55 protein-coding genes (2 of these 55 only partly in view) are annotated in these 57,080 nt (G+C 63.1%); 22 read left to right on the plus strand and 33 right to left on the minus strand.

The genetic code is table 11. The annotated features are described in order from the left end of the window. The 10 genes from atpA to DAES_RS15640 all read right to left on the minus strand — a co-directional run. A protein-coding gene (atpA, locus tag DAES_RS15595) for a F0F1 ATP synthase subunit alpha (protein WP_013516004.1) crosses the window boundary here: on the minus strand, window positions 1-3 show its start. The gene continues 1,506 nt to the left of window position 1, outside the view; the window shows 3 of its 1,509 coding nt (coding positions 1-3); the start codon lies at window positions 1-3; its stop codon lies off the left edge, out of view. Window positions 4-7: 4 nt separating this feature from the next. Further along, a complete protein-coding gene (atpH, locus tag DAES_RS15600) occupies window positions 8-559 on the minus strand; it encodes an ATP synthase F1 subunit delta (RefSeq protein ID WP_013516005.1) in 552 nt (183 codons plus the stop codon). Then, the gene (gene atpF, locus DAES_RS15605; protein ID WP_013516006.1) at window positions 556-1,128 is read right to left on the minus strand and encodes a F0F1 ATP synthase subunit B; all 573 of its coding nucleotides are present in this window, start codon (window positions 1,126-1,128) and stop codon (window positions 556-558) included. Before atpF ends, atpH begins: the two co-directional genes overlap by 4 nt. 22 nt (window positions 1,129-1,150) lie before the next feature. Next, window positions 1,151-1,573, minus strand: coding sequence for an ATP synthase F0 subunit B (locus DAES_RS15610; protein WP_013516007.1), 423 nt, complete (start codon window positions 1,571-1,573; stop codon window positions 1,151-1,153). Between the two features lie 133 nt (window positions 1,574-1,706). Next, window positions 1,707-2,075, minus strand: coding sequence for a bactofilin family protein (locus tag DAES_RS15615; RefSeq protein ID WP_013516008.1), 369 nt, complete (start codon window positions 2,073-2,075; stop codon window positions 1,707-1,709). A 61-nt stretch (window positions 2,076-2,136) separates the two neighbouring features. Next, the gene (gene rodA, locus DAES_RS15620) at window positions 2,137-3,249 is read right to left on the minus strand and encodes a rod shape-determining protein RodA (RefSeq protein WP_013516009.1); all 1,113 of its coding nucleotides are present in this window, start codon (window positions 3,247-3,249) and stop codon (window positions 2,137-2,139) included. Next, window positions 3,239-5,113 carry a penicillin-binding protein 2 gene (mrdA, locus tag DAES_RS15625; RefSeq protein ID WP_013516010.1) on the minus strand — a complete coding sequence of 625 codons (1,875 nt, stop codon included), beginning with the start codon at window positions 5,111-5,113 and terminating at the stop codon, window positions 3,239-3,241. Before mrdA ends, rodA begins: the two co-directional genes overlap by 11 nt. Further along, window positions 5,097-5,582 carry a hypothetical protein gene (locus tag DAES_RS15630; RefSeq protein WP_013516011.1) on the minus strand — a complete coding sequence of 162 codons (486 nt, stop codon included), beginning with the start codon at window positions 5,580-5,582 and terminating at the stop codon, window positions 5,097-5,099. Before DAES_RS15630 ends, mrdA begins: the two co-directional genes overlap by 17 nt. Beyond that, on the minus strand, window positions 5,566-6,444 hold the full coding sequence (gene mreC / locus DAES_RS15635) for a rod shape-determining protein MreC (RefSeq protein WP_013516012.1): 879 nt from the start codon (window positions 6,442-6,444) through the stop codon (window positions 5,566-5,568). Before mreC ends, DAES_RS15630 begins: the two co-directional genes overlap by 17 nt. 12 nt (window positions 6,445-6,456) lie before the next feature. Then, window positions 6,457-7,500: a rod shape-determining protein gene (locus DAES_RS15640; protein WP_013516013.1), complete on the minus strand. Its 1,044-nt coding sequence runs from the start codon at window positions 7,498-7,500 to the stop codon at window positions 6,457-6,459. Window positions 7,501-7,677: 177 nt separating this feature from the next. On the opposite strand from DAES_RS15640, the gene DAES_RS15645 reads away from it, so the two are divergent. Next, window positions 7,678-8,661 carry a TIGR01212 family radical SAM protein gene (locus tag DAES_RS15645; protein WP_013516014.1) on the plus strand — a complete coding sequence of 328 codons (984 nt, stop codon included), beginning with the start codon at window positions 7,678-7,680 and terminating at the stop codon, window positions 8,659-8,661. Beyond that, a complete protein-coding gene (locus DAES_RS15650) occupies window positions 8,658-9,125 on the plus strand; it encodes a methylated-DNA--[protein]-cysteine S-methyltransferase (protein ID WP_013516015.1) in 468 nt (155 codons plus the stop codon). Before DAES_RS15645 ends, DAES_RS15650 begins: the two co-directional genes overlap by 4 nt. A gap of 379 nt (window positions 9,126-9,504) precedes the next feature. Here DAES_RS15650 and DAES_RS15655 read toward each other — a convergent pair whose 3' ends face one another. The 10 genes from DAES_RS15655 to DAES_RS15700 all read right to left on the minus strand — a co-directional run bounded on the left by DAES_RS15655 (window position 9,505) and on the right by DAES_RS15700 (window position 17,718). Continuing rightward, window positions 9,505-10,137 carry a redox-sensing transcriptional repressor Rex gene (locus DAES_RS15655; RefSeq protein ID WP_013516016.1) on the minus strand — a complete coding sequence of 211 codons (633 nt, stop codon included), beginning with the start codon at window positions 10,135-10,137 and terminating at the stop codon, window positions 9,505-9,507. A gap of 117 nt (window positions 10,138-10,254) precedes the next feature. Beyond that, window positions 10,255-10,563 (minus strand): ATP synthase F0 subunit C, encoded by a 309-nt coding sequence (locus DAES_RS15660; RefSeq protein WP_013516017.1) that lies wholly within the window; start codon window positions 10,561-10,563, stop codon window positions 10,255-10,257. Window positions 10,564-10,639: 76 nt separating this feature from the next. Beyond that, window positions 10,640-11,362 (minus strand): F0F1 ATP synthase subunit A, encoded by a 723-nt coding sequence (gene atpB, locus DAES_RS15665; RefSeq protein ID WP_013516018.1) that lies wholly within the window; start codon window positions 11,360-11,362, stop codon window positions 10,640-10,642. A 26-nt stretch (window positions 11,363-11,388) separates the two neighbouring features. Beyond that, window positions 11,389-11,814 (minus strand): ATP synthase subunit I, encoded by a 426-nt coding sequence (locus tag DAES_RS15670; RefSeq protein WP_013516019.1) that lies wholly within the window; start codon window positions 11,812-11,814, stop codon window positions 11,389-11,391. Beyond that, window positions 11,780-12,082: an AtpZ/AtpI family protein gene (locus tag DAES_RS15675; protein WP_013516020.1), complete on the minus strand. Its 303-nt coding sequence runs from the start codon at window positions 12,080-12,082 to the stop codon at window positions 11,780-11,782. The genes DAES_RS15670 and DAES_RS15675 overlap by 35 nt, the downstream gene beginning before the upstream one ends. A 295-nt stretch (window positions 12,083-12,377) precedes the next feature. Continuing rightward, on the minus strand, window positions 12,378-13,652 hold the full coding sequence (locus DAES_RS15680) for a DUF3426 domain-containing protein (RefSeq protein ID WP_013516021.1): 1,275 nt from the start codon (window positions 13,650-13,652) through the stop codon (window positions 12,378-12,380). A 28-nt stretch (window positions 13,653-13,680) separates the two neighbouring features. After that, complete coding sequence (hpt, locus tag DAES_RS15685; RefSeq protein WP_013516022.1) at window positions 13,681-14,214, minus strand: hypoxanthine phosphoribosyltransferase; 534 nt, start codon at window positions 14,212-14,214, stop codon at window positions 13,681-13,683. A gap of 20 nt (window positions 14,215-14,234) precedes the next feature. Continuing rightward, window positions 14,235-14,693 (minus strand): N-acetyltransferase, encoded by a 459-nt coding sequence (locus DAES_RS15690; protein WP_013516023.1) that lies wholly within the window; start codon window positions 14,691-14,693, stop codon window positions 14,235-14,237. Window positions 14,694-14,706: 13 nt separating this feature from the next. Next, entirely contained in the window at window positions 14,707-15,204 is a 498-nt protein-coding gene (locus DAES_RS15695) for a TlpA family protein disulfide reductase (protein ID WP_013516024.1), read from the minus strand. A gap of 102 nt (window positions 15,205-15,306) precedes the next feature. Then, window positions 15,307-17,718, minus strand: coding sequence for a homocysteine S-methyltransferase family protein (locus DAES_RS15700; RefSeq protein WP_013516025.1), 2,412 nt, complete (start codon window positions 17,716-17,718; stop codon window positions 15,307-15,309). A gap of 328 nt (window positions 17,719-18,046) precedes the next feature. Between DAES_RS15700 and DAES_RS15705 the strand changes: the two genes are divergently transcribed. From DAES_RS15705 to DAES_RS15765, 13 genes are all read left to right on the plus strand, one after another. Beyond that, window positions 18,047-19,240 carry a sigma-70 family RNA polymerase sigma factor gene (locus tag DAES_RS15705; protein WP_013516026.1) on the plus strand — a complete coding sequence of 398 codons (1,194 nt, stop codon included), beginning with the start codon at window positions 18,047-18,049 and terminating at the stop codon, window positions 19,238-19,240. Between the two features lie 14 nt (window positions 19,241-19,254). Next, window positions 19,255-21,012, plus strand: a complete 1,758-nt coding sequence (locus DAES_RS15710; protein ID WP_013516027.1) for a tetratricopeptide repeat protein — start codon at window positions 19,255-19,257, stop codon at window positions 21,010-21,012. Continuing rightward, window positions 21,009-21,956 (plus strand): hypothetical protein, encoded by a 948-nt coding sequence (locus DAES_RS15715; protein WP_013516028.1) that lies wholly within the window; start codon window positions 21,009-21,011, stop codon window positions 21,954-21,956. The genes DAES_RS15710 and DAES_RS15715 overlap by 4 nt, the downstream gene beginning before the upstream one ends. After that, window positions 21,956-22,309 carry a hypothetical protein gene (locus DAES_RS15720; protein WP_013516029.1) on the plus strand — a complete coding sequence of 118 codons (354 nt, stop codon included), beginning with the start codon at window positions 21,956-21,958 and terminating at the stop codon, window positions 22,307-22,309. The genes DAES_RS15715 and DAES_RS15720 overlap by 1 nt, the downstream gene beginning before the upstream one ends. Then, window positions 22,306-22,746 carry a ribose 5-phosphate isomerase B gene (gene rpiB, locus DAES_RS15725; protein ID WP_013516030.1) on the plus strand — a complete coding sequence of 147 codons (441 nt, stop codon included), beginning with the start codon at window positions 22,306-22,308 and terminating at the stop codon, window positions 22,744-22,746. The genes DAES_RS15720 and rpiB overlap by 4 nt, the downstream gene beginning before the upstream one ends. A gap of 23 nt (window positions 22,747-22,769) precedes the next feature. Beyond that, the gene (gene tkt / locus DAES_RS15730) at window positions 22,770-24,737 is read left to right on the plus strand and encodes a transketolase (RefSeq protein ID WP_013516031.1); all 1,968 of its coding nucleotides are present in this window, start codon (window positions 22,770-22,772) and stop codon (window positions 24,735-24,737) included. Between the two features lie 11 nt (window positions 24,738-24,748). After that, a complete protein-coding gene (gene glpX, locus DAES_RS15735) occupies window positions 24,749-25,732 on the plus strand; it encodes a class II fructose-bisphosphatase (RefSeq protein WP_041271876.1) in 984 nt (327 codons plus the stop codon). 138 nt (window positions 25,733-25,870) lie between these two features. Continuing rightward, on the plus strand, window positions 25,871-26,122 hold the full coding sequence (locus tag DAES_RS17715; RefSeq protein WP_157864883.1) for a hypothetical protein: 252 nt from the start codon (window positions 25,871-25,873) through the stop codon (window positions 26,120-26,122). Between the two features lie 2 nt (window positions 26,123-26,124). Then, window positions 26,125-27,525 (plus strand): class I SAM-dependent methyltransferase, encoded by a 1,401-nt coding sequence (locus DAES_RS15745; RefSeq protein ID WP_013516034.1) that lies wholly within the window; start codon window positions 26,125-26,127, stop codon window positions 27,523-27,525. Further along, entirely contained in the window at window positions 27,507-29,411 is a 1,905-nt protein-coding gene (locus tag DAES_RS15750) for a sulfatase-like hydrolase/transferase (protein WP_013516035.1), read from the plus strand. Before DAES_RS15745 ends, DAES_RS15750 begins: the two co-directional genes overlap by 19 nt. Beyond that, window positions 29,408-30,175 (plus strand): hypothetical protein, encoded by a 768-nt coding sequence (locus DAES_RS15755; protein ID WP_013516036.1) that lies wholly within the window; start codon window positions 29,408-29,410, stop codon window positions 30,173-30,175. Before DAES_RS15750 ends, DAES_RS15755 begins: the two co-directional genes overlap by 4 nt. A gap of 132 nt (window positions 30,176-30,307) precedes the next feature. Beyond that, window positions 30,308-30,664 (plus strand): PilZ domain-containing protein, encoded by a 357-nt coding sequence (locus tag DAES_RS15760; RefSeq protein WP_013516037.1) that lies wholly within the window; start codon window positions 30,308-30,310, stop codon window positions 30,662-30,664. A gap of 66 nt (window positions 30,665-30,730) precedes the next feature. Beyond that, a complete protein-coding gene (locus DAES_RS15765) occupies window positions 30,731-32,008 on the plus strand; it encodes a transcription antitermination factor NusB (RefSeq protein WP_013516038.1) in 1,278 nt (425 codons plus the stop codon). Between the two features lie 73 nt (window positions 32,009-32,081). Here the strand turns inward: DAES_RS15765 and DAES_RS15770 are convergent, their stop codons facing one another. The 4 genes from DAES_RS15770 to DAES_RS15785 form a co-directional block, all read right to left on the minus strand. Beyond that, window positions 32,082-34,580, minus strand: a complete 2,499-nt coding sequence (locus tag DAES_RS15770) for a heavy metal translocating P-type ATPase (RefSeq protein ID WP_013516039.1) — start codon at window positions 34,578-34,580, stop codon at window positions 32,082-32,084. A 126-nt stretch (window positions 34,581-34,706) separates the two neighbouring features. Beyond that, window positions 34,707-35,297, minus strand: a complete 591-nt coding sequence (cysC, locus tag DAES_RS15775; RefSeq protein WP_236608425.1) for an adenylyl-sulfate kinase — start codon at window positions 35,295-35,297, stop codon at window positions 34,707-34,709. Between the two features lie 100 nt (window positions 35,298-35,397). Beyond that, window positions 35,398-35,835 (minus strand): hypothetical protein, encoded by a 438-nt coding sequence (locus DAES_RS15780; protein ID WP_013516041.1) that lies wholly within the window; start codon window positions 35,833-35,835, stop codon window positions 35,398-35,400. Window positions 35,836-36,101: 266 nt separating this feature from the next. Further along, entirely contained in the window at window positions 36,102-39,014 is a 2,913-nt protein-coding gene (locus DAES_RS15785; RefSeq protein WP_173358457.1) for a DEAD/DEAH box helicase, read from the minus strand. A 144-nt stretch (window positions 39,015-39,158) separates the two neighbouring features. On the opposite strand from DAES_RS15785, the gene DAES_RS15790 reads away from it, so the two are divergent. Beyond that, window positions 39,159-40,580: a response regulator gene (locus DAES_RS15790; protein WP_013516043.1), complete on the plus strand. Its 1,422-nt coding sequence runs from the start codon at window positions 39,159-39,161 to the stop codon at window positions 40,578-40,580. A 23-nt stretch (window positions 40,581-40,603) separates the two neighbouring features. Here DAES_RS15790 and DAES_RS15795 read toward each other — a convergent pair whose 3' ends face one another. The 4 genes from DAES_RS15795 to DAES_RS15810 are packed head-to-tail and all read right to left on the minus strand — an operon-like array spanning window position 40,604 to window position 44,944. Further along, on the minus strand, window positions 40,604-41,794 hold the full coding sequence (locus DAES_RS15795; protein ID WP_013516044.1) for an ATP-grasp domain-containing protein: 1,191 nt from the start codon (window positions 41,792-41,794) through the stop codon (window positions 40,604-40,606). A gap of 1 nt (window position 41,795) precedes the next feature. Further along, complete coding sequence (locus DAES_RS15800; RefSeq protein WP_013516045.1) at window positions 41,796-42,365, minus strand: DUF4276 family protein; 570 nt, start codon at window positions 42,363-42,365, stop codon at window positions 41,796-41,798. Then, window positions 42,365-43,552 (minus strand): AAA family ATPase, encoded by a 1,188-nt coding sequence (locus tag DAES_RS15805; protein WP_013516046.1) that lies wholly within the window; start codon window positions 43,550-43,552, stop codon window positions 42,365-42,367. Before DAES_RS15805 ends, DAES_RS15800 begins: the two co-directional genes overlap by 1 nt. A gap of 12 nt (window positions 43,553-43,564) precedes the next feature. After that, entirely contained in the window at window positions 43,565-44,944 is a 1,380-nt protein-coding gene (locus DAES_RS15810; protein WP_013516047.1) for a sigma-54-dependent transcriptional regulator, read from the minus strand. A 171-nt stretch (window positions 44,945-45,115) separates the two neighbouring features. Here DAES_RS15810 and DAES_RS15815 point away from each other — a divergent pair, with 171 nt between their 5' ends. From DAES_RS15815 to DAES_RS15825, 3 genes are all read left to right on the plus strand, one after another. After that, complete coding sequence (locus DAES_RS15815) at window positions 45,116-45,697, plus strand: 5-formyltetrahydrofolate cyclo-ligase (protein WP_013516048.1); 582 nt, start codon at window positions 45,116-45,118, stop codon at window positions 45,695-45,697. Continuing rightward, on the plus strand, window positions 45,685-46,449 hold the full coding sequence (locus DAES_RS15820) for a polyphenol oxidase family protein (RefSeq protein ID WP_013516049.1): 765 nt from the start codon (window positions 45,685-45,687) through the stop codon (window positions 46,447-46,449). Before DAES_RS15815 ends, DAES_RS15820 begins: the two co-directional genes overlap by 13 nt. A 309-nt stretch (window positions 46,450-46,758) precedes the next feature. Next, window positions 46,759-48,726: an alkyl/aryl-sulfatase gene (locus tag DAES_RS15825; protein WP_041271878.1), complete on the plus strand. Its 1,968-nt coding sequence runs from the start codon at window positions 46,759-46,761 to the stop codon at window positions 48,724-48,726. An 81-nt stretch (window positions 48,727-48,807) separates the two neighbouring features. Here DAES_RS15825 and DAES_RS15830 read toward each other — a convergent pair whose 3' ends face one another. Next, window positions 48,808-50,520 (minus strand): ATP-binding protein, encoded by a 1,713-nt coding sequence (locus tag DAES_RS15830; protein ID WP_013516051.1) that lies wholly within the window; start codon window positions 50,518-50,520, stop codon window positions 48,808-48,810. Window positions 50,521-50,765: 245 nt separating this feature from the next. Between DAES_RS15830 and DAES_RS17835 the strand changes: the two genes are divergently transcribed. The 3 genes from DAES_RS17835 to DAES_RS15840 all read left to right on the plus strand — a co-directional run bounded on the left by DAES_RS17835 (window position 50,766) and on the right by DAES_RS15840 (window position 53,246). Continuing rightward, window positions 50,766-50,942: a hypothetical protein gene (locus tag DAES_RS17835; RefSeq protein WP_013516052.1), complete on the plus strand. Its 177-nt coding sequence runs from the start codon at window positions 50,766-50,768 to the stop codon at window positions 50,940-50,942. A gap of 27 nt (window positions 50,943-50,969) precedes the next feature. Continuing rightward, window positions 50,970-52,364, plus strand: a complete 1,395-nt coding sequence (locus DAES_RS15835) for a B12-binding domain-containing radical SAM protein (protein WP_013516053.1) — start codon at window positions 50,970-50,972, stop codon at window positions 52,362-52,364. Window positions 52,365-52,583: 219 nt separating this feature from the next. Continuing rightward, window positions 52,584-53,246 (plus strand): SPOR domain-containing protein, encoded by a 663-nt coding sequence (locus tag DAES_RS15840; RefSeq protein WP_013516054.1) that lies wholly within the window; start codon window positions 52,584-52,586, stop codon window positions 53,244-53,246. On the opposite strand, the gene DAES_RS15845 is transcribed toward DAES_RS15840, so the two are convergent. The 4 genes from DAES_RS15845 to DAES_RS15860 all read right to left on the minus strand — a co-directional run. After that, a complete protein-coding gene (locus tag DAES_RS15845) occupies window positions 53,233-53,520 on the minus strand; it encodes an integration host factor subunit alpha (RefSeq protein WP_013516055.1) in 288 nt (95 codons plus the stop codon). The two genes, DAES_RS15840 and DAES_RS15845, sit on opposite strands and share 14 nt — an antisense overlap. Before the next feature lie 29 nt (window positions 53,521-53,549). After that, window positions 53,550-53,975, minus strand: a complete 426-nt coding sequence (locus DAES_RS15850; protein WP_013516056.1) for an HIT family protein — start codon at window positions 53,973-53,975, stop codon at window positions 53,550-53,552. Window positions 53,976-54,285: 310 nt separating this feature from the next. After that, window positions 54,286-56,148: a polysaccharide biosynthesis protein gene (locus DAES_RS15855; RefSeq protein ID WP_013516057.1), complete on the minus strand. Its 1,863-nt coding sequence runs from the start codon at window positions 56,146-56,148 to the stop codon at window positions 54,286-54,288. Continuing rightward, window positions 56,145-57,080 carry the 3' portion of a DegT/DnrJ/EryC1/StrS family aminotransferase gene (locus DAES_RS15860; RefSeq protein ID WP_013516058.1) on the minus strand. The gene runs 213 nt beyond the window's last position, so 936 of the gene's 1,149 nt are visible here — the last part of the coding sequence; its start codon lies off the right edge, out of view; the stop codon is at window positions 56,145-56,147. Before DAES_RS15860 ends, DAES_RS15855 begins: the two co-directional genes overlap by 4 nt.

Genomic DNA, 57,080 nt, shown 5'->3' on the forward strand with positions numbered 1-57,080 from the left:
CATTGCCCTACTCACCCCTTTTAATATTTTCCTTCAAAATCTGCAGTTGAGCCTTGAGGCTTGCGTCCATGACCTTGTCCCCGATCTTGAGGACGATGCCGCCGAGGATGGCCTTGTCAGCCGAGAAGGTCAGCTCGAGCTTCTTGCCGCACTGCCCTTCGAGGCGCGCCTTGACCTGCGCCCTTCTCTCCTCGCTGATATCGCTCACGGTGACGAGCTCACCTGTGAGGATGCCGGACACGACGTCCATCATCACCTTGTAATCGGAAGCGATGGCGGGAAGCATCTCGGCCCGGCCCTTGTCGGCCAGCAGGTCGCAGAAGTTTCTGACCATCGGATCCACCGATGCCTTTTCAACTATCTTGTTGAGAACAGCCTTCTTCTCTTCCGCGCTGAAGGAAGGGTTCTTGAAGAAAGCCAGAGCCTCCGGAGCTTTGCCCAGGGACTCGGCCAGTTCCAACAACTGGTCGCCGTACGCTTTCTGCTCTGCCTCGCCCTTGGCGGCGCCGATGGCGAAAAGGGCCTTGGCGTAGCGGCGGGATACTACGTTACCGGTCAATTGAGCACCACCTTTGTTAAGTAGTCATCCACGAGTTTCTCGTGATCCTGCGCGCTGAGCTTCTCGGCGACGATCTTCTCGGCGGCGGCAACGACCATGTCCGCCATCTCGGCGCGGATGGAGTCGATGGCGGCCTGGACCTCGTTGGCAGCCGTGCGCTTGGCCTGCGCCTTCAGCGCCTCGGCGTCGTTGTGGGCCTTTTCGATGATGGCGGCCTTGATGGCCTCGCCCTGCACCCTGGCCTGGTCAAGAATTGCCTTCTTCTCCTGCGCCATGTTGGCGATGCCGGTCTCGACCTCCTTGAGCTTCTTCTCGGCAGCGGCCTGACGGGCCTGAAGGTCGTCCAGCTCCTGCTTGATCTGGTCGCGACGACCAACGAAGAAGGCCTTGATCTTGGCTCCGCCAAACTTATAGAGCAGGAACGCAAAAATGATGAAGTTGACGACGCGCAACGCGTAGTCCTTCAGATTTTGCGCCGTGAACAGCGCACCGTCGGCAGAGGCAAAGGCGAAGGAAGCCATCGCCAGAGCGGCCACGAGGACCGCAAAAAACACATACACCCGTTTCAAGATGAAACCCTCCTTGCCTTGACTAAGCCTGACCAAGGATCTTGCCCGTGGCTTGCTCGGCGAATTTGTTCACGTCCCTGGTCAACTGGTCCATGGCGCCCTGCACCTGGACCTTGATCTCGGCGCGCGCGGACTGGATGGTGCCAGCCGCCTCGGTGCCAGCCGCAGACACGAGCGCCTGCTCTTCGGCAGTGGCGGCCTGCTTCATGGAGGTGCGGATCTCATTGGCCTCTTTGCGCGCGCTGGCAAGCTGCGCCTCGTAGTCCTCAACCTTCTTGGCCGCATTGGCGTTGAAGGCGTCGATCTTCTCCATCTGGTCAGCCATCAAGCCCTTGCGTTTGCTGATTATTTCCCGGATGGGCTTGATCAGCAGAACATTCAGCACGAAGACCGTGACAAGGAAGTTCACACCTTGGATAATAATTGTTTTGTCAGGTAAAACCATACCGCATGCCCCCCGAGAGGTTGTGAATTTTAGCGCAAAGTCACTGCGAATTACCCAATTTCGGCGGCTGTGTCAAAGGCTTTTTGCCTTTTGAAACATCCGCCGCCGACCCATCGCAGCGGCCTTGCGCTCGCTAGCTGGAAATGTCTTCCGACGCCCCTGCGGCACCCGGTTCGAGGCTGCCCATCACGAGCTGCCCCTCAAGCACCGCACCCTCCTCGACAACCAACACCGGCGTCCTGATGTTTCCCTGCAGGTTCGCCGTCTTGTGCAGCACCACCTTGTCCCGGGCCTCAACCTCGCCCAGAATCTTGCCCGAAAGCACGAGCTGGCCGACCTGGATCAGCCCTTCCACCACAGCCTCCTGCCCCACGACAAGCGTGCCGTCCGAGACCACCTCGCCGTGGAAATTGCCGTCTATCCGGACAGCCCCTTGAAAGTTCAGCTTTCCCTGATAGTTGGTCCCGGCACCCAGAAAGGCATTGATTTCGTCTCTCGCCATGAAAACGCGCTCCTCGGAAAAGATCAGTTATGAAACGAGGCATGCGCCACTGCTCAACGCGTCAGCTCTGCTTGAACAGAAACCGGCGCATTGACACATTGAGCACAAGCCCGACGAGACAAAAATTTACCAGCGTGGCGCTGCCCCCGTAGCTGATGAAGGGAAGGGGGATGCCTACAACTGGCATTAGCCCGAGAACCATACCCGTGTTTATGAGGATTTGCCAGAAGAAATAGAAGTACACGCCCGCCGTCAGGTAGCTGCCGAATAATCCACGCGCGTCGCGCGCTATGTTCACCATCTGGTAGAGGAACAGACAGAAAAATGTCAGCAGCAGCATGGCTCCGGCAAAGCCCCACTCCTCGCCGAACACGGCCACGGCAAAGTCCGTGTGCCGCTCGGGCAGAAACCGCAGCTGCGACTGCGTGCCTTCCATGAACCCCTTGCCCCAGAAGCCGCCCGAGCCAATGGCTATTTCCGACTGAATGATGTGATACCCCGCGCCCAGCGGGTCGGTGGTGGGATCGAGAAAGGTCATGATCCGCCGCTTTTGGTAGTCGTGCAGGAACAGCCACGCCAGGGGCAGCATTGAGGGGATTGCCACCAGCGCGGTCTTGAACACGGCAGGCGTCACCCCGTGGTAGAGGATCATCCCGCCCAGGATGAGGAGGATGGAGAGGCCCGTCCCCAGATCGGGCTGGCGGATGACCAGCCCGGCCAGCACCAGACCGATGCCGAGCACGTAGCCCAGCCGGACGAATCCCAGAGGTTCGCGCTCCCTGGAGAGGATGCGCGCACCCACGATGAGCACCGCGATCTTGGCCAGCTCGCTCGGCTGGAAGTTCATGAAGCCGAGATCAAGCCAGCGGCGCGCGCCGTAAATGGTCTTGCCCACGAAGAACACGGCCAGCAGCAGGATCACCGTAGCCCAGAACAGGGGCCAGGCTATGGTCTTGAGGTGGCGGTAGTCGAAGAGCATGAACATGACCATGCCGAACATGCCCATGAGCCCCCACAACAGCTGGCGTTGAAAGTACGGCGCCACGCTCATGCCCTCTTCCAGCCGGTAGCCGCTGGCTGAGTACAGGTTGAGCGCGCCCAGCAGGAACAGGATCAGGGCCAGCCCGAGCAGGGGCCAGTTGATGTAGAAGAGCAGCCTGCGATCAATGGGCACGCGAGCCTCCGGTGGCGTTGACCGAGAGCAGTCGGGCCGCTCTGGATTTGGCCTTCTGGGCTTCCGGCTTGGGCGTCACCTTGCCGAAGAAAATATAGTCGATCATGGCCTTGACCACCGGGCCGGCCCCGGAGCTGCCGTGCAGCCCATGCTCGATCATGGCCACGATGGCGTACCGCCTGCCGTCCTTTTCCGCCGTGGCCGCCATCCAGGCGTGATCGCGGAAACGGTAGGGGATGTCGTCGTCCTTGAGCTCCTTGAGTTTGTCCGTCAGCCGCACCACCTGGGCCGTGCCGGTCTTGCCGCCCACGACCACGTCCTTGGTGCGCAGCCTGCGGCAGGTGCCCCGGTCGCCCTCCACGGTGTTCACCAGGGCGCGGTAGAGCAGGGCGAGCTGGCCAGGGTCCAGAGGCACCTGGCCCTGGACCACCGGCTTTTCATCCTTGAGCAGGCTGGGCTTGAGCAGCTTGCCGCCATTCATGGCCGCGGCAAAGAACCTCGCCACCTGAAGAGGCGTGACCAGGGTGTACCCCTGGCCAATGGCCATGTTCAGATTGTCGCCGCCCTGCCACCCCTCTCCGAAACGCTTGCGCTTCCAGTCGCGGGTCGGGATGATGCCCGCCTTTTCGTGAGGCAGGTCAATGCCCGTCTCCTGACCAAAGCCGCAGGCAAAAGCGAACTCGCTCATGCGGTCCACGGTCAGCTTCTTGCCCTGCTTGTAGAAATACACGTCGCAGGACTCGACCAGGGCGCGCTCAAGGTTGACGTTGCCGTGCCCGCCCTTGCGCCAGCAGCGGAAAACATGGCTTCCGAGCTTGGTCTGGCCGGTGCAGTTGACGACCTCCTTGGGGTCGAGCAGACCATAGTGCAACCCGGCTCCGGCCACGACATGTTTGAACACCGAGCCCGGCGGGTACACGGACTGGATGACCCGGTTCTGCATCGGATGCAGGGGATCGTCCCTGAGCTTGGCCCACTGCTCCGAGGTCAGACCCGAAGAAAAATCATTGGAGTTGTATGAGGGTGCCGTGGCCAGCGCCCAGAGCTGCCCGGTGTCGGCATCCATGACCACCACGCCGCCCGCCTCCTCGGCAAGCCAGTCCATGGCCAGCTCCTGCAGTCCGAGATCAATGGACAGGGAAATCTCATGCCCGGCGCGCGGGTGCTTGAGCACGCGCTCCTTGAGCCGCCGACCGTTGACATCCACCTCGAACTGGACCCTCCCCTTGGCCCCGCGCATGCGGTCCTCAAACACCAGCTCAATGCCCTGCCTGCCTACATAGTCGCCCAGGGCCAGCTCGGGCCGCCGCTCCATCTCCTCCTCGCTGGCCTCGGCCACATAGCCGAGGACGTGGGCCAGAAGCTCGCCGTGGCGATACTGCCGGCGCGGCCTGATCTGTATGGCCAGGCCGGGCCAGCGCAGCCTGTTGGCGTCGATCAGGGCCACCTGGTCAAAGGTCAGGTCCGGGACAATGATGAGCGGCTCAAACGTCTTCACCCGCTTCTGGTTCTTTGTGTAGAGCGCCTTGTATTCCTCGAAACTGGCACCGGTCCACTCGGCCACCTGACGCAGAGTGGCGTCGATATCCTCGCAGTCCTCGCGCACCAGCCCCAGGGCGTAGGCGGGCTCGTTGACGGCCAGCAGGTCTCCGTAGCGGTCGCGGATCAGCCCGCGCGGGGAGAAGATCGACTCCTGGCGCATCTGGTTCTCCCTGGCCTTGCGGGCGAACACCTCGCCACGATGGATCTGGAGATACCACAGGCGCACGGCAAAGAGGCAGAACACCGCCAGAATGAGCACCTGGAGCAGGAGCAGACCCGCGCGCGGCGGCTGCAGGTTGGTGTTGTCATAGAGATTTGGCATCCTGCCTCAGCATTCTGGGAAAGAGTATGTCCGCCGCCATCCAGACGAGAGGAAAGGCCACTGCCTGCAACACGCCCTCCACGGCCAGCCGGCGCGTGTCCACGGTCAGATCGCCCAGGGAGGCCAGCCCATATGTGAGCAGCGGGTGCAGGGTGCCGAGGGCCGCGCCCAGCAGGCACATGAAGGCGAAGGAGCGCGCCTCGAAAAGCCAGCGGCCCATCAGATAGAGGGCGGCGAGCGTCCCGTACCATGCCAGTCCGTAGCCAAAGGGCAGGTTGCCCGTGCCCTCAAGGAGCAGCATCCAGACCAAGGCCAGCCACAACGTCCGATGCCCGGCCTGCACCTGCAGGGCAAGCACGATGCCGGGCGCGAGAAAATCCACTCCGGGAACGGTCCGCTGGGCCCACACGCCCGCCACGGTAAAGACGCCCCACCACAACAGGGCGACACTGTTACTGCGCGGCGGCACCGGGTGCAGCCTCCTGTTCGGCGGGCCCCTGCCCGCCCTCATCGGCCAGCTCGCGCCGGAGCAGCAGGACTTCCTCCAGCCCGGCCACGTCCGCCAGCGGCTCGGCCTCGACCGTGAGGAACAGGGAGATGTCCGACCGGCGCACCCGGACCACGCGGGCCACGGGCAACCCCTTGGGATAGATGCCCGACAGCCCGGACGAGAGCAGCAGTTCGCCCGGGTCGATGACCGCGTTGAGATTCATGTAGTGGACCACCAGCGGTTCGCCATAGCCCTGGCCCGAAAGCATGCCCGCAGAGCGATTGTGCTCGCCAATCACCGCGACCCGACTGTTGGCGTCGGTCAGCAGCAATACGGTCGACGAAACGGCCCCGGAGCGGAGAATGCGGCCCACCACGCCGTCCAGGCTGACCACCGGCATGTCCTCTTCCACGCCAGAAGTGGTGCCCCGGTCCACAGCCAGGGTGGCCAGCGCCCCGGCCGGACCCATGCGATGGGCGATGACGCGCGCACCGCTGAAATTCCACTGCGCCGGAGGCGTAAAGCCCAGGAGCTGTTCCAGCCGGTCGGCAGAGCGGGCCTCGGAGCCGAGAATCATGTTCTGCCGAATGAGACGCGCATTCCGCTGGACCAGTTCATCGTTCTGCCGCTTGAGATCGACAAGATAGATGTACCGCTCCCAGAACTCGACAGCCTTTTCCCCCGCCCACTGTCCGGGGCGGAGAATCAGGCTGGAGAGGTCAAGGCCGGTATGGCTTGAAAGGGCGTCCAAATGCCCGGTGCGCAGGTTCCACGTATACAAGCTCAGGTACACGAAGAGCCCCGCCACGATCACGACGGCGATCTTCTTGGGCTTATTCACGCTGCTGGCTACCTAATCCGTGGTAATATCCTTGTACAGGTCGATGTTGTCCAGCGCCTTGCCGGATCCGAGCACAACCGCAGTCAAAGGATCATCGACGACCGTGATGGGCAATTGCGTCTCGTGCTGCAGGAGCATATCCAGCCCCTTGAGCAGCGCGCCGCCGCCGGTCAGGACGATGCCGCGGTCCACGATGTCCGCAGCCAACTCCGGCGGGGTCTGCTCCAGCGCGATGCGCACGCCCTGGACAATGCCCTCCACCTGCTCGCTGATGGCCTCGCGCACCTCTTCGGCGGTGATGGGCCGGTTCTGGGGGATGCCGGTGACCAGATCGCGCCCCTTGACCTCCATGACCGGCTCCTCGTCACCCATCGGGTAGGCCGAACCGATGTTGATCTTGATCTGCTCCGCCGTGGATTCGCCGATGAGCATGTTGTACTTGCGCTTGACGTGCTGCATGATCGCCTCGTCCATCTTGTCGCCGCCAATGCGCACGCTGCGCGCATAGACGATGCCTGACAGGGAGATGACGGCGATCTCGGTGGTGCCGCCCCCGATGTCCACGATCATGTTGGAGGTCGGCTCGGTAATGGGCAGGTTGGCGCCTATGGCCGCGGCCATGGGCTCCTCGATCAGATAGACCTCGCGAGCGCCGGCAGACTGTGCCGACTCCCGGACCGCGCGTTTTTCCACCTGGGTGATGCCGGTTGGCACGCAGATCATGATCCGGGGCCGCACCAGACGGCGGCTGTTGTGAACCTTGGAGATGAAATGCCTGAGCATGGCCTCGGTCACCTCGAAGTCGGCGATGACGCCGTCCTTCATGGGCCGGATGGCCACGATGTTTCCGGGCGTGCGACCGAGCATTTTCTTGGCCTCTGCCCCAACCGCGAGCACTGTCTTGCCTCCGCGCGAGTCCTTCTTGACCGCGACAACCGAAGGCTCGGAGAGCATCACACCCTTGCCCTTGACATAGACCAGCGTGTTCGCTGTGCCCAGATCAATGGCGAGATCGTTGGAGAAAGAGCCGATAATTCTATTGAGCAGGCTTCCCATGTAACCCCCGTTCCCTACGAAACACATTCATGAAGTATATGCTCGGATGACACTTTCCAATGACCGGGAAGTGCGCTAGCGTCTAAATTCAGCTGAGGATTCGTACCAAATGTAACCAGCCCAGGCAATACGCTGAACCGGCTTTGAACCTTTTTTCTCAACTTTTTCTAAAAAAGCATGCACAGAATCTACTCGCTTTCAGCCCACTTGCGCCAGCGTTATTTGGGGCGGGTTCAAAAAATCCCCCTGGACGCCGGATTCTCCTGCCCCAACAGGGACGGAACCATCTCGACCAGCGGCTGTCTCTTCTGCAACCCAGCCGGGTCAGGCTCGGGCATGAAAGACCGGGGGCTCGACATCCCCGCCCAGTGGCGGTTCTGGCGCGACATCCACCGCAAGAAGCACCGCCTTGAGCGCTTCACCGCCTACCTGCAATCTTTTTCCAACACTTACGGTCCCATTGACAAGCTCGCCCGCACCCTTGACCAGCTTGCCGGACTGCCCGGCCTCACGGCCTTAAGCATCGGCACCCGGCCCGACTGCCTCGACCCGGACAAGCTCGACCTTCTCGCCGCCCGGCGCGATGCCCTGGGCCTGACCGACATCACCCTTGAAATGGGCCTGCAATCGGCCAGCGACACCACCCTCAAGCACATCAACCGGGGCCACGACGCCCGCGCCTTTGCCGATGCCGCTTGCGCCGCACACCAGCGGGGCATCACCGTCGTCGCCCACGTCATCGCCGGGCTGCCCACCCCTGACGGGCGCGAGGACCAGTCCGACCTCGGTTCCACCATTGATTTCATCAACGACCTGCCTGTGAGGGGCATCAAATTCCACAACCTCTACGTGGCCCGCCGCACCCCCCTCGCCCAGCTGCACGCACAGGGAGGCTACACGCCGCTGACCCTGGACGAGTACCTCGACCATCTCAGCCATGCCCTCATGCGCCTCTCGCCCACAACCGTTGTCCACCGACTCAACGGCAACCCCTCCTCGGGCGAACTCGTCGCACCCGACTGGGCCGCAAACATGCGCGCCCTGCACAATACTGTGCGCAATCACCTCGACGCCCGTGACATCTGGCAAGGCAAGCTCAATACGGCACCAACCGGGCCGCCCGCCTGGTTTTCCCCGGAATACAAAGGAGACACGCCATGAAAGAATGCATCGTCGCAGACCCCATCGCCCTGTCCCTGACTTGGGAAAACGGACAACTCGTCCGGCTCAACATCCACTGGGCCACGGCTGTGGCCGAATCGCCCGTCCTCTCCGATGAGGCGAAACTGCTCAAAAAAGCGCTCATCCGCTACATTTCCAAGCTCACCCCCGAGTGGCCCAACCTGCCCCTGGACTTCTCCAGGCTGACCCAGTTCCACCAGGCCGTCCTCCAAGCCCTGTCCCGCGTTCCCCAAGGCAAGATGTGCACCTACGGCGAACTCGCCTCCGCAGTCGGCAACCCCAACGCCGCACGCGCCATCGGACGGGCCATGGCCACCAACCCCTTCCCGCTCATCTACCCCTGCCACCGCGTCATCGGCGCGTCCGGCAAACTCACCGGCTTCTCCGGGGAAGGCGGCATCAAGCTCAAGGAATACCTGCTCAAACACGAAGGCGCACTCTGAGAGGAATGCCTCCGGCGGCCAGGGCTCTGCCCTGGACCCGCCAGGGGCAAGCCCCTGGACCCCAGGCGAGCCTCCGGCGGTAGGAGCCGCGCGCAATGGAAACGGCCCGCCCACCCTTCGGGATGGACGAGCCGTTTCCATTGCACGCGGCAAATTGATTACAAGAATCTTCGGCAGCCGCTCCCTTCTGCCCAACCGCGACCGCAACCCTTTCTTCCGTCGAACGCCCCGGCCATTAAGCCTCCTAAGGCCTAGAAGCTGAGCGATCGAGCGGAACAGCTCTTTCGAACCACGGACGGAGGGAAGGCGGCTCCCCCTGGTCTCTCCCATCTTGGGAAACAGACGCAACGGGCGCAGACGAATCAGGGCAATGTCGGGACTAGTCGCTGCCCAGGGTGATCTGGAAGGCGATGGAATAGAGATGGTCGAAAAAGTCCACGTACTCCACCGGAATATGCGGCGGCACGTTGATCCTGGCCGGGGCAAAATTGATGATGCCCCGAATATTGGCGTCCACCAGATGATTGGCCGCGCGCTGGGCGCGATCCGGCGGCGTGGTGATGATGCCGATCTCAAGGCCCAGCTCCGGGGCCTGCTCCACCAAATGGGTGGGGCAGACGATCTCCAGGTCCTCGAACTCGCGCCCGATCTTGTCCGGGTCGCAATCAAAGGCGGCGGCGATGTGAAATCCGCGCCGCTCGAAATCGTGGTGCCGCAAGAGCGCGGTACCCATGTTGCCCACCCCGATCAGGGCGCATTTCCAGACCCGGTCGATACCGAGCGACTGCTTGATGGAGGTGATCAGCTCCTGGACGTAATACCCAACCCCTCGCACGCCAAACTCGCCGAAATAAGCGAGGTCCTTGCGTATTTGCGAGGAGTTCACGGAACACGCCCGGGCCAGCTTCTCCGAGGAGATGACATCGTTGCCGTCTCGCAACAGGTTCTCGAGCACCTGTATGTAAACGGCAAGACGCCCAATGGTCGCCTTAGGGATGTGTTCGCTTTTCATGTACTGTGGTCTCTTTTCGGGTCAAAATACGTACCGGCATGTGAATTTTGGAACATGGCAGATGCTTAAAAAAGGGAGGCCGGAGCCTCCCTTGGAGTCGCTGTCGCTGGTCTGGAACTAGACGACGAAGAGCAGGATCAGGTTGACGACCAGGGCGTAAATGGCCAGGGACTCGATGAAGGCCAGGCCCAGGATCAGGGTGGTGGACAGCTGGCCAGCAGCCTCGGGGTTGCGGGCGATGCCTTCGCAGGCACCCTTGACGCCCATGCCCTGGGCGATGCCGCACAGGCCGGCAGCAAGGCCCATGCCCAGCGCGGTGGCGTAAGCCTTGGCAGACATGACGCCAGCGTCGCCCTCGGCGGCAAAGGCAACGGAAGCAACCAGGAGCATGGCCAGGGTCGTGAACAGAATCTTCGTGATTTTCATTGTCAATCCTCCAAGTGGAATCGTGTAATATAGTTTTGGTCCGAGGACCATTTCCCCAAAGTACGGCTCGCCTGGGCTAGTGCGCGTGTTCGACGGCACCCTGCAGGTAGAGCATGGTCAGCATGAAGAAGATGAAGGCCTGGATGGTCTTTGCCAGAATGAACAGGAAGTACATGGGCAGAGAGCCCAGGATGGGCGCCAGGAAGAACATCAGGATCAGGACGATTTCCTCGCCGCGGATGTTGCCAAAAAGACGAAGAGACAGGCTGAGCGGACGGGCGATATGGGAGATGGGCTCAAGGATCAGCATGAGGGGGGCCAGAAAGCTGACCGGACCCATGAAGTGCTTGATGTAGCCGAAACCCCATTTCTTGATGCCCACGGCCTGATAGAACACGAACACGATGATCGCCATGGCGGCGGGGGTGTTGATGTTGGCGGTGGGAGCGTCGCAGCCGGGAATCAGGCCGATCCAGTTCATCACCAGAATGAACATGAAGATCGTGCACAACAGCGGCATGAACTGACGGCCCTTCTGGCCGAGGTTGGAAACCACGAAGTCCTCAAGGCCGCCGATGACGGTCTCGAAAACGTTCTGCAGGCCGCCGGGAACAAGCTGAAGCTTGCCACGCACGACCAGGCCGAGGGAGAAAAGAATGGCCATGGCCAACCACATGTAGAGCACGTGGTTGATACTCTCGACACCGAGCGCATGCTCCACATTGGCACCCCAGTGTCCAATGCTCTTGAGCATGTCCATGTACAACAGAGGATGCGGCAAGCCGCCTGCGAAACCCATATCCAAGCCTCCTTAAAAAAAACAGCCTAGGCTTTTTTTCGCCCCACCTGCATCAGGCCCGTCACCGTGGTGTTGACCACCACGGTACCCAGCCCCGATATCAACCCCCAATGGGGTACACGCTCGACTCCGATCAGCCAATAGAGGGCCAGCCCGCTCAGAGTCATCTTCACCATGAATATGACAAACAGTTTGAATGGTCCGCCCTTGTGCGACCGCACCAAAACCTGGGCGATGCGGGCCAGCGCCCAGAAATTGACGAGGGCGAGCACCGCCCCGGCCGCAAAAGCGAGAGACCACCGGGATGCAAGTGTTACCAGCACGATCACTAGAGAGGTCCCCAGCGACACGTAAATCTGATTGCGGACGAGGATCCTGACATCGGGCCTCGCAAAGCCGCTCCTGATGAGCAGCTGCTCAACCCTCTGATTGATCATCTCCAGCACTTCCATCTCCATCCTGTTTCAAAGAACCCTGTTTTCTGGCTTCTTCGCGTCTCTGGAGTTTCCTGAAATCCTCGATCACCATCTTGAACCCGGCCATGACCCCCAAAAGGAAAAAGATCATGATCAGCCAGGGCTTGGTGCCGAAATAGTCATCCAGAAAATACCCGAAGGCAAGCCCGACGACGGTTGCGGACACGATATGCAGACCCATCGTGCTGGCGGTACCCCCGACCTGCACGACATTCGTCCATCGACCGTCTTTTGAAAAGACCATGTGTGCACCCTTTGAACCGTCTGCCCATCGCCCCCAAGGGACGCCTGACGGAACAGGCCATTCGTGCAATCCTTCACAAGTTGTGGAGAAGTAGCACACGCGGTCAATTCACGTCAATGCGTTTTTCCGGGAAACGGCTCCTTTTTTCGGAAGTGCTGAGGGCCGCGTCGTTGCCTGCAAACCCCTGTGCAGAGCGGGTCGGGCCCATATCCAGACCGAGCCGTGGCCGACCGCGCCGCCAAAAAATGGCGGGGAGGCGCTACCGCGCCGTCCCCGCGATGATTCAACTGTCGCCCTAGCTGGGGTCGCCCACGTCCACGACCTTGACCAGGAACTCCTTGACCGTGGGCGGCGGCTGGAAAAAAACCGCCATGAAGGGCGTGGACGAACCGGGCCGGATGAAGGTGTTGTTGGAGAGGATGCCCACCTCGCTGGACAGGCCGTCCTCGATCTCCTTTTGGGTCTGCACCTGGAGCTGGAACTGGGAGAGGACATTGCCACACAGCAGCGCCTGGGAAGTGAGCACCGTGCCAGCGGCATCGTAGAGGACCACCTCGATCCGGACGCGCTCCTTGGGCGTGGCAAAGGCGTTGACCGCCTTGCCCTCGACCACGAAGAGGTTGCCCGTCTTTTCATTGGCCACATAGTACTGCTTGACGTTCCGCAACTCGATCTTGCGCACGCGGTCTGCCGGGGACTCGCCCGGTGCCGCGGCGGTGTCCGCGCCGCCGTCCATGAACAGCCTGCCCACGTAGGGCACGTTCTGGAAGTAGGAGGCCAGATCGATGCCGAGCAGGGTCCAGACCTTGAAATACACGCCCGCGCCGATGCCCAGGGCCAGGATCAGGATGACAATGAGACAGCCGAAGGACCGGCGGCTCTTGCGCGCGGGCCGATCGTCGAGGCCGAAGCCGGAGGCGTCGTCTTCTTCCTCCTCGTCTTCCTCGTACTCCTCGCCATCCTCTTCCTCCTCGTCGCCTTGTGCGGCGTCTTCGCCATCGTCGGCAAAAAGGTCGTCATCCGAGCCGGTCGGGGCGTCGTCGTCGAACAGACCTGCGTCCTCGTCGCTTTCCCCACCACTGTCGCTGTCGTCGTCGCTGTCGTCGAAAAGCGCGTCTTCATCCGCCACGCCGGCGCTGTCCGGGCCGTCGTCAGAATCGGCCCCGCCAGCTTCGTCGAACAGGTCGTCCATGTCCGCCGCGTCGCCGAACCCAGCCTCTTCCTCTCCAGCGTCCGTCTCGGGAAATTCATCTGGCTGCGCAACCGTCCTGGCCTTGGCTGCGGCTTTGGCGGGCGCGGCTTTGGGGGGTGCCGCTTTTTTCGCGCCACGGGTGGCCGACGCCACCTCGTCAAAGGTCTCGTCGAACTCGTCTCCGGCCCTGGCCTTGGTCCCTGAGGCCACGGCCTCCTCTTCAAACAGGCCTTCCACCTCTTCTTCGGGCGAAGCCTTGGGCGCAGGCGTCTTGAACACGTGGGTGCACTTGGAGCACTTGACCTTGGCGCCTTTGGCAGGAACCTTCGCATCCGGAAGGTTGTACCGTGTCTGGCAGTTCGGGCAGGTGACGATCATATTTCTGTCTCCAGTAGGGCCGTGTTATCTATCCGTTATCGGTGGACAATTCATAAATTCCGCCCAGTTCCCTGTAGCGCTCGGCATAGTCGAGGCCATAGCCGACAATGAACCCCTCGCGCAGCTTGAATCCGGCGAAATCGACGGTCACTTTGCGCTCGCGTCGTTCATGCTTATCAATAAGCGCGCAGATTTTCAAACTCTTCGGATTTCGCCTGCGCAGAACGTGCAGCAGGAAGTCCATGGAGTGGCCCGTATCCACGATGTCCTCGATGACGAGCACGTCCTTGCCCTCGATGGATATCTCCAGATCCTTGGAGAAAACAATGTCCTCGCCCCTGGAGACAGCCGTGCCGTAGCTGGCCAGCCGGACAAAGTCCACCTCGATCTCCCGGTCTATCCTGCGGATCAGGTCGGCGAAGAAGAGGAACGCGCCCTTGAGCACGCAGATGCAGACCAGCGGCCCGTCGCCCTGGTAGCTCGCGGCCACCTCCTGGCCCAGCGCTTCCACGCGGTCGGATATCTGGCCTTCGGTGATGAACGGTGTGAGTTTATGTCCCATGTTTCTTTATTGCAGAAAGGTTAGAGGACCATGACCATGGCCACTTCGTTGCAGTGGTCCGGAAAGCGCGGGCAGTTGAGGCAGTCGGCAAACACCTTCTGGTTGAGGGCGTCCATCTCCTCCTGCACGAACTCCAGGTGGGCGAAGAAGCCGGTCTGCTCGGTCAGGGTATACACCTTGAAGATGCCCAGTGTCACGGCCTCGCTCAGGCACGCCTCCACCAGCTTGCGGCCCAGCCGCTTGCCCCGGTGTTTGGAGACGACCACCAGCGAGCGGATCTCGGCCAGGTTCTCCCAGATGATGTTCAGGGCGCAGCAGCCGATGACCGCGCCGTCGTCGTCCACGGCCACAAAAAAATCGCGCAGGTGCGAATAGAGCTGGCTGAAGGAGCGGGGAAGCACCAGCCCGTCATGCTCCTCGCGATGCATGAGCAGGCTGTGAATGGCCTTGACGTCCTGGATGCGGGCCTTGCGGATCATGCGCGACACGGCGTTACCGGGCCACCAGCTTGTCGGTCAGGGCCTGAAGCATCGGCAGCGGGAAGACGCCGGGCCGGGACATGACCAGCTTACCCTGGGCGTCGAAGACCACCAGGGTGGGGATGGCCTCCACGTCGAACCGGGCGGCCAGGACCTGATCGCCGAAAAAGACCGGCAGGGTCCGCTCCCTGCCCTTGAAAAAAGCGTCCAGGGCCTCGACCTTCTCGTCGAGGGAGACGCTGAACACGGTCACCTCGTCGCCCCGGGCCGCACGCAGCTGCTCCATCTCGGGAATCTGCTGCTTGCAGGAGGGGCACCATGTGGTCCAGAAAAACAGGATGGCGGGCTTGCCCGTGTGCTCGGCCAGATAGGCGTCCAGCCCGGCGGAATCCATGGGCGGATAGCCCTGCGCGGCGACTGCGGAGGATTCGTCGGAAGCGCCGCCTGAGCAGGCCAGAAGCAGAAGGGCCATGGCAAGGATGGCGGCATGCCGCCCAAACGTTTTCATCATGCATCACCTCGTGATCGTGTGCGGACACCCTAGCAGAGTCGTGCCGCAAATAAAAGCGCGGACGGGGAACAATCCCCGTCCGCGAAATCCCTGGTCAGCGCGCTAGGCGACGAGGCTCTGAGCCAGCTTGACCGCCCTGACCGCATCGGTGGACCAGCCGTCTGCGCCGATGGCGGTGCAGAACTTCTCGGTGACCACGGCCCCGCCGATGATCACCTTGGTCTTCAGTCCGCGCTCGCGCACCAGCCTGACCGTGTCCTCCATGCGCACCATGGTGGTGGTCATCAGGGCGGACAGGCCGATGATGGCCGCGCCCCTTTCCTGGGCCGCGTCCACGATCCTCTCGGCGGCCACATCCTTGCCCAGGTCCACCACGTCGAAGCCGTAATTCTTGAGCATCAGGCAGACGATGTTCTTGCCGATGTCGTGGATGTCGCCCTCCACGGTGGCCATGACCACCACGGGCCTGTCGGCGCTCCCGCCGTCCGCCTCCAGCAGCGGCTTGAGCCGGGCAAAGGCCACCTGCATGGTCTCGGCGGACTGGAGGAGCTGGGGCAGGAAGTATTCCTTGCGCTCGTACTTCTCGCCCACCACCAGGATGCCAGGAATGAGCAGGTCGTTGACAATGCTCATGGCCGTCATGCCCCGGTCCAGTTCGGCCTCCACCAGGGGCACCACGCCGCCCTTGTCGCCCTTGATCACGGCGGCCTGCACGGGCGGCAGGTCCGGGGTGTCGGTGGCTGCGCGCGCAGTGGGCGCGGCCTGAGAGCCGCCCCCGCCGGTCCAGTCCGAGAACCGTCCGATGTAGCGGGCGGCCTGGGGGTCGCGGTTCAGGAGCGCTTCGGCGGCGTGCAGGGTCTCCTGGATGCGGGCCGAGTTGGGGTTGGCAATGAACGAGCACAGTCCAGAGGCCATGGACAGGGCCAGGAAGGTCGAGTTGAGCAGCTCGCGCGCGGGCAGGCCAAAGGAGATGTTGGACAGCCCTATAGTGGTGGGCAGCCCCCAGTCGTCACGGCAGCGGCGCATGACCTCCATGGAGTGGCGCGCGGCCTCGGGCTTGGACGACACGGTCAGGGCCAGGGCATCGACCATGATCAGCCGCCGGGGGATGCCCAGCCCCTCGGCCTCGACCAGCAGGTCCTCGATGACCGCCAGCCGCTCCGTGGCCGTGACCGGGAGCTTGCGCCCGACAATGGGCAGCAGGATGAAGGGTGCGCCAAAGAGCTTGCACAGGGGGCCGAGCGCCTCCATCTTGCCCGGCTCCCCGGAGATGGAGTTGACCAGCGGCGAGCCGGGATAGACCCACAGCCCGGCCTCGACAGCCCCGGAATCGTTGGAGTCGATGGAAAGCGGGGTGGTGAAGCGGCCCGACAGTGCCTTGATCAGTCCGGGCAGCAGGATTTTCTCGTCGGCCATGGGCGCGCCCACGTTGACATCGAGCACTGGCGCGCCAAGGTCTATCTGCTCGGCGGCAAAGCGCAGGGCCTCGGCGAAGACGCCGTCCTGCAGCTCGCTGGTGAGCAGCGGCTTGCCCGTGGGGTTGATGCGCTCGCCGATGATCACGCCGGGGTGGGAAAAGCCCACGGGCACGGACACGGACCGCGAGGTGAGGACCATCTGGGCGTCGTCCGTGGGCGCGGGCCTGCGCCAGGGGGTGTCGCCCACCTTACCGCGCACGGCCCGGATGTGCTCGGGCGTGGTGCCGCAGCAGCCGCCAATGAATTTCGCGCCCAGGTCCACAAACCGGACCGCCTGCTCGGCAAAGGGCTCTGGGCCCAGGCGAAAGGCGGTGTTGCCCTCGGCGTCCAGCTCGGGCAGCCCCGCGTTGGCCTCGGCAAAGCAGGGCACGGTCAGGCGCGGCGCCCAGGCGGCCAGGGTGTCGCGCATCTGCTCCGGCCCGGCGGAACAGTTGGTGCCGATCAGCTCCACGCCCATGTTCTGCATGGTGTCCACAAAGGTCAGCGGCGTGGTGCCGGTCAGGCTGGCCGGACCCTCAAAGGTCATGGACATGGCCACGGGCAGGGAGCAGACCAGCCGGGCGGCCACTACCACGGCCCTGGCCTCGGCCAGGTCAAAGTGGGTCTCGCCCAGGATCAGGTCGGCCCCGCCGTCCACGCAGCCCCGGATCTGCTCCTTGAATATCTCCACCAGCTCGCGGAAGGTCAGGTCGCCCAGCGGCTCGACAAAATGGCCGGTGGGGCCGATGGACGCGGCCACGAAGGCGCGGTCCCCGGCCACCTGCCGGGCGATGCGGGTCATGGCCCGGTTCAGCTCGTAGGGGTCGGCGTCCAGCCCCAGCTTGGGCCTTGAACCGCCAAAGGTGTTGGTGGTCAGGATGTCTGCGCCAGCCTCCAGGTATTCCTGGTGCACGCCGCGAATGACCTCCGGGGCCTTGAGTCCCCACAATTCGGGCGACAGCCCGGGGGGCAGACCCCGCCCCTGGAGCAGGGTGCCGTAACCGCCGTCGAAGAAATATATCCTGTCGTCGCGCAGGATGGATCTGAAATCGGGCACGCATACCTCCCGGGCATGTTGACTGGCGCGCGGCCATCGGCCATCATCGCCCCTGTTCTCTGGCTGGCCGCATGGACGCCACCCCGTGCTCCGGGAGGGCCGCAGGCCGTGTATTCATATATCAAGATATTTCAATATACACGCCGCCCAGCCGGGAATCAAGACTTTTTCCGCGCGGGGCCACAGCCGGAAACCGTGAGCCAGCATGGCTCCACATGGCTCCGAGGTATCGAAAATCATTGAAAAGGACAAACAAAAACTATACTGTCCTTTTTTTCACTCTTTATATAAGTATTGAACCGGGCTTTTGACGCCCGCCGCATAAAGCATGACACCCGCAAGCAAGACCTCCGCACCTGAGCCCGACATCGTTGATTCCGACTTTGACGAAACGGGCGCAACCGGGCCGAATCCTTACGATCCGTCCAGGAAGCCCCTGGACGACGACCCGGATGTTGAAGACCTGGACGACCAGGACGACGTGAACGTTGACGACCCGGACGAGACAGACCTAGAGGAACCGGGGTTTGACGACCCCGGCTTTGACGTTGCCCTGGACGACAGCCTGGGCGACCCTCTGTCCGGCACCGCCCTCCCGGCCCGGCTCGACCCTCCGGAAAGTCGGCTGCCCGCCTTTGTGGTCGCCTCGTCCAAGGAGGTCAGGGTCCGCGACCCGCTCCAGCTCTATCTCAAGGAGATCGCGCGCTTTCCCCTGCTCGACCCCGAGGAGGAATACGCCCTGGCCAAGCGCGTGCAGGACGAGAACGACCAGGACGCGGCCTTCAAGCTGGTCTCCTCCCACCTGCGGCTGGTGGTCAGAATCGCCATGGATTTTCAGCGCAGATGGATGCAGAATGCCCTGGACCTGATCCAGGAGGGCAACGTGGGGCTGCTCAAGGCCGTGACCAAGTTCGACCCGGAGAAGGGCATCAAGTTTTCCTATTACGCGGCCTTCTGGGTCAAGGCGTACATCCTCAAGTACATCATGGACAACTGGCGCATGGTCAAGGTGGGCACCACCCAGACCCAGCGAAAGCTCTTCTACAATCTGAACAAGGAGCGGCAGCGGCTCCAGGCCATGGGCTTCGACCCCACCACCGAGGCGCTGAGCAAGAGCCTTGGGGTCAGCGAGGCCGAAATCGACGAGATGGACCAGCGGCTGTCCAGGAACGACATGTCGCTCAACGCCCCGCTGGGCGAGGATTCCGATGCCACCAGGATGGACTTCCTGCCCTCGCTCGGCCCCGGCATCGAGGAGTCGCTGGCCAGCGACCAGATCGTGGAGCTGCTTCTGGAAAACCTCAAGGCCATCCGGCCCACGCTCAACGACAAGGAGCTGGCCATCCTCGACCACCGGCTGCTTTCGGACGACCCGATGACCCTGCGCGAAATCGGCGAGCGGTTCGAGGTCACCAGGGAGCGCGTCCGCCAGATCGAGGCCCGGCTCATCGCCAAGATACGCGAGCACATGACCGAGAAGATCAAGGGTTTTTCCAAAGACTGGGTGATTGAACACGACTAACAATGGGAAATCGCATGACACGCACATATCGCCCCGCCGTTCTGGCCGCGCTTTCGGCCCTTCTGCTCATCCTCCCGCTGGCCGGACTTTCCGGCTGTGCCGTCGTGAGCGCCCCAAAGCCGGTTGCGCAGGAGCGATCCCTGTCGGACGAGGCCCGGCTCAACTACGACTTTCTCGTCTACCAGGACCAATTGCAGCGGCTCCAGCGGCATGCGGCCGAGGGCGAGCGCAGCCCGCTCACCGAGCAGGAAATCAGCGAGATCAGCGCGCGCGCCGAGGCCGCCCTGGACAGACTGCTGGCCGTTTCCCCCACCCCCCAGCTCTACCTCGAAAAGGCCGGGCTGACCTGGAACGATCCGGCAGGCGCGGCCAAGTCGCGCGAGGCGCTCAAGACAGGGCTCAAGGCGTTCCCCGACAACCAGCTGCTGACCATCTACCTTGCCAATTCCTATGTCATGGACAACCGCGTGGACGCGGCCATCGGGGTCATGGACGACTACCTGGCCAAGCAGCCCGAAGACTACCAGGCCCGCGAGCGGCTGGGCCAGATGCTCATGGACGCGGGACGCGACGCCCAGGCTCTGGACGCCCTCAAGAAGATTCCGGCGGACCAACGCTCGCCCGACGCGCTCTACGCCATGGGCCGCGCCCAGGGCAACCTGGGCATGCGCAAGGCGGCCATCGCCACCCTGAAGAAGGCCGTGGCCATGGACGAGACCTTTACCGAGGCCATGGTCGAGCTGGCCTACCAGTATGAGCTGTCCAAAGACCTCGTGGCCGCGGAAAAAACCTACGCGCGCATCATGGACCAGGGCGACCAGTTCCCGGAGGCGCGGCTGCGGGTGATCAACCTCAACCTCAAGCTCAACAATCCGGGCCGCGCCCTCGACGTGGCCCTGAACGGGCCGCAGTCCAAGAGCTTCGTCCTCGACGCCGTGCTCATGTTCATCAACGACGGATTCTACGCCCAGGGCTCCACGGTCCTGGACATGCTGACCTCGGACGGGGAAGTCCCGGCGGAGTATTTTTTCTACAAGGCCGTCATTGCCAACGAGGGGGAGAACGACCCGAAAAAGGCCCTGACCTTCCTGGACAAGGTGAACGAGGACGACCGCCTCTACCCGCACGCCCTGCGCTTCAAGGCCCAGCTCTACAACGCGCTGGGCAAGGGCGACGAGGCCCTGGCCATCACCCGCAAGGGCAAGGAATTGTTCCCGGACGCCACCACCTTCTATATTCTCGAATCCGCCCTGCTTCGGGACAAGGACGACAAAGCCGGGGCCGAGCGGGCGCTCAGAGAGGGGCTGGCCCGACTCAAGGACGACCCGGAACTGGCCTATGAACTGGCCATGCTCTACGAGGCCTCGGATCGGCGCGCAGAAGGGCTCGCCCTGATGGAGAACGTGCTGCGCACCCACCCGGATCACAGCAACGGCCTCAACTACGTGGGATACACCCTGGCCGAGGAGGACCGCGAACTCGACCGCGCCCTGGTCCTGGTCCAGAAGGCGTCCCTGCTCGATCCCGAAAACGGCTACATCCTCGACTCCGTGGCCTGGGTCCATTACAAGCTCAAGGACTACCCCCAGGCCTGGGAAAACATCGGCTACGCCGTGGGCATCGTGGACAGCGACCCCACCATCTGGGAGCATTACGGCGACATCGCCAAGGCCATGGGCAAGAAGTCCGAAGCGCGCAAGGGCTACCGCAACTCCCTCAAATTCAAGACCGCACACCCTGAAACCATCCGGAAAAAACTGCAGGAACTATGACCACGCGGCTTCGCTTCCCATTTGTTTCCGCGACCCTGGCGGCAGCCCTCTTGCTTGGCGCAACCCTGGCCGCCACAGGATGCGCGCCGCGCGCCGTCCGCCTGCCCGAACAGGCCGACCCGGAGGCCGCATGGCAGGTGTTCCGGCACAGTTCTTGCGCCCCGCCCGCACAGCCCGCCGCCCTGATCAAGGGCTCCCTCTACTACTCGCGGGTCACGCCCACCCGGCGCACCAACCGGACCCTGTACTCCATGTGGGGAGATTTCAACGGTCCCATGCGCCTTGACGTGTCCGCAGGCATCGGCAAGCTGCTCGCCCACATCCGCGAGGACCGCAACGGGCTCCTCGTCTACTACCCGGAGCAGAAGACCGCCTATGCCCACACCGACCCGGTGCTGGGGGCCACCCGGCTGGGCATGCCCTTTCCTTTTTCCCTGGGCCAGCTGGCCAGGGTGTGCGCGGGCGATTTCCAGGGGCTGGCCCCGGAGCGCTTCGAGACGGGCGGGCGCGAAAACGGCGGATTCGCCTATGCCGTCAATCACCGGCTCGCCTCGCACAACGGCAACGGACCCGGCACCACGGTGGTCACCGCCATCAGCCTGGACAAGGTCGGCAGGCCTGTCCTGATGCGCGGGACCGTGGCCCGAAGCCCGGTCCAAGGCGAGGCTGGGGAGGCGATCGGGGCCGGACTGCGCACCTGGCGGCTGGAGATCAATACCTATGAAGAAGACGGCGCTCAGCCGCCCATGCCCGGTCGGCTGACCCTGTCCATGGACGACGGCGAGAAAGGCGTCTTGCGAATCACGGCGCGAGAGTTTAAGGTTGCACCCTGGCCCGCCAGGGCCACCGACCTTGAACTGCCGGAGGACACCCGGCTCCACCGCCTGGACAGGGGTCCCAGGCCGCAGGACACGGAAACGCCCGTGGCACATGAGGACAAATGATGCGCGATGTGAAATCGAACGAATCGGTCCTGGATGTCTTTTTGCTCGGCCTCAAGACCTGGCTCGCCGAAATGGGCTGGCTCTCCCGGTCCGTGCTCGCCCGCTTCGAGATAGGCAGGCTTGAAAAAGAGCTTGAACAGGAATATGCCACCCTTGGCCGCATTGCAGAGCAGCCCAGGGGCCGCAAGGAAGACAAGGACCTGTGCCTTGGGCAGATCAGCTTCCTCAAGGAGGAGATCGAGACCCTCAAGGCCGAGCTGGTCCAGGACCGCGAGGCGCGCATGAGCAGGCTGCGCCCGGACAGCGACCCGCCGGACAAACGCGACCCGGACACCAAGGGGGATTTGCCGTGAGCAGAACCATCGTCATCGGCTCCGACCACGGGGGCTACACGCTCAAGCAGGCGCTTATCAAGGCCCTGGCCGACTGGGGCTGCCTGGTCGAGGACCAGGGACCGGACTGCCTCGATTCCTGCGACTACCCGATCTATGCCGCCAAGGTGGTCGAGCGGGTCAGGAACGACAACGGCGTGCTCGGCGTGCTCATCTGCGGCACGGGCCAGGGCATGACCATGACGGCCAACCGCATGGGCGTGCGCGCGGCCCTGTGCACCAACGAATTTCTCGCCCGCATGGCGCGCGAGCACAACGACGCGCGCATCCTCTGCCTGGGCGAGCGCGTCACCGGCCAGGGACTGGCCCTGGCCATACTCAAGACATTTCTGGAAACCGGGTTCGGGGGCGAGCGGCATCAGCGGCGCATCGACCTCATGGACACCGTCTCCAAATAACACCATCCAGGAAGGGTTTCACCATGACAAATATGACGGACAAGACCGTGGCCGTGGTCAAGGGATTGATCATGGACGGCGTGGCCAAGGCCAACTCCGGCCACCCCGGCGGGGCCATGTCCTCGGCAGACTACGCCACCATCCTGTTCTCCGAGTTTCTCGACTTCAACCCGGACGACGCCTCATGGTTCAACCGCGACCGGTTCATCCTCTCCGCCGGGCACGAGTCCATGCTCCTTTACAGCCTGCTGCACTTGAACGGCTTCATCTCCATGGACGACATCAAGAACTTCCGCCAGCTCGGCTCCCTGACGCCCGGCCACCCCGAGGTCCATCTGACTCCGGGCGTGGAGGCCACCACCGGGCCGCTGGGCCAGGGCTTTGCCATGTCCGTGGGCTTTGCCGCGGCAGAGGCGCACCTGCGCGCCCGTCTGGGCGAGGACGCCCTGAGCCATTACACCTATGTCCTGTCCTCTGACGGCGATCTGCAGGAGCCCATTGCGCTCGGCGCGGCCTCCCTGGCCGGGCTGTGGAAGCTGGGCAAACTCATCGCCTATTACGACTCCAACAAGATCCAGCTGGCAGGCCCCACCTGCAAGGCGGACTGCACCGACCACAAAAAGGTCTTCGAAGGGCTGTGCTGGCAGGTCATCGAGGTGGACGGCCACAACCACGACGAAATCCGCGCGGCCATCAGGGCGGGGCAGATGGAAACCGGCAAGCCCACCCTGATCATCGGCCACACGGTCATGGCCAAGGGCTGCGCCACCATGGAAGGCAGCCACAAGACCCACGGCGAGCCGCTCAAGGCAGACGAGATCGCGGCCACCAAGAAAAAGCTCGGCCTGCCCGCCACGGACTTCCACGTCCCGGCGGACGTGCTCGCCGCTTACTGCGCCCGCTTCGACGGCCTGCGCGCCAAGGCTGCCGCCTGGCAGACCCGCGTGGACGCCAAGCTGGCCAAGGACGCCCCCTTTGCCGCCCTGTGGGCCCACGTCACCACGCCCCGGCCCGAGCTCGCCATCGACTGGCCCTCCTTCACCCCGGGCGAGAGCGTGGCCACCCGTCAGGCCTGGGGCAAGTGTCTCGACGCGGTCACCAACGCCCTGCCCACCCTGGTGGGCGGCAGCGCCGACCTCGACCCGTCCAACCAGACCATGAACTTCCGCACCCTGTGCGGCGACTTTGCCGTGGACGGCTACGCCGCCCGCAACCTCGCCTTTGGCGTGCGCGAATTCCCCATGGCCGCCATCATGAACGGCATGCAGCTGCACGGCGGGCTGCTCCCCTTCGGCGCCACCTTTCTGACCTTTTCCGACTACTGCCGCAACGCCATCCGCATGTCCGCCCTGCAAGACCTGCCGGTGCTCTACGTCTTCACCCACGATTCCTTCTGGGTGGGCGAGGACGGGCCGACCCACCAGCCCATCGAGCACGTCAGCTCGCTGCGGCTCATCCCCGACCTCATCGACCTGCGCCCGGCAGACGCCAACGAGACCGCGACCTGCCTGGACATCGCGCTCAAGCAGCCGCGCCATCCCTCCTGCCTCTTCCTGACCCGCCAGGGGCTGCCGGTCCTTGACCCGGCAGAGTACCCGGCCATCATCGACGGCCCAAGGCGCGGCGCATACGTGCTCAAGGAGTGCGACGGCACCCCGGACCTGATCCTGATTGCGTCCGGGTCCGAGGTCTCCCTGGCCCTGGCCACGGCCAGGCTCTTCAAGCGCAAGGTGCGCGTGGTCAGCATGCCCTCGGCCAAACTGTTTGACGACCAGCCCGAATCGTATAAACATGCAGTATTGCCCCCCGCGGTCACGGCCCGCGCCGCCGCCGAAGCCGGACGCACGGGCCTGTGGTACAAATATGTGGGCCTTGACGGCGTGGTGCTCGGTCTGGACCACTTCGGAGCCTCGGCTCCGGGCAAGGTGCTGTCGGACCGATACGGCTTCACCCCAGAGAACTTTGCCCGCATGATCAGAGAGAAATACTAGGAGTCACCATGATGGAAGCCCCCCAGAAAAACCTTGCCCTGGACCTCGTCCGCGTGACCGAGGCCGCTGCCCTGGCCTGCGCCCGCTGGCTCGGCAAGGGCGACAAGATAGCCGCCGACCAAGCCGCCGTGGACGCCATGCGGCTGTGCTTCAACACCCTGGAGATCGATGGCCGGGTCATGATCGGCGAAGGAGCCAAGGACGACGCGCCAATGCTCTACAACGGCGAGAAGCTCGGCATCGGTCAGGGGGCGAAGGTGGACATCGCCGTTGACCCGCTTGAGGGCACCAACCTGCTCGCCTATGGCCGCCCCAACGCCATCTCGGTTGTGGGCGTGGCCCCGGCGGGCGCCATGTTCGATCCGGGTCCGAGCTACTACATGCAAAAGCTCGTGGTTCCGGCCCAAGCCAAGGATGTGGTGGATATCGAGGCCCCCACCGGCCACAATCTCAAGCTCATCGCCCGCGCCCTGAACAAGGACGTGGACGACCTGGTGGTCTTTGTCCTGGACAAGCCGCGCCACAAGAAGCTCATCAGCGAGATCCGCGAGGCGGGCGCGCGCATCCAGCTGCACACCGACGGCGACATCACCGGCTCGCTCATGGCCATCGACCCGCGCTGCGAGGTGGATGTCATGATGGGCACCGGCGGCACCCCCGAGGGCGTGCTCTCGGCCATCGCCATCCGCATCATGGGCGGCGAGATGTTCGCCAAGCTTGACCCGCAGAAGCAGGACGAGAAAAACGCCCTGGCCGAATTCGGCATGGACGTGCGCCGCGTGCTCACGGTCAAGGATCTGGTCAAGAGCGACGACCTCTTCTTCGCGGCCACAGGCATCTCCGGCGGCACCTTCCTCAAGGGCGTGTCCTACCACGGCCACGGCGCCGAGACCTCGTCCCTGGTCATGCGCGGCAAGACCGGCACCATCCGCTACGTCGAGGCCCTGCACAACTGGGACTCCCTGATGCGCTTCAGCGCCGTGGACTACGACTAGACCTGAAGATGTCGGAAAAACGCGTCATGGCGCAAAGCGATACGCGGAAGCAAACACTCCGGCCAGAGAGCGGCACGCGTGCCGCTTCGACAGCAGGAACCCGTGTAACGCACCATAATTATTACCGGCCACGAGGATATGATGAAATACTTTTGCACAAAAACGGCCCCAGGCCTGACGCTGGCATCGGTCACGCTTTTTACCCTCTTTCCTGAGGAAGCACTGGCTTACGTTGACCCCGGATTTCTGTCCTCGGTTTATCAGTTTGCCTATATTGCCATCTTCGGGGTCTTGGCGGGCCTGGTCTTTCGCCCATGGACATACCTCAAGCAAAAGTTCTTCAAAAAAGGCGACAAAGGTTCATCCAAAAGCGAACAGGCCGAAGAATAGCGATGGGTGCAGAGGTTCTATTGGCGGGCGAAGTGCATAGGCACCCCTCCTCTTATGTTGATCCCCATGGCTTTGTCTTTTCGCATGAAGGGAATATCTACCGTGCGATCAAAGACGCGAGCGGCGATTTCTATGCCAAGCTCTTTTCCGATGGAACCATAGAGCGTTTCATGGACAACGGGCTGGTTGCAAGCAGCCTCTCCGAGGTTGTCCTGGAACTCCCGGATGTCGCCTTTATCATTCAGCACGAGAGGATTGAACCAGAAACATACTGCGTCGAATGGTGCCCTGCCATGCTGCTGGACGCTGCACGACTCACCGTATCCATGTTGAAGACGGCTTTTTCCGTCAACGCCACGCTTCAGGACGCCTACCCGTGGAACATACTTTTCAACGGAGCAACCCCTGTCTTCCTGGATCTGACCTCTATCGCTCCAAGAAAACCCGGACTTGTCTGGCCAGCCCTGGAGCAATTTCACGCTTTTTTCCTGCGCCCCCTGGCCCTAGCCACGCAAGGCAAGGGAAATGTGGCAAGGGACTTCTTGTATAACAACATTGGCGGTATCTCTTTCGAAAGTTTCTGGAACAATACCTCGACAGGCTACAAGGCGTCCCATCCGGGACAAGCGCTCGGATTTTTTATTTCGAGTCGAGTCAAGAACCGCCAGTCTCTTCAGCGCAAGTTAAAGCACAGGGCACTTTCCGAAAGACCTATCCCAGAGGCGCTTTTCTCGCGCTTTTGCAGGGGGCTTGAAAAACGGCTCGACGCCTTCGACTTTTCAACAAAGGAAGACATCTGGTCCCAATATTACAGAGAAATCGACCCCCTCTTCGACACAGGAAAGAAACTCTCCCTCGTGGGCGAAGTCCTGGATCGCCTTGCCCCGGCAAGCGTGCTTGATGCCGGATGCAACACAGGAGCGTTTTCCGTGCTGGCTGCCCAAAAGGGAGCCAGGGTCATGTCCGTCGATTCGAGCGAGGCGAGCATCAACAAGCTTTACCATTACGCAAGGCAAAACAACCTTGAGATAACCCCTGTCGTCGCCGATCTACTCTGCCCAACGCCTTCCTTCGGATTCATGGGGAGCCAATACCCTCCACTCTTCAAGCGCGCACAATCAGAAATGGTGTTTGCCCTCGCCCTGATGCACCATCTTCACATCCCTGGGCGTCAGTCGTTTGAACGCATCAGCCGCATGTTTTCACAGTTATCCACCAAGCATCTTCTTTTCGAATTCGTGGATATGGACGATCAGAATAACGATCTCATCGGTGCAGGGCGAGACATACGGTACTCGTTTGAGGATGTCATGTGCGCCCTGAAAAAGCATTTCCCCACGATCTCCGTGATGGACTCGGACAGGCCAACCAGGAAGCTGCTTTTATGCACAAAAAATGGTTAGCAGTCGTCTCGCTTCTCTTCTCAATCTCCCTGGCCCTTTCCTTTTCTTTTTTTGCTCTCTCCGGAGATATTCTCTTCTTCATGAGCGACGCCCGCAGTATAACGACCATCATACTCACCCTGACCCCAGTCTTTCTGGTTGTCCTGGCAGCAGTGGGGTTGGCACTGCGTATTGTCGTCAAAAGCACTGAGGGAACCATATCCGCACTGCAAACACTGCTGGCGGCCCTGCTGGCAGCAACGCCGATTTTTCTCGGTCTAGCCCTCATCGATTCAGCCTTCCTGCTCACCGTCAGAGGCAAATACCTCCTCTTCAAGTTCACTTCATTCGCATACCCGGAATTCCTCTGGGTCATCTTCTGGCCGCTTCTCCTTGCCTTTTTCTGGATGTGCATCACCAGATCAAGGACAAGGGACGATATATTGAAACGGACCCAAACAGCCGCCAACTGGGTCATGCCCTTCACTCTGGCCCTGGCGGCCTTGGCCCTTGCCATGCCGCCAACTGGTCATAGCGGGCAACCGAAGCGCCTCGTACTCATCATCCTCGACGGGTGGCCGACCTCCCTATCCCCCACTTTCGCCACTGGAGCCCCATCACTTCCCAGCAGTCTGCCAAAGGCACGGGTATTCACCAATGTCCGGTCGAACGCGGTCTGGACCAATGGGTACTTCGGCATCCTCTACAGAGGAAAGCAATCGGACACTTTTTCCTACCTTGATCCGTACAAAATGGTAATTGAAGACGCCATGGACGCCGATCCCAATCTCATCAATGAACTCCAAAAGCGTGACGTCGCGGTTCGTGGCATCTTCTACCACCGCAACGGAATGCCGGAGAATTCTTCGGGGAGGGTCACCGCATACTCGGGCTTCCGCAGCCTGTTCGCACTCCCGCACCACTCAGGACTTCTGGACAAGCTCGGCCTCGACTACTTCATTGTCACCCGCGGCCCGACCCTGGAGGCCAATCTTGGCAACGACATCCGGCCATGGCTCATATCGCGCACCGTTCCAGGGCTTGCCCCCCGAAAAGTTAGAGGAAGTGTGTTCAACAGCCTGCTCATTCCAGAGATGGAAAAACTCGCGCGCAAGTCGGCAAGAAGCGCGCTTATCTTCCACTATTCGTGGGCAACAGGAAGTGCAGACCTGCCCGTAGCATGGGACTCTGACGAGCTGGAGGTGAAAGGCTCCATTGGCCGGGCGCGGAATAACGGATACCGCTATCCCCCGGAAGACGAGACTCTTGTAACCTCGATTCGCGAACACTCCCGACAAGTTGCTGCCTCGCTTGAGGACAATCTCGCTCGCTTTCTGGATGAGGCGCGGGAAAAGGGTCTCCTTGACGACACCCTTGTCCTGATCACGGCAGATCACGGCACCAGCTATGCGGACGGGCGGCTCTGGTACGGGTATCATCCCCAGGAAACCGTAGCCAAAACCCCTGTGCTGTTCTTTGGGGATGTGATGCCAGGAATTGACGACAGGCCAGCCGAGACGATTGATGTGACCCAAACCATCCTGAACTACTTCGCTCCCGGAGCCACTATCAACCCCCTGGCATCAGACCTCCTTGCCGCGCCTGTGAAGCAAACCACATTCACCTTCACGCAACCCTCGGACATCGCCAGGGAGTGGTTTGTCACCGTCTACCGCAATCAGACAAAAACCACTTGCAACATTCACCCCAAAGGTGATGGCAAATGCGTTGAATTCGAACTGGACAACTACAGGGAAACACCCACAAAAGAACGACTGGGCCCTGACGACTTCCTTAAAGAGGAGCTCGCACTGTGTTTTGGTGAATTCGGCATCAACCGACTCGGAAAGGACAAGGTGCATGCCGCTTTTCGGGATCTGCTCGGTCAAGGTTCCGGCAGCCGATGACAAAACGCTTGTTCGGAGTTCTTTTCCTCTGCGGGGCATTGCTTTTCGCCACCAACCTTTTCGGGTCATTCCATGGTCTGCGCTCCGAAGCCCTGAAAACACCCATCTCCCTGGAGACCTTTCACCAGGAAATGCAGCGCAGGACAAACGAATCAGATACTGAGTATGCCAAACGCATGACGAGCCTTGTCCACCTCGGCATCCTTCATTCATGGGACTTGCCCAAGGCCGAAGCTTATCACGTCTCTCTTCCAATCTGGGAAAACTGGATCATTTACGCCCTCAAACATTTCATCCCTTCGTTCGAGCAATGGGAGTTTGTCGATGCCGACAAGGCCATTGAACGCGGGGTTGGACTGTGCTCACAACAATCGATCATCCTGAGCGAACTGCTCCACAAGAACGGCCTGGATGCAAACATTCTCGTCATGGACGGGCATGTCATGGTGGCGCTTACGCAGGGGCGGCACATGATCCTGGACCCGGATTACGGCGTTGTCATCGAAGGAACTCTGGATGACGCTCGAAACAACCTCGACTTGGTAAGGAGCAAATACCCTTCGAATGCTGTTGAAGGGATTGTGTCGATATACGCCAAACCGCATGTCGCCATGGTGTCCGGGGTCGAACAATACCACCCTCGCCGATTCTGGTTGGAGCCACTCCTGTATGCCATGAAATGGTTGCTGCCCCTTCTTCTCATGGTTCCTCGTGTATTGTTGCGCGACCAACGGGTCATCCGCGGCCAGGGCGGCATCTCCTGATCCCTGCCTGCAGACTTCCGGGCGAATAGGTATGTCGGTCTATCCTTATTCTGTCGCATCCCTTGGGTTACCACTACTTCCCTTTGAATCCGCCCCAATCTTTGCTATGCATGCAGCATGGAGGAGCAAGCCATGTCACGAGACAAGCGTCGGAACACACGGGTGGATGCAGGATTCGAGGCCTATGTGACCGTGGGCGAAGTGGTCATGCCGGTCAGGACCAGGAACATCAGCCTCAAGGGCGCGCTCCTGGCCGGGTGCGGCGACTGCGACGAGGGCACCCAGTGCGAGCTGCACCTGCCCCTGTCCGCGGGCGTGCGCATCGTGGTGAACGGTGTCATCAGGCGGTGCAAGGGCGACGAGGCGGCCATGGCCTTCACCGAGATGGACGACCTGAGTTTCACCTTCCTGCACCGCCTCGTGCAGCTCAATGCCCCGGACCCGGAGAGCATCGACGACGAACTGCTCGACGTGTTTGAAAACTTTTGACCGGCCCTGAGGGCATGGTCCTGTTTCGTTTCTTGCGCGCCGGGGCCGCAGAGCGTATGACAGGGCATGAATCAGCATACACCCAAACCGCTCCCCCCGGCCAGACGCATCGCCCTTGAGGCGCTCTCGCACTGCCTCTTCTCCGGACACGACATCCAGGCCACCCTTGATACGGCCCTGTCCGCCAAACCGACCGATCCGCGCGACACTGGGCTGGCCACCGAGATCGCCTACGGATATCTGCGCCACAAGGGGCGGGTGGAATACGTCCTGTCGCGCTTTCTCCAGGACCCCGGCAAACTGCCGCCCAAGATGCGGCTGGCCATGGGCGTGGCCGCCTACGAGATGATCTTTCTCGACAAGGTTCCGGCCTACGCCAGCGTGGACTGGGCCGTGGAGTTCTCCAAGACCAAGCCTGGGACGCGCCTCTCCGGCCTGTTCAACGCGGTCCTGCGCCGCGTGGCCGAGCTGGGCGAGACAGCCCACGATCCCGATTTCTACCGCAAGGACGCCTCTGGCCCGGAGTTCCTGACCCGCTGGTATTCCTGCCCCCAGTGGCTGGCCGACATGTGGCGGCACGCCTACGGCGAAGCCGACACCCTGGCCTATCTCAAGGCCCAGCTCAACCCGCCCGCCCTGGGCATCAACCTCTTCGGCCATCCCGAGGCGGACGAATTGTACGCCGATCTGGCCGCCCTGCCCGAAGTCCTGGACATCGAGGGCATGAGCTTTGCCCTGCCGCCCGGCACTTCCTTCGAGGATGAGCCGCGTCCGCCCCTGGCCCGGCAATCCTTTGCCGCCCGGCAGGTCATCGAGCGGCTCTCCCCCGCAGCCTGGCCAGAGCCGGTCTGGGACGCCTGTGCCGGGCGCGGCGGCAAGACCCGCATCCTGCGCGAAAAGAACATCGACACCTTTGCCTCGGACATCCACCGGGGACGGCTGGCCGCCTTGAGCCGCGAGCTGCCCGAAGTGACCACCTTCGAGGCCGACGCGGCCACGGCCACGCCGCCGCGCCAGCCCGGCACCGTGCTCCTGGACCTGCCCTGCTCCGGCCTTGGCGTGCTCTCGCGCAGGCCGGACACCAAGTGGAAGCGCACCGCGCGCGACCTCGACGACCTGGTCAGGCTCCAGACCGAGATCCTGGACAACGCCGCCATCCAGGCCCGCCCCGGCGGCACCCTGGCCGTGGTCACCTGCACCCTCAACCCGGACGAGAACCAGGGACTTGTGCGCACCTTCCTGGCCGCGCACCCCGGCGCGGCCCTCCAAACCGAATGGACCACCCCGCCCGATTCCCCGCTCAACGAATTCTTCTACGGCGCCCTGATCACCCTCGCCCCATAGCTGTAAAAAAATCAGGGCCGACAGATGCAATCGCACCCGTCGGCCCTGGATTCTTTCGCGGAACCAGTCCCGGTCAGCCCTTGAAGAAGCGCAGCCGCAGGGCGTTGCTGACCACCGTGACCGAGCTCATGGCCATGGCCGTGCCCGCGATCATGGGATTGAGGGTCGGCCCGCCGAAAATGTGCAGCAGTCCTGCGGCCACGGGCAGGCCGATGACGTTGAAGGCAAAGGCCCAGAACAGGTTCTGCTTGATATTGGTCATGGTGGCCCGCGACAGATTCAGGGCCGTGAGCAGGGCGCGCAGGTCGCTCTTGATGAGCACCACATCGCCGGACTCGACAGCCACGTCGATGCCAGAGCCCATGGCCACGCCGATGTCGGCCAGGGCCAGGGCCGGGGCGTCGTTGATGCCGTCGCCGACCATGGCTACCGTGCGCCCCTCGGCCTGGAGCCGCTCGATCTCGGCGGCCTTGCGGTCGGGCAGCACCCCGGCGATGACCGTGTCGATGCCCGCCCGCGCAGCCACCACCCGGGCCGTGGCCTCGTTGTCGCCGGTGAGCATGATCGGGTTCAGCCCGGATTGCTTCAGGCTGGCGATCACCTCCGGCGTCTCATCGCGCATGGCATCGGCAATGGCGAAGAGGGCGTTGAACTTGTTCTCGCTGGCAAAGTAGACCACGGTCGCGCCCTGGTCCGCGTAGTGCTTGATGGCGTCCACCGCGAACTGGTCGTCGTCCAGGGCGATCCTGTTGTCCTCCATGAACTCCCGGTTGCCGATGAGCACGGTCCGGTAGCCGATGACCGCCCGAATGCCCTTGCCCGGCACGGCCTCGAACCCGTCGGGCGCGGGCGGCTCAAGCTTGAGCTCGCGGGCGTGGCGCATGATGGCCTGGGCCAGGGGATGCTCGCTGCTGCTCTCGGCGGCGGCGGCCAGGTACACGGCCTCGGTCCGGGCCATGGTGCCCCGGACCATGGTCACGGCCGCCAGTTCGGGACGGCCATGGGTCAGGGTGCCGGTCTTGTCAAAGACCACGGTGTCGAGTTTGCCCGCTTCCTGCAGGGCGCGGCCCGACTTGATGAGCACGCCGAGCTGCGCGCCCCGGCCCGTGCCGACCATGATCGACACCGGCGTGGCCAACCCCATGGCGCAGGGGCAGGCAATGACCAGCACGGCCACGAAGATGCGCAAGGAAAACGGAAAGCCCGCCCCGCCGACAAAATACCACGCCAGCCCGGAGGCCACGGCCAGCAGCATGACTGCGGGCACGAAATAAAAACTGATGCGGTCGGCCAGATTGGCGATGGGGGCCTTGGACCCCTGGGCCTCCTGGACCATGCGGATAATGCGCGCCAGCATGGTGTCCTGGCCCACGCGACGGGCCGTGACCGTCAGCGCGCCAAAGGTGTTCAGGGTGCCCCCGGCCACCGGGTCGCCCATTGCCTTGCCCACGGGCATGGACTCGCCCGTGAGCATGGACTCGTCCACGCTGGAGCGGCCATCGGCCACCTCGCCGTCCACCGGGATGCGTTCGCCCGGCTTGACCAGCAGGGTGTCGCCCGGCTCCACCTCGTCCACCGGGATGGTCACCTGCTGCCCGTCGCGGATCAGGGTGGCCGTGTCCGGGGCGAGCTGCATCAGGGCGCGGATGGCGTCCGAGGTCTTGAGCCGGGAGCGGGTCTCGAAATACTTGCCCAGCGAGATCATGGCGATGAGCACGGCTGCGGACTCGTAGTAAAGGTCCATGGCCAGATGCACCATGGCCTCCTGCTGCGCGACGAACATGGCCGCCGTGTTCCACAGCGAATAGAGAAAGGCCGAGCCTGTGCCAATGGCCACCAGCGAGTCCATGTTCGGCCCGCCGCGCAGCAGGGCCGGGATGCCCTGGAGGTAAAAGTTGCGGCCCGACCAGACAACGGGCAGGGTCAGCCCCAGCTGAACCAGGGCAAAGGTCAGGGGCGCGCGCATGGGGTCGAGCCAGCCGGGCAGGGGCATGCCCCACATGTGGCCCATGGAGAGGACGAGCAGGGGCAGGGCAAAGAGAAAAGCCGGGATCAATTCGCGCTTTTGCGCGGCCAGCCGCTCCTGCGCCTCCCGGCGCCGGGTCTGGAACAGGGTGAAGGTCTCGGAGCGTGCCTGGGTGGTGAACCCGGCGTCGGCAATGGCCTGGCGGATGTCGCGGCGCGAGATCCGGGCCGGGTCAAAGACAAAGGAACCCGCGCCCGACGCCAGATTGACCGAGGCCGAACTGACGCCCGGCAGCTTGCCGGTCACGCGCTCGATGCGGGCCGAGCAGGCCGCGCAGTGCATGCCCCCGATGTCGAGCTTCAGCTCATCAAGGCCCGGTGATGCCGTGGTCGCAACCGGGAAATCCGCCTCAAAGCCGAGCTCCCTGACGCGCCCGGCCACGGCCTCCAGGGTCGTGCCTTCTGGATCGTAGGTCAGGTCCATGGTTTCCGAGGCCAGGTTGACGGAGACCGCGTCCACGCCGTCCATGGCCCCCACGGCGCGCTCAATGCGCCCGGAGCATGCCGCGCAGTGCATGCCCTTGATCTGTGCCTGTACTGATTTCATGGTGGTGTTTCCTCGCTTGCGTAGCCGGGGTCCATAGTGCGCACTGCGGCGCGCTTTGGCAAGCAAGGAAGGGAGAACCGGGCAGACGCCGGGCAGACGAGAATAACAGGCGCGACCAGGATGACCCTACAAGGCCGAGGTCTTCAGGATGTAGGCCACCACCGCCTCGACACTGTCCCGGATGCTCATTTTTTCCGTTTCCAGCAGCAGTTCCGGGTCAAGCGGGGCGTCGTAGGGGGCGGACACGCCGGTGTAGTTCTTGATCTTGCCCTCGCGGGCCAGCCGGTAGTAGCCCTTGGTGTCGCGCCGCTCGCACTCGCCCACCGGGCAGGAGACAAAGGCCTCGTGGAAATCCCCGGCCCCGACGATCTCCCGCACCCGCAGCCGGTCGGCGCGCAACGGCGAGATGAAGGCGCACAGGCAGATGGTGCCGTTCTCCAGGAAGAGCTTGACCATTTCCGCGATGCGGCGCGTGTTTTCGGCCCTGGCCTCCAGGGAGAAGCTCAGGTCGCCGCACAGCCCGTGGCGGACGTTGTCGCCGTCAAAGACCTTGACGCGCATGCCCCTGTCGAACAGCGTTTTTTCCACCTCGTGGGCAATGGTGGACTTGCCCGCGCCCGAAAGGCCGGTGAACCAGATGGCGAGTGCCTTGTGGCCGTTGAGCCGCTCCCACATGCCGCGGTCCACGGCCCCTTGATACCGGCGTATATTCTTCATGCTATCCATGGGGTCTGCCTTGCTTTTCCGTTTGCCACTGGAGAGCATATTTTCCTGGGCATGTCCACCCCGTCGTCATCCCCCGGCTGATGGGGGGATGTCAGACCACTGCGGCGAGCATGGTGCCGGGCGGCAGGAGGGGCTCCTGGGCGCAGCGGGCATAGGCGGCCAGGGCGGATTTGACGCGGGCCAAAGAAGGGGTGCCAACCGATGCCTCAGCCGTGACAGGCAGAGTGCGATAGTCAGCCCCCTCCACGCCCACCTGGGCGCGCAGGGAGGTGACCTCGGCCTGGGCCGAGAAGGCGGCGGCCTGCTGGCGGGAGCGGCGCGCCTCAAACGAAAGGGAGGGATTGAGCACCGTGCTGGACGACTCGTAGTCCAGCCCGAACCCGCCCAGGCGAAAGCCAAAGGCGGTGGTGGTCACCGTGGCCAGGGTCTGGGCCTGGGCCTGGACCGGGGTGACTGCCTCCTCGCCCCGGCTTGTGGCCGCTGCGGCGTTGGTTCGGTATTGCTCCGAGGCGTGGGATGTGATCCGCACGGCTCCCCCTGCATCGGCCCGGCCTTTTCCCATGAAAAAAGGCCGCGGCGCGTTGTTTCGCAGCCCGGCCATCCCTGCGGCTCGGAGCACGATCCGCTCAAGCCTGTGGCTCTCGCTTCTCCTGCCGCGCCGCGCTCTCTCCAGAGGGACCCGTGGTTTTCCGCTTCCCGTCCGTGGGAATTGGCAAAGTACACTTCTGATCAGTTACCCGAAGTTTACCCTGTTCAAACGGATTTGACAAGCTCTCCCTGACACCCGACAGCTAACTACCAGTCCACCGGCAGCCTGACCTTCTGGCCCGCCTTGTTGGTGAAGAAGATATGGCCGTGCTCGCGGCCATGGAGGTAGAGGTCGCGGGTCACCGCCACGTCCTTGCGGCAGTATTCGGTGATCAGGTCGAGCCGACCCTCCTTCCACCACTTGAGCGCCATCAGGCCGTCGGCGGATTTGCCCACATTCAGGGTGGCCTGGGCCGTGTTGTCGAGGCTGACCCGGTAGCCGAGCCGGGTGTTGATCTCCGCCAGCAGATCGAGATTGGGCAGGCTGCGGAACTTGAAAGGGTGCAGGCCGCCAAGCACGGCGTAGTCGAACTTGACGTGGTTGAAGCCGATGACCAGGTCGAACTGCTGCAACCGGGCCACCAGCGCGTCGAGGTCGTCCTGGCCGAAGTCGAACATGGCGCACTCACCCGCGTCCCAGACACAGGCCACGGACACGCCCATGCGGTCGGCCCGGCCCCAGCCGCCCACCTCGTCGGCAGAGAAGCGGGTCTCGATGTCGATGACCCCGTAGCGCCTGGGCGCGGGCCGGGTGACTCCGTGGTCGAAAAGAGGTCCAGACAGAGGCATGTCGATCTCCTTGATGGCGGTGGTCAGCGGGTCGCCGGTGCGGATGGACTGAAGCACGAACCGGGCGGCGCGCTTGTCGATGGGCCGGTTGCCCGAGCCGCACTTGGGCGAGTGGACGCAGGACGGACAGCCCAGCTCGCACGGGCATTCGTCGATGGTGCGCAGGGTGGTCAGCAACAGCTCGTCGGCCTGCTCAAAGGCCTGGCGGGTCAGCCCCGCGCCGCCGGGCATGCCGTCGTAGATGAAGACCGCCGGGCCTTCCACCTGGGGGTGCATGGGGGTGGAGATGCCGCCCAGGTCGTTGCGGTCGGTCATGACCAAAAGTGGCAGCATGCCGATGGCCGCATGCTCAAAGGCGTGGATGCCGCCCATGAAGTGCAGGTATTCCTCCTCGCACCGGGTGCGCACCGCGTGGGGAATCTCGAACCAGAGCCCCTCGGTCTCAAAACGCAGCGGCGGTAGGTCGAGCGGGGTGATGCCCAGCAGCTTGCCGCCGCGCACGGCCCGTTTCTCATAGCCCGTGACCTGCTCGGTGACCTTGAGGCGGCCAAAGTGGACGCGGGTGCCAAAGCACGCCCTGGTGCCGAGCACTTCGAGGATCTCCGTGTCCTTGCTGCCGCGCGGGCGGGTGTAGTAGCCCACCCTGGCGCGCCGGGCGCGCACGGCCATGGTGCCCATGTCCATGTCGTCGATGACATAGGTCTGGCCCCGGTGCAGATAGACCGCGCCCGGATGCGCCTCGCGAAAGGCGCGGTGGGCGTCGAGGGTTCCGATGACCGGCCTTTTGCCCCCTTCGCCGCCTTCGGAATCCAAGCCCGTGATGTCCTCGATGTGCATGGACCGCCCGGCCCCGCGCAGGTCCACGTCGCGATGGGGGTGCTTGTGGCTGGTGATGATCTCGCCCGACGGCTCGGACCCAGGCCCGGTTCTGGGCCTGGTCGTGGGCCCGGTCGTGGTTCCGGCCACCTCAAACAGATGGCCCGCGGCCACCAGCTGATCCACCCTTGTGCCCACAGGCTCCTCGCGCAGGAAGGTCTCGCCCCGGCGCAGGGTCAGCTCTGCCGCGGCGCAGATCAGGTGGCGGTCCATGATCACCGGGTTGTAGGGGTTGAGCATGGCCGATTCAGGCGGGCGGGCGAAGAAATCCTCGGGATGACGCATGAAATACTGGTCCAGGGCGTCCTCCTGGGCCACCAGGGCGACCACGCTGTCGCGCGCAGTGCGGCCCACCCGGCCCCCGCGCTGCTGGGTGGCCATGATGGAGCCGGGGTAGCCGACCATGATGCACAGGTCGAGCCCGCCGATGTCGATGCCAAGCTCCAGAGCCGAGGTGGAGATGACGGCCAGAAGCTCGCCCGAGGCCATCCGGGCCTCGATCTCGCGCCGCTCCTCGGGCAGGAACCCGGCCCGGTAGGCCGAGATGCGCTCCCGGTACTGCCCGCTGCGCTCGGCGGCCCACAGGGCGATCAGCTCGGTCAGCTTGCGCGACTGGCAGTAGACAATGGTGCGCATATCGCGGGCCAGGGCCGAGCGGAGTAGCTGGATGGCCGCCTGGGCGGGCGAGCCCTCGGGGTTGATGAAGAGCATGTGCCGCAACCCCCTGGCCGCGCCGGATTCAAGGACCGGATGCACCTCAAGGCCGGTCAGCATCCGGCACAGGGCCACCGGGTTGCCGATGGTGGCCGAGCAGAAGATGAAGGTGGGCCGCGCCCCGTAGTATTCGCACAAACGCAACAGCCGGCGAAAGACCATGGCCATGTGCGAGCCCATGACCCCGCGGTAGGTGTGAACCTCGTCCACCACCACATAACTCAGACCCGACAGGAACTCGGCCCAGGCCGCGTGGTGGGGGAGCATGGACAAATGGACCATCTCCGGGTTGCTCATGATCACGCTGGGCGGCGCGTTGCGGATCTTCTTGCGAAAATGGGGCGAGGTGTCGCCATCGTAGATGGCCGCCGTGGGCCTGCGCCCGCCCTGGTCCGGCCCAACGGGGAGCAGCCCGGCCAGCTCGTTGAACCCCTTGAGCTGGTCCTGGGCCAGGGCCTTGAGAGGGAAGAGATACAGGGCCTTGGCCTCGGGATCGGCCAGGCAGTGGTCCAGGACCGGCAGGTTGTAGCACAGGGACTTGCCGCTGGCCGTGGGCGTGGCCACCACCACATGGTGCCCGGCACGGGCGTGGTCCACGGCCTGGGCCTGATGCGCGTAGAGAATCTCGATGCCGTGGAGCGACAGGGCGCTCCCCATGGCGGCGGACCAGGGATGGCGCGGGGTTGCGTGGCGCGCCTCGGCGCCCTCCACAATCCGGTGATGGGCGACTTGGCGGGCCATGTCCCCGGATTCGAGCAGGGCCGCGATATAACGTGCAATTGGGTTGTCCACGACGAAGAAGGGTAGTATGACGATGATGTCGAAGCAATATAATTGTATGCGGCGGACCTACCGGGTATCGCGCCAAGCGGAGGACAGCGCTCGATGAACACCACCCTAGCAGACAAGGGCGACACCGAAGGACAGCAGCGGATTCTCGTGGTCGATGACTCGGTTTCTGTCCGCTATGCCATGGAAAAACACCTGACCGCCGCCGGGTTTGCCGTAACCCTGGCCGTGGACGGCGAGGACGGGCTGGGCAAGGCCGTCGAGGGCGACTTCGACCTGATCATCACCGACGTGGACATGCCCAGAATGGACGGCTTTGAGCTGTGCAAGCGACTCAAGGGCGAGTTCAAGACCTCGTCAATCCCCATCATCATCCTTTCCTCCCGCGACACGGACGAGTTCGTGGAGCAGGGATTTCGCGTGGGGGCCGACGCCTACCTGGCCAAGGGCGGCGACATCATGGAGGGCATCGAGCGCATCAAGGACATCGTCCGCGCCCGCAACTTCCTGACCGGCAGCAAGGTGCTGGTGGTGGACGATTCCTCAAGCATCCGCCTCTTCCTGCGCGTGGGCCTGACCGAGAACGGATTTGCGGTCCGAACTGCGGTCAACGGGCGCGAGGCCCTGGAGATGCTGGCCGATTTCCGGCCCGACCTGATCATTACCGACCTGATGATGCCCGAGATGGACGGTTTCGAGCTGTGCCGCGCCCTGAAGGGCTCCCAATTCTCCACCATCCCGGTCATCGTCATGTCCACCATGGGCGACAAGGCGATCATGCGCCGCCTCCTGCGCGGCGGCGCGGCCTCGTTCCTGATCAAGCCCTTTTCCGTGACCCAACTCTCGACGGTCATCGAGGAAATCTTCTCGTCCAACTTCCGGCTGCTGCTGGAGGAAAAGGAGCGGCTCCAGATGGAGCACCGGCTGACCCTCTCGGCCATCGCCAGTCTGGTCCAGGCCCTGGAGGCGCGCGACAGCCTGACTCGCGGCCACTCCGAGCGGGTGGCGCTCATTGCCGTGGGCATCGGCAGGGAGCTCGGCTTTACCCCGGCGGAGCTGGACCGACTGCTGCTCGTGGGCAGGCTCCACGACCTGGGCAAGATCGGCGTGCGCGACGACGTGCTGCTCAAGAAGGACTCCCTGAGCGACACGGAGTACGACCATGTCAAGGCCCACTCCAATGTGGTGGCCGACATCCTGCGCCCCATCGAGAGCCTGCACGACATCCTTGAGGTGACCACCTCCCACCACGAGCGGTGGGACGGCAATGGGTATCCCGACGGGCTGGCTGGCGAGGCCATCCCCCTCAAGGCGCGCATCATCTCGGTGGCCGATGTTTTTGAAGCCGTGACTGCGGAACGGCCCTACCGCGACTCCATGCCCAGGCCCGTGGCCGTGGACATCATCCGCGAGGAGCGCGGCAGACAGCTCTGCCCCACCTGCGTGGACGCCTTCATGCGCTGGTACGAGCAGACCGGCGGCGTCATCGATCTGCCCGAAGACTACCGCCAGCACTAGACGGTCCGCGCCCGCTCAGACCGCTATGCCGTGGTGATCAGCGGCGTGAAGTCCGCCCCGGTCATGGCGGCCAGCCTGTCCATGCGGTCCGAGGCCGCCTTGGCAAAGACAAAGGCAAAGACCGGGTAGGCCGTGTAGTCCATGCGCCGCAGCTCCAGCACGGTGTCGAACAGGGCCGCGAACCCGTCATAATCCACCCGCGTGATCGTTGCGCCGTCCATGGCGGACGGCAGATCGCCGATGACCATGGCGTGGACCGCGTCGCCCTCTCCGGCGGCGCTTTTGGCATCCAGAATGGCCGGCCAGTCGGGCCGGGTGTCGGCAAGGTAGCACTCGTAGGGGTTGAATCCCCAGGCATGAGCCGTGATGTCGGCCACGCACCAGCCCGCAAAGCGCAGGGGGTTGGCCTCAATGGGCAGGATCGCCCCGTCCGCGCCCACCCGCACCTCCAGATGCATGGGAAAATCATGAAACCCGCAGGCCAGGCCGATACGGCGGGCGGCCTCGGTGAACGGGCCGAGCCACGTCCGGACGATCTGCGGCGAGGTGTAGTAGAGCCGGTCCGACACGTCATCTTCCGAGGCGAAGCGGTGATGCAGGATGTTGGTAACCACAGGCTCGCCCTTGGCGTCGAAATACACGTCAATGGCGTATTCCTCGCCCTGGATGGCCGCCTCGACGATGAACTCGCCCGCGTCCACCACGCTTTCGGGATACTGGGCGTTCATGGTCGCCCGTTCGCGCTCAAGGGCCGCCGCCGTGGCGGGCCACTGGCTGTCCAAACAGACCACATGCACGCCGAGGCTGAAGAATCCGCGCGAGGGCTTGATCACGAACGGCTTGGGAAACCCTGCCGGGTCGAACGCTCCCAGCCCTTCCGCCGTCACCCGCGCAAAGCGATAGTCCGGGTACAGGCAGGCCGTGACCTCCCGAAAACGCGCCTTGTCCTTGCACACCTCGATCTGCCGGGCCAGATCGCTGCCCTCGGCAGCCGCCAGGACCAGATCAAGCGAGTTCTCGGAATTGGCCAGCACCCGCTCGCCCGCGACAATCCGCCGGGCCAGCTCCGCCTGATCGACGAAAAGCAGCCGGTCCCGCGCCGCCCTGTCGCAGACCACGGCCCGCGCTCGGTCCGTATCCAGCACAGGCTGGCCCAGCCGCGCGGCGGTCTCGCACAAATACTCCGACACATAAGGGGCGTCGAGGAGCAGCATGCTATCCTTGGGCTATGCGCCTGATTCCAGAAATGAAAGCCTGAAAGCTCCTGGACATATTGGCATTCGGCTCAAGGGATAGTTCTTGCCCGATGAGAGAAGATCCGCTCTTCTTCATGTAGTTTGGGACAAGTTTCTTCAACTCTGTGGCCGGAGACCCAAGCTTGTCCGGCTCTGAGAATTTTGCCTTGCTTTGGTTCTTGACCAATTTGGGCTTATGGAACGCAGCAGCAACAGCAGCGAGGTCCCCAATGTACCATGACTCCAATTCCCGGCAGACTATACGGATCAACGAGGCTTGCCTGCCTGACTGTTCACACAGATTGACCAGGTGCTGTTTGATCGTTTTGCAGTCGCCGCTGTCCTGGTCCCGCAGTATAACAAAAAGGTCATCTGGATAATTCCAGCTTCTGAGTTTTCTCGGAAGAGATTTTTCCAGGTGCTGCTTTCCGTCGTGGGAGATGAAAAGGTAGTCTCGTCCCTCCAGGGAGCCCGGCAAAAGGCGAGGAAGTAATCCTTTCAGACAGCGGACCATGGACTCTTCTTCGAGCATGAATATGAGCCGGGCCATCAGATATCCGTCCTGAATAAGCCTTCTTTCCAAAGATAACCGGGGAGATCTCCTTCTTCAACGAGCTTCACCAACTGCTCGATTTCCCCGGCTTTGAAAACCGTGGTGACTCCCTCGTTCTTCTCAAGCCAGAAGATGCTGGCAAGCGGGACCGCGTTGAGAAAATCCGGAGAGTGGGTTGTCACGAACACTTGCCCACCTCTCCGGGCATATTCTTCAAACTCCTCGGCAAGTTCACCAAGAAGCATCGGGTAGAGCTGGTTCTCCGGTTCTTCCACACACAGGAGCGGGTGCGGCTTTGGATCATAGAGCAACACGAGGTACGCAAACATCTTGATGGTGCCGTCGGAAACGTAGCGATCCACAAAAGGGTCGGCGAATGAGCCATCTTGAAATTTGAGGACAATTCTTCCGTCAGGCGTATCCGTCGCTTCAACATTTTTGATTCCGGGGACACGTTCGCGCATTTTGCCAAGTATGCGCGAGAATACATCAGGATGATTGTCGTAAATATGCTGTGCAACCAGCTGAAGGTTGTCGCCGGTTGTGGAAAGATGTTCGGCAACGCCTGCATCCTTGCTGCCGCGAGCATCATTTATGTGAAAATTCGAAACATGCCAGCTTTCGATCAATTGCCGGAAGGCGCTTGCGGCTTTGAACCTCTGGAACTGACCTACGCCTTTGATGGCTAAAATATCCGGGGCTTCAAGTTGCTCCCACTCGCGCTCCAGAGCTTCCTCCTCTTTGTCGAAGTCCTCCTCGTTTGTGACCGCGTAGCCTGACCCTTTGGCAAATTCCAGAAAATGGTACGGCTTGCCGTTTCTGCCTCTCTTGTATCTCAAAATTTCTCTGGTCACTTCGGGCCGGTTGAGTTCACTGTCATACCCGATCTGCAAATGATAGGTTACGAGCCTTTCCTTGCCACCAATGGGCATTCTGAATTTGATTTCGATAAGGATGGCTTCACCGCCGTGCCCTCTGGTTACGACTTCTTTAAAGCCTCCCCTTTTTTGTAAGGCTTGTCGCACATTATGTTGCAACGAGTCTTTGAGAAAGCCGATGACATCGAAAAACGTGGATTTTCCCGACCCATTCGGCCCGAGAAGAACGCAAAAGGATGGCAGGTCCTTAAAGGTGACCTTCCGAAATGCTCTGAAATTCCGGATGTGAATCTGTTCAATTTTCACTTTTGCTTCCCCTTATTTCGCCTTGCCCATCAGGTCGTATTTCTTCAATTTATATTGCAGGTTGCTCTTGGAGAGGCCGAGCATCTCGGCAGCCTTGACCTGGATGAAGTCCGCCCTGGCCAGGGCGCGCTTGACCAGAGCGCCCTCGATCTTGTCCATGGTCTCGGCCAGGTTCAGCTCGGATGGCAGCAGGTCCACCGCGCTCTTGAACTGGGCCTCCTCGTCCTTGATCTCGGGCGGCAGGTCGTCGGCGTCGATGGTGTCAGACCGGGCCAGCACCGTGCACCGCTCCACCACGTTCTCCAACTGGCGGACATTGCCCGGCCATTCGTAGGCGGTCAGGTAGTCCATGGCCGCGCCGGTGAACCCGGCGATCTCCACCTGGTTCTCCTTGGTGTACTTGTCGAGAAAGTGGGCGGCCAGCAGCGGGATGTCCTCGCGCCGCTCGCGCAGGGGGGGCAGAAAGATGGAGACCACGTTGAGCCGGTAAAAAAGATCCTCGCGGAACTCGCCGCGCGACACCGCCTCCTGGAGATTCTTGTTGGTGGCGGCCACGATGCGGATGTCCACGTCGAATGTCTCGGTGCCGCCCACGCGCTCGATCTGGTGCTCCTGAAGCACGCGCAGCAGCTTGACCTGGAGCTCGGGCGTCAGTTCGCCGATCTCGTCGAGGAACAGGGTGCCCTTGTTGGCCTGCTCGAACCGCCCCTTGCGCATGGCCATGGCCCCGGTGAACGAGCCCTTCTCGTGGCCGAACAGCTCGCTTTCGAGCACGCCGGGGCTGAGCGCCATGCAGTTGACCGTGATGAACGGCTCGTCGCGGCGCGGGGACGAGGTGTGGATGGCGCGGGCCACCAGCTCCTTGCCCGTGCCTGATTCGCCGAGGATGAGCACCGTGGAGCGGCTGGGCGCGGCCCGGTCCACCATGTCCATGACCTGCTGCATGCCCTTGCCCCGGGCAATGATGTTGCCCTTGCCGAATCGGTCGCGGATCTCGCGCTTGAGGCGGATGTTCTCCTGCTGGGTGGCGGCGAACTGCACTGCCTTGGAGATGGAGAGGAGCAGCTCCTCGTTGGCAAACGGCTTGGTGATGTAGTCAAAGGCCCCGATGCGCATGGCCTCCACCGCGGCCTCGATGGAGCCGTAGGCGGTCATGATCAGCACCGGGATGTGCGGGTAGTTCTTCTTGCAGTGTTCGAGCACGTCCTGTCCCGAGAGCTTGGGCATCTTCATGTCCGTCAGGATGATGTCCACCTCGGATTCCTCGAGGTAGGCCAGGCCCATCTCCGGATCGGGCAGGGTGGTCACGCTGTACCCCTCGTCCTCCAGGATGGATTCGAGGATGAGCAGGTAGTTCTTTTCGTCGTCAAGGACCAGGATATGGGCGGGCATGTACTCTCCGGCTTTTTTTCAAGGGATGTGGATCAGGATAAAGCAAGACGGCCCGAAAACCAAGCGGGCATTTGGACCGCCTGTCGCGGGCGCATCACGAAAAGATGTCGAGAAAGCCACATTCTTGATTCGCCGCTGGATTGTGCCCCTGGCCCGTGGTATAATGCGCGCATGAGTGACATTGACAAGAAACGGTTGCGCGGCGAGATGCTGGCCCGCCGGAGCACGCTGACCGCCGGACAGACGCGCGAGGCGGGCGAGGACGTGGCGGCCCTGATCCGCTCCCTGCCGGAGTGGCGGCAGGCGCGCGAGGTGCTGGTCTACTGGCCCATGCGCGGCGAGGTGGACGTGCGCCCCCTGGTGGAAGAGCTGTGGCAGCGCGGCTGCCGGGTGCTCCTGCCCCGCTGTCGGCCCGACGCCTACGGCGAGATGGACCTGGCCTGCGCGGCCTGCGAGGATGAGCTGTCGCCCGGTCCCTTCACCCTGATGGAGCCTGACGCAGCCAGATGCCCGGCCATCAAGTCGTGCAGCCCGGACCTGGCCCTGATCCCCGGCGTCTGCTTTGACCGGCGCGGCTACCGGCTGGGCTACGGCGGCGGCTACTACGACCGGCTGCTGGACTCCGGGACCATGGGCCGCCCCCTGCTCATCGGCATCGGCCACGCCTTCCAGCTGGTGGACGAGCTGCCGGTCCAGCCCTGGGACATGCCCGTGGACGTGGTCTGCACCGAAGAGGAATTATGGCGCCCATAGCCTTTTTTCCGTTCCCGTTCGCGGCCATCCCGAGCGTTGGCTGCGCCTTTACCTCGCGCCGCGGCGGGGTGAGCGAGCCGCCCCACGACACGGCCAATCTCTCCTTTGAGGTCGGCGACGAGCCGGACGCGGTGCGCCAGAACCGCAGGCTGCTCCACGACCGCCTGGGCCTGACCGGCTGGTGCGAATGCCGCCAGGTGCACGGCGACGTGATCCACTTCGACCCCGCCCCCGCCGCGCCCGAGGCCGAGCCGGTCCTTGAGGGCGACGGCCTGGCCACGGCCACCCCCGGCATCGGGCTGGTCATCAAGACCGCCGACTGCCAGCCCCTGCTCCTGGCCCACAACTCGGGCCGCTACGTGGCCGCCCTGCACGTGGGCTGGCGCGGCAACCGGATCAACTTCCCGGGCACGGGCGTGGCCCGCTTCTGCGCCCACTATGGCCTCTCGCCCGTTGACATCCACGCCTCGCGCGGCCCCAGCCTCGGCCCTGCCGCCGCCCAGTTCGTCAACTTCGACACCGACTTCGGCCCCGGCTTCGAGCCCTATCACGACCCGGCCAGCCGCACCGTGGACCTCTGGCGCCTGACCCGCGACCAGCTCCTGGCCGCCGGAATCCCGGCCCATCAGATATTCGGCATGAACCAGTGCACCGTGAGCCACGAGGACACCTTCTTCTCCTACCGCAAGGCCTGCGCCTCCCCCATCAAGGCCACAGGCCGACAAGCCGGAGTGATCTGGATCAAGGGGTGAGGGGAAAACCCTTCCTTGAGTCCCACCGATGAGACACAAACCCCGTTGTGTCTCATAAATCGTGATATGCGAGACACAAGCCGGGCTCTCACAGAGACAGACGGCAACCAACAACCCCATAAGCGGTTCCTGGCAAACCGCCTCCCCCCCAAGACATTCCTCCCCAAATCTGGTATGCGGCGGAAAGGTCTGCTTTTTACGGTCGCCAGCCTGGGGTTGGCGTTTGCCGTCGCGGGGTTGTTCACCAGGGGCAGGGCGGGGCGCGCCCTGAACAAAGGAGTTGGCATGCACGGGAAGCGGGTTGGATGGATGGCATTGGCTCTTGTGCTCGGGATGGCCCTCTCTCTGGTCCGGGCCGGGTACGCCACGGCGGAGGACATGCCGCCCAAGCCTGCCACGGAGCAGACGAAGCGGGTCAACGACTCCTTTTTCAAGGCATACGATTTTGCCGACATGCAAGATTTCGAGGATGCCCGACGCGGCTTCGTCGCTCCCCTGGAAAACCAGGGGGTGATCCTGAACGAGGCCGGGCAGCCTGTCTGGGACATGACCAGATATCAATTCATCCTCAATGCCGAGGCCGCCCCGGCCACGGTCAATCCCGGCCTGTGGCGGCAGATGCGCCTCGTGCTCACAGGCGGGTTGTTCAAGGTCTGCGACGGGCTGTATCAGGTCAGGAACGCGGACCTCTCGAACCTGACCGTGTTCGAGGGCGCAACCGGCATCATCGTGGCTGATCCGCTCGTGTCGGTGGAGACGGCGAGGGCCGCGCTGGAACTCTACTACAAGCACCGGGGCCGCAGGCCCGTGGTCGCGGTCATCTATTCGCACAGCCATGTGGACCACTACGGCGGCGTGAAGGGCGTTGTCTCGGAGGAGGATGTCAAGTCCGGCAAGGTGCAGATCATCGCCCCGGAAGGGTTCCTTGAGGCGGCGGTGGCCGAAAACGTGTTCGCCGGAACCGTCATGGCGCGCCGGGCCTCTTACATGTACGGAAACCTGCTGCCCCCCTCCGCCACCGGACAGGTGGGCGCGGGGCTGGGGACCACGACCTCCTCGGGAAGAATCTCGCTCATCGCGCCCACCGTGACTGTGACCAAAACCGGGCAGAAGATGCACATCGACGGGCTGGACTTTGAATTCATGCTCGCCCCCGGCTCCGAGGCGCCATCGGAGATGCACTGGTATGTCGAGCAGTTCAAGGCCGTCACTGCGGCGGAAAACTGCGTCCACACCCTGCACAACACCTATTCGCTGCGCGGGGCCAAGGTCCGCGATCCCCTGCTGTGGTCCAAGTACCTCGACGAGACCATCGCCATGTGGGGGGACAGGGCGCAGATCATGTACGGCATGCACCACTGGCCGGTGTGGGGCAATGACATCGTCGTCGCCAACCTGAAGATGGGACGGGACGGCTACCGATTCATCAACGACCAGACCCTGCGCCTCGCCAACCACGGGTTGACCCCGGAAGAGATCGCGGAACAGATCGCATTCACGGGAGAACTCGGCAAGCATTGGGCCATGCGCGGCTACTATGGCTCCATGTACCACAATGTCAGGGCTACCTATGTCCTGCATCTGGGATGGTTTGACGGCAATCCCTCCCGGCTGCACCCGCTGCCCCCGGTGGACGCCGCCAAGAAGTACGTGGAATTCATGGGCGGGGCCGACGCGGTCATGGACAAGGCCCGGAAGTCGTTTGCAGCAGGCGAGTACCGCTGGGTGGCACAGGTCATGAACCACGTCGTGTTCGCCGAGCCGGACAACGTCGAGGCGCGCCAGTTGACGGCGGACGCGCTTGAGCAGTTGGGCTACCAGTCGGAGTCCGGCCCATGGAGAAACTTCTATCTGACCGGTGCCCAGGAGCTGCGCTACGGGGTGCAAAAGCTGCCCATCCCGGTGGGCAGCAGCGACACCGCACAGGCCATGGCCCTGGACATGTTCCTGGACTACCTCGGCACCCGCATCGACAGCGCCAAGGCGGGCAACAGGCACATCGTGCTCAACATGACCTTCACGGACAAGGGCCAGACGTGCCTCCTGGAGCTTGAAAACGGGGCGCTCAGCCACAGGATGAACGCGAGCGCCACCAACGCCGACGCCACGGTCACCATCTCCCGCGCTGTCCTCGGCAAGATCGCCCTGGGCAAGACGACCCTGCCCCAGGAGACCGCGTCCGGCGAGGTTAAGATCACCGGCGACCAGACCGCGCTCGCCGACCTGTTGGCCATGCTGGACACCTACGAGTTCTGGTTCAACCTGGTCACGCCCTGAGTCGGCAAGCCGCTCGGGCAAGAAGCGGCACAAGGCTGACGGCTTTTTCGAGGCCGCCCGTGCGGATGCGATCTTTGGCCGCTATTCGATTTCCAACTCGGCCTGGGTCGGCAGTGTCAGTTGCACCATCGTGCTGCATCCCGCATGTTCGGAAACCGGCGAACGGATGGCGAGCCCTCCATGGAATATTTGCACAACCCGTTTGGCCTTGGCCAGACCGAGCCCTGTCCCGTGCGGTTTGGTGGAGAAAAAAGGATCCATCACATGGGGGAAAATTTCGGTGGAGATACCTTTCCCCGAGTCGCAGACGGTGAGTACATAGCATTTCCCGTTTGGGGCCAGGATATCCTCGGCACAAAGACGGGGCGTTTCCCATTTGCCGGAGATTGCTATGGTTATGGTGTCTTCCTCCCGGGCTTCGAGCGCATTTGTCAGGATTTCATGCAGGGCCTTTCCTACCAGGATTTCATCCAAAGGCAGTTCGGCCGCTTCAAGGGCGATGTGCCAAATGACGGCTTGCTCCGGCGGATTCACCCCGGCCATGGCGGTTGACAAGGATTTGGCGACCATGGATTCCACATTGAACGGCACCCTTGCGGCAGGGACGATGTGGATATAATCCCTGACTGAGGCAACCACCTGTTCCAATTCCATGCAGCAGCGGATAATGGTTCCAAGGTGTGCTTTTATGCTTTCGTCCTCGGGCAGCTTTCGTTTCAGCAGGTTGGCATTGCCCCCGATTCCCAGGAGCGGATTGCGGATCTGGTGGGCGATGGAGTCCGCCAGCTGCCTGAGGGACTCCTCCCGTTCCCTGTCTATCCGTCGTGCCCGCCTGGACGACTCGACTCTGAGCTCCATGCGGGCCTTCATCCGTTGCGCCTTGACGAGCAGCAATGCTGCCAACGTCACCATGCTTGCAAGGCCAGCGGCGAGCGCCTTGATCAGACTGTTGTCCGTCATGTCCGACCACGGGACAAGGGCAAGCAATTCCCATCCCGTACCCTGAATCCGATGCTCGTTGAGTAAATACCGCAAACCGCCTATTTCAATCCACCGGGCCTCCATGCTCACCCCTTGAACAACCTCAAGCCGGGCAGGGAAAGCGCCAATGTCCAGGCCCTCGCTACGGGGCACCTCTGGTCGGCTTTCTGACAGCGGAACAAAGGTGCCGTAGAGCCAATCCCTATTGCTTGAAAAAGCGATGACGCCGTTGGGATCTATTGCGATCATGACGCTTTTGGCAGCCTTCCAGGCATCCTGCAGTTCGGACATGCCGATCTTGATTGCCGCCACGCCGATGATCTTCGAGTCCAGGGTGATGGGGTACGAAAGGTGGTAGCCGGGACTGTTGGCCGCGTTTCCCATGACAAACGTGGAACCTTCCCGGCCGCTCATGGCCCATTCAAAGAAGGAGTGGCGATCAAAGCTCGTGCCGATGAGGCTGTCCGGCTGGTCGTAGTCGCTCGATGCAATGACTTGGCCCTTCCCGTTCATTGCATAGACTGCGGATGCGCCGGAGCGAACCTGAATAGCCTTGAGCAGGATGTTCACCTCAAGCCTGTCAGCGCGTTTCTCGAAGAGTCTCAGGACCGTTCTTTCCCGTGAAATGGCGAATGGCAGGTGCCGGGAGTTGTCGATGCTCGACAGAAAGATGTTTTGATAGGCCTCAAGTTGAGCCCTGGATCCGTTCTGGGCAATATCGATCTGACGCTTCATGGAGATGGAATAGGTTGTCAAAACCACCGCCGCCACCGCCATGAAGCTGAGCATACTGAATAGGACGACACGTTTCATGATTGTTCCCCGGCAACGTTGCAGCCCCGGCGGGGCAGTCGAGAGGCGCAAATAATACAGACACCTTTCATGGTACAGGATATTCATGGGAGCGCAATGATTTGGCCTCGGTTTTCGACGAGGGTCCGCAACCAGCCAAGACCAACTCTTCGGCAACGAAGCCTGTCCGGGGCCAATCCCGCTGAATTGATGCAGCCGCCCCCTCTCCCCAAGACATTCCTCTTCAAATCCGGTACACACTGCGCATGGGCATACTTTTCAAGATCATCGTCATCCTGGGGTTGGTGTTTCTCATCGCCGGGCTGTTCACCAGGGGCAAGGCAGAGCGGGCGGCGCGGCGCAACCGGACCACCAACGTGCTGCTGGGGGTGCTCATCACCATGCTGGCCCTCTCCATCGTCATAGGACTCGTCAACCGGTAGTGCGGTGACAGGAGCAGCGAGCGGACAATGACCCGGCCCGCATATCCAAATCTGGCATGGTCCGGGGGCGAACCGGGCGCGGTGCGCGTCCTGGGCATCAATCCGTGGATCACGGATTTCGCGGCCTTCAACCTGTGGTCCAGGCCCGTGGGACTGCTCGCCTGCCTGTCCATGGTCCGCGACGCGGGCGCGTCCATAGCCCTCATGGATTGCCTGGACCCCACCTGGGAGGGCGTGCGCTGGCCCAGGCCGGGCCGGTACGGCACCGGCCACTATCCCAAGCAGGAGTTGGAACCGCCCAAGGCCCTGGCCTTCACGGGCCGCCGCTACAGCCGCTACGGCCTGGACCGCGACATGGTACGCGAGGCCCTGGCCCAGCTCGATCCCGCGCCCGACGCGGTCATGGTCTCGTCGGTCATGACCTACTGGTATCCCGGCGCCATCAACGCCCTGGACCTGGCCCGCGAGCTGTGGCCCGACGCGGTGCGCATCCTGGGCGGTCCCTACGCCACCCTGTGCGCGGACCACGCCCAACGCCACGCCCGGCCCGACCTGCTCGTGCGCGGCTCGCTGGAAACGCCGGAGAACTGGGCGCAATTGTGGGCGGCTCTGGGCCGCATCGCGCCGCCCCTGCCGGAACGCGCCGGGCTGAACCTCGCCCTTGATCTCTACAATGATCCCGGCTACGCCCCGGTCCTCGGCTCCCGCGGCTGTCCCTTTTCCTGCGACTATTGCGCCAGCCGCGCCCTGTATCCGGGATTCACCCAGTCCGGACCCGGCCCCATTCTGGCTTTGATGGAGGCGGAGCAGGCGCGCGGGGTGCGCGACTTCGCCTTCTACGACGACGCCCTGCTGGTGGCCCCGGACCGCTGGCTGTGGCCGGTGCTCGACGCGGTGAGCGACCGCTGGCCCCAGGTGCGGCTGCACACGCCCAACGCCATGCATGTGCGCAGGCTGACGCCCGACGCCTGTGGCCGCCTGAAACGCGGCGGCCTGACCACCGTGCGCCTGGGTCTGGAAACCACGGATTTCGACCTTCGCCACGATGTCAAGCTGACCCGGCGCGAGTGGGAGGACGGGGCCAGAAACCTCGTGGACGCGGGCTTTGATCTGGCCGACATCGGCGTCTATATCCTCTTCGGCCTGCCCGGCCAGGACCTGGCCCGCGTGGAGGAGGCGGTGCGCCATGTGCGCGGATTCGGCTTCAGGCCGCATCTGGCCCACTACACGCCCATCCCAGGCAGCCCCATGTTCGAGGCCGCGCGCCAGGCCAGCCCCTATCCCATCGCCGAGGAGCCGCTCTTCCAGAACAACTCCATCTGGCCGTGCGTGCCCGGCGGATTCGACTGGGATCAGGCCGCCCGCTGGAAGGCGCTGCTCCAGGGGCTGCCCGCACCCGGCCACGGCACTGCCGCTGATTGACGCCAGCCCCGGCCACGCCCGCTCCCGACCGACACCAGCCCCGCGCCGACACCAGCCCCGCGCCGACACGATCCAGCCAGCAAGGTCAGGCCGAGACCTCGCCTGGAACGCCTTGCCAACCCGCACCAGCCGGGACATTTTAGATTTATTCTAGACTTTACGCCACACCGTGTGCTACTTGCAGAAGCACGAAAAGACCAACGCAAGGGGGCGAAGCATATGAAAATTCACGGAAAATCAGGGCTGCTAATCGCGGCGGCCTACCTGATCGCAACTTTGGCACTCGGCGGCTGCGCCCGCCAGCACATTGTCTCGTCGCCGCCCGCCCAGCGCCCGGCAGACCGCGCCATGCCCACGCCCGCGCCAGGACCGGCGGAAACGGCGGAAACGGCAGGCGCAACCGCCAGCAGGTCCGCCGATGAACAATGGCAGGGCAGCGAGGGGGTCTCTGTGGTGGACGCCCCGGCGACCGGGGAATCCAAGGCCGTGTTTGAGGATGACCTGGACGAGGAACCGGGCTGGGTCAAGGCCACCTCGCCCGCGACCACGGCACCGCCAGAAGCGGCGCAGCCCGCTGCGGCAGCATCGGCCAGCACGGAACCAGCCCAGTCAGCGGCAATTGCCCCGGACGCGGCCACAGTGGCCATGACCCAAGGCGGGAAATATTACGTGCAGGTGGGGGCGTTCTCTGATCTGGAAAACGCGAACCGAGCCCTCGCACGCCTCATTAAAGAGGGGTACAAGGGCTCGAAACTGGACGCGACCGCTGACGGGATCTACCGCGTTCAGGCCGGCGCATTTGCCGACCCTGTCGAGGCAGGGGCGGCTCTGGACCAGCTGCGGGCGGAATACCCCAAGGGCTTCGTGCTTAAGACGGATTGAGCTCGGAGCGAAACTTGCGGGACAGCCGGAACACGACCACCTTGCGCGGGGGCAGGGTGATGGTCTGGCTGGTCTGGGGGTTGCGCCCCTTGCGCGCCCGCTTGTCGTAAGCCTCGAACTTGCCGAACCCGCTGACGAGCAGGGCATGGTCCTTCTTGATCGAGGTCTTCATGATTTCGAGGATCGTCTCGACCAGATCCTTGATCTCGGCGCGGTTGCTCTCGGTGCGCTCGTAGATGTAGTCAACGATGCCGGCTTTGGTGAGGGTGCTCATTGATCGCCTCCAAAAATGGGTTTCAAAGCTTATTTCAGCAGGCCGGCGATGATTTTCGCCAACCCGCTCATCTCGTCGGAACTCTCGTAACCCGACTGGGGCCACAGGGTCAGCCCGTCGCCCGCGTGTCTCGGAATGAGATGAAAATGCGCATGGTGGACCACCTGGCCCGCCGCCTCGAAATTGTTCTGCATCAGGTTGAGGCCGTCGGCTGCCGTGGCCTCCATCACCGCCTTCCCGACCCTGGACAGGGTGGCGGTCAGGTCCGCGCCCAGCTCGGCTGGGATATCCATGAGCGTGGCATAATGGCCCTTGGGCATGACCAGGACGTGGCCCGGATGCACGGGCGCAATGTCCAGAAAGGCAAGGCAATGCTCGGTCTCAAAGACCTTGGCACAGGGGATGGCCCCTGCCACGATCTTGCAGAAGATGCAGTCCTTGTCCCTTGGCGTCATCTCTTTCCTCGCCCGTAGGGGCCGTTTTTCGCGGCCAGCCGGGGATTTTCCAGGTTTCTCCGATGTTCCGGGCGGTTGGTGACGCCAGGCGACACTGGTCAACAGCGGGCAACATCGGGGGCCATTATCATGCCTAACACCACTAGTAACCGTGAAATTCATTTAAATCAAGTCGGTTGACCGGATTTTCTCGAATATTCCACACAGACGGCACCCTGAAAAGTCTAGATATCGTCTTGAAAATCGGACAGTTGCCCGGTTTTCATCCGGCCCCGTCGTGACAATGTTAGAATTTATCACATAAAATAAGCTAGTTACCCTCAGGGGTGTATTCCGGCACGAGCCGCTTGAGGCTGGCGCGGATGGCCTGGCCGTCGTGGGCGTCCGCTGCGCGCGACAGGGCCGCTATCTCACGGTCCAGGTCCTCGACACGGACCGGGGTGTCGCTGCCCACCACCAGGATCTTGCGGTGCTCGGTGCGCACGATGCCCTCGCCCTCGGTGATCAGCTCCTCAAAGAGTTTCTCCCCCTCGCGCAGGCCGGTGAACACGATCTCCACATCCACGCCCGGTTCCTTGCCAGAGAGGCGGATAAGGTCGTGGGCCATGTCCGCGATGCGCACCGGCACGCCCATGTCGAGGACAAACACCTCGCCGCCGGTCCCGGCCTCGCCCATGCTGCCCGCCTGAAGAATGAGCTGGGTGGCCTCTGAAATGCTCATGAAGTAGCGGGTCACGTCCGGATGGGTCACGGTGACCGGTCCGCCCGCCGCTATCTGCCGCCGAAACAGCGGGACCACCGAGCCGCTGGAGCCGACCACGTTGCCAAAACGCACGGCCATGAACCGGGTGCCCTGGCCGGACATGGACTGCATCAGCAGCTCGGTCACGCGCTTGCTCGCGCCCATGACATTGGTGGGCCGCACCGCCTTGTCCGTGGACACGACCACGAACCGCTCCACCCCGGCGGTCACGGCGGCCCGCATTACCGCGCGCGAGCCCTCGATGTTGTTGCGCACGGCCTGCCACGGGTTGCGCTCCAGCATGGGCACGTGCTTGTAGGCCGCAGCGTGGAAGACCGTGGACGGCCTGTGGGTCTGGAAGGTGCGGTCCATGAGCGGCCTGTCCGCCACCGAGCCGAGCACGGTGGTGCAGTCGGCAAAGCCCAGGCTGTTGCGCAGCTCCATCTCGATCTCGTAGAGATTGAACTCCCCGGCGTCGACCAGCACGAGGTGACGCGGACGAAAGCGCACGATCTGGCGGCACAGCTCTGAGCCGATGGACCCGCCGCACCCGGTGACCAGCACGGTCTGGCCGGTCAGGTACTGCTCGATGCGCTCGGTGTCGAGGCTCACGGGCGAGCGGCCCAGCAGGTCGAGATAATCGATGTCACGCAGGGTCTTGATGCCCACCTTGCCGTCGATGATCTCGGTCATGGCGGGCAGGATCTTGTAGGGCACGCCCGTATCCTTGCAGATGTCCACCATGCGCCGCATCTCTTCGCCAGAGGCCTCGGACACGGCGATGAAGATTTCGTCCACCCCAAGCCGATCCGCCACGGTGCCCATGACCTCCACTTGGCCGAGCACGGGCCTGCCGTGGATGGTCCGCCCTTTGAGGCCGGGGTCGTCGTCCAGGAAGCCCACGAGGTTGTAATGGGCCGGGTTGGCCGTCAGTTCGCGGCTGATCTTTTCGGCAGACGCGCCAGCGCCGACCATGAGCACGTTCCTCCTGCCCGGCGCGGAACCGGTCAGGACCACGGTCCGGGTGTAGAAGGCGCGGATCGTGAGCCGCAGGCCGCTGCACAGGACCAGGGTCAGCACCCAGTCGATGACAAAGATGGAGCGCGGCACGCCGATGAAGGAGAAGCGGAAGCCCACGAAAGATACGAGGATCAGGCTCTGGAGGGCCGTGACCCGCAGCAGCTTCCAGTAGTCGTCGAGGCTGGTATAGCGCCACATGCCGCGATACAGCCCGAAAAGGAGAAAGAGCGCGCCCTTGAAGACCAGCACGTACTTGAGCAGCCCCACGTACTGGGCCGAAAAGGGTCGCGGCACCTCGAAATCGAAACGGAAAAGATAGGCCAGATGCAGGGCCAGGGCAAAGATGGCCAGGTCCGCCAGGAGCATGGCGTAAAAGTTGAAGTTGCGAAAATTGGGCAGGTTCAGCCTCATCGCTTCCGCTCCCTGCCTGCCATGCCCGAAATAACACGGGCCACGCGCGTCAGGTCCGCCTCGGTCAGGGCCGTGCCCGAAGGCAGGCACAGGCCGCGCAGGAACAGATCCTCGCTCACCTGGCCGCCGGTGCACGGGACATCCCTGAACACGGGTTGCAGATGCATGGGCTTCCAGACCGGGCGCGACTCGATGTTCTCCGCCTCCAGGGCCAGCCGCACGTCCTCGGGCGCGGCCCCGAACGCGGCCTCGTCCAGGAGCATCACGGTCAGCCAGCGGTTGCCCTGGCCATAGGCGGCCTCTGGCATGAACGAGACGCCCGGCAGATGCGAGAGCGCCTCGCGGTACCAGTCGAAGATACCCCTGCGCCGGGCCACGAAGGTTTCGAGCATGGCGAGCTGGCCCAGGCCGATGGCCGCGGCCACGTTGCTCATGCGGTAGTTGTAGCCGATGGTGGTGTGCTCATAGTGCGGGGCCGGATCGCGCGCCTGCTGCGAGAGCCGGCGGGCCTCGGTTATGAACGCCTTGTCGTCGCTGGACAGCAGCCCGCCGCCGCCCGTGGTGATGATCTTGTTGCCGTTGAAAGAATAGGCCGAGGCAACCCCCCGACATCCGGCGTGGCGTCCCTTGTAGGTGGCGCCCACGGACTCGGCGGCGTCCACGAACAGCGGCACGTCGAGCGGATCACACACGGCCAAAAGGGCGTCATAGTCCGCGCACTGGCCGTAGAGATCGGTGGGGACCACGGCGGCCACGCGGCGCCCCTGCGCCCGGATGGCGGCCACGGCATCGGCCAGCAGGGCCGGGTCCATGGTCCAGGTGGCCGCGTCGCAGTCCACGAAATGGAGGTCAGCGCCCAGGAAGGTGGCCGGGGAGATGGAGCCGATGAAGGTCAGGGTGGAGGCCACCACCACGTCGCCTGGGCCGACCCC

It is taken from the genome of Pseudodesulfovibrio aespoeensis Aspo-2 (genome assembly GCF_000176915.2).
Lineage (GTDB): Bacteria > Desulfobacterota > Desulfovibrionia > Desulfovibrionales > Desulfovibrionaceae > Pseudodesulfovibrio > Pseudodesulfovibrio aespoeensis.

Bases quoted from the DNA above. Each gene is read 5' to 3' on its own strand.
- DAES_RS15750 (WP_013516035.1), top strand. From the start codon at position 27,507: ATGCACAAAAAATGGTTAGCAGTCGTCTCGCTTCTCTTCTCAATCTCC.
- DAES_RS15615 (WP_013516008.1), bottom strand. From the start codon at position 2,075: ATGGCGAGAGACGAAATCAATGCCTTTCTGGGTGCCGGGACCAACTAT.
- DAES_RS15660 (WP_013516017.1), bottom strand. From the start codon at position 10,563: ATGAAAATCACGAAGATTCTGTTCACGACCCTGGCCATGCTCCTGGTT.
- DAES_RS15845 (WP_013516055.1), bottom strand. From the start codon at position 53,520: ATGAGCACCCTCACCAAAGCCGGCATCGTTGACTACATCTACGAGCGC.
- DAES_RS15760 (WP_013516037.1), top strand. From the start codon at position 30,308: ATGTCACGAGACAAGCGTCGGAACACACGGGTGGATGCAGGATTCGAG.
- DAES_RS15670 (WP_013516019.1), bottom strand. From the start codon at position 11,814: ATGGAAGTGCTGGAGATGATCAATCAGAGGGTTGAGCAGCTGCTCATC.
- DAES_RS15720 (WP_013516029.1), top strand. From the start codon at position 21,956: ATGCGCGATGTGAAATCGAACGAATCGGTCCTGGATGTCTTTTTGCTC.
- DAES_RS15850 (WP_013516056.1), bottom strand. From the start codon at position 53,975: ATGACGCCAAGGGACAAGGACTGCATCTTCTGCAAGATCGTGGCAGGG.
- DAES_RS15855 (WP_013516057.1), bottom strand. From the start codon at position 56,148: ATGAGGCTGAACCTGCCCAATTTTCGCAACTTCAACTTTTACGCCATG.
- DAES_RS15820 (WP_013516049.1), top strand. From the start codon at position 45,685: ATGGCGCCCATAGCCTTTTTTCCGTTCCCGTTCGCGGCCATCCCGAGC.
- mrdA (WP_013516010.1), bottom strand. From the start codon at position 5,113: ATGCCAAATCTCTATGACAACACCAACCTGCAGCCGCCGCGCGCGGGT.
- DAES_RS15655 (WP_013516016.1), bottom strand. From the start codon at position 10,137: ATGAAAAGCGAACACATCCCTAAGGCGACCATTGGGCGTCTTGCCGTT.
- DAES_RS15745 (WP_013516034.1), top strand. From the start codon at position 26,125: ATGGGTGCAGAGGTTCTATTGGCGGGCGAAGTGCATAGGCACCCCTCC.
- DAES_RS15640 (WP_013516013.1), bottom strand. From the start codon at position 7,500: ATGGGAAGCCTGCTCAATAGAATTATCGGCTCTTTCTCCAACGATCTC.
- DAES_RS17835 (WP_013516052.1), top strand. From the start codon at position 50,766: ATGGGCATACTTTTCAAGATCATCGTCATCCTGGGGTTGGTGTTTCTC.
- DAES_RS15795 (WP_013516044.1), bottom strand. From the start codon at position 41,794: ATGCTGCTCCTCGACGCCCCTTATGTGTCGGAGTATTTGTGCGAGACC.
- atpB (WP_013516018.1), bottom strand. From the start codon at position 11,362: ATGGGTTTCGCAGGCGGCTTGCCGCATCCTCTGTTGTACATGGACATG.
- DAES_RS15800 (WP_013516045.1), bottom strand. From the start codon at position 42,365: ATGGCCCGGCTCATATTCATGCTCGAAGAAGAGTCCATGGTCCGCTGT.
- DAES_RS17715 (WP_157864883.1), top strand. From the start codon at position 25,871: ATGATGAAATACTTTTGCACAAAAACGGCCCCAGGCCTGACGCTGGCA.
- DAES_RS15835 (WP_013516053.1), top strand. From the start codon at position 50,970: ATGACCCGGCCCGCATATCCAAATCTGGCATGGTCCGGGGGCGAACCG.
- DAES_RS15765 (WP_013516038.1), top strand. From the start codon at position 30,731: ATGAATCAGCATACACCCAAACCGCTCCCCCCGGCCAGACGCATCGCC.
- DAES_RS15755 (WP_013516036.1), top strand. From the start codon at position 29,408: ATGACAAAACGCTTGTTCGGAGTTCTTTTCCTCTGCGGGGCATTGCTT.
- DAES_RS15785 (WP_173358457.1), bottom strand. From the start codon at position 39,014: ATGGCCCGCCAAGTCGCCCATCACCGGATTGTGGAGGGCGCCGAGGCG.
- DAES_RS15705 (WP_013516026.1), top strand. From the start codon at position 18,047: ATGACACCCGCAAGCAAGACCTCCGCACCTGAGCCCGACATCGTTGAT.
- DAES_RS15710 (WP_013516027.1), top strand. From the start codon at position 19,255: ATGACACGCACATATCGCCCCGCCGTTCTGGCCGCGCTTTCGGCCCTT.
- tkt (WP_013516031.1), top strand. From the start codon at position 22,770: ATGACAAATATGACGGACAAGACCGTGGCCGTGGTCAAGGGATTGATC.
- DAES_RS15715 (WP_013516028.1), top strand. From the start codon at position 21,009: ATGACCACGCGGCTTCGCTTCCCATTTGTTTCCGCGACCCTGGCGGCA.
- DAES_RS15815 (WP_013516048.1), top strand. From the start codon at position 45,116: ATGAGTGACATTGACAAGAAACGGTTGCGCGGCGAGATGCTGGCCCGC.
- glpX (WP_041271876.1), top strand. From the start codon at position 24,749: ATGGAAGCCCCCCAGAAAAACCTTGCCCTGGACCTCGTCCGCGTGACC.
- DAES_RS15840 (WP_013516054.1), top strand. From the start codon at position 52,584: ATGAAAATTCACGGAAAATCAGGGCTGCTAATCGCGGCGGCCTACCTG.
- cysC (WP_236608425.1), bottom strand. From the start codon at position 35,297: ATGAAGAATATACGCCGGTATCAAGGGGCCGTGGACCGCGGCATGTGG.
- DAES_RS15690 (WP_013516023.1), bottom strand. From the start codon at position 14,693: ATGATCCGCAAGGCCCGCATCCAGGACGTCAAGGCCATTCACAGCCTG.
- DAES_RS15675 (WP_013516020.1), bottom strand. From the start codon at position 12,082: ATGGTCTTTTCAAAAGACGGTCGATGGACGAATGTCGTGCAGGTCGGG.
- DAES_RS15680 (WP_013516021.1), bottom strand. From the start codon at position 13,652: ATGATCGTCACCTGCCCGAACTGCCAGACACGGTACAACCTTCCGGAT.
- DAES_RS15695 (WP_013516024.1), bottom strand. From the start codon at position 15,204: ATGATGAAAACGTTTGGGCGGCATGCCGCCATCCTTGCCATGGCCCTT.
- DAES_RS15825 (WP_041271878.1), top strand. From the start codon at position 46,759: ATGGCATTGGCTCTTGTGCTCGGGATGGCCCTCTCTCTGGTCCGGGCC.
- DAES_RS15770 (WP_013516039.1), bottom strand. From the start codon at position 34,580: ATGAAATCAGTACAGGCACAGATCAAGGGCATGCACTGCGCGGCATGC.
- DAES_RS15650 (WP_013516015.1), top strand. From the start codon at position 8,658: ATGAAAGAATGCATCGTCGCAGACCCCATCGCCCTGTCCCTGACTTGG.
- DAES_RS15790 (WP_013516043.1), top strand. From the start codon at position 39,159: ATGAACACCACCCTAGCAGACAAGGGCGACACCGAAGGACAGCAGCGG.
- DAES_RS15645 (WP_013516014.1), top strand. From the start codon at position 7,678: ATGCACAGAATCTACTCGCTTTCAGCCCACTTGCGCCAGCGTTATTTG.
- DAES_RS15610 (WP_013516007.1), bottom strand. From the start codon at position 1,573: ATGGTTTTACCTGACAAAACAATTATTATCCAAGGTGTGAACTTCCTT.
- hpt (WP_013516022.1), bottom strand. From the start codon at position 14,214: ATGGGACATAAACTCACACCGTTCATCACCGAAGGCCAGATATCCGAC.
- DAES_RS15810 (WP_013516047.1), bottom strand. From the start codon at position 44,944: ATGCCCGCCCATATCCTGGTCCTTGACGACGAAAAGAACTACCTGCTC.
- DAES_RS15830 (WP_013516051.1), bottom strand. From the start codon at position 50,520: ATGAAACGTGTCGTCCTATTCAGTATGCTCAGCTTCATGGCGGTGGCG.